At 59.7% G+C, this 56,838-nt stretch carries 52 protein-coding genes (1 of these 52 only partly in view); 24 read left to right on the top strand and 28 right to left on the bottom strand.

Features of this window, described 5'->3' with window-relative positions; translation table 11 throughout:
* From QP971_RS05700 to QP971_RS05685, 4 genes are all read left to right on the top strand, one after another.
* On the top strand, nt 1-927 hold the 3' portion of the coding sequence (locus QP971_RS05700) for a sensor histidine kinase (protein ID WP_284811029.1). Its footprint begins 252 nt before the window's first position; 927 of the gene's 1,179 nt are visible here — the last part of the coding sequence; its start codon lies off the left edge, out of view; it ends in the stop codon at nt 925-927.
* Nucleotides 920-1,579, top strand: a complete 660-nt coding sequence (locus tag QP971_RS05695) for a response regulator transcription factor (protein WP_284811030.1) — start codon at nt 920-922, stop codon at nt 1,577-1,579. Before QP971_RS05700 ends, QP971_RS05695 begins: the two co-directional genes overlap by 8 nt.
* An 86-nt stretch (nt 1,580-1,665) precedes the next feature.
* Nucleotides 1,666-2,379 (top strand): ATP-binding cassette domain-containing protein, encoded by a 714-nt coding sequence (locus QP971_RS05690; RefSeq protein WP_284811031.1) that lies wholly within the window; start codon nt 1,666-1,668, stop codon nt 2,377-2,379.
* Nucleotides 2,372-3,862, top strand: coding sequence for an ABC-2 family transporter permease (locus QP971_RS05685; protein ID WP_284811032.1), 1,491 nt, complete (start codon nt 2,372-2,374; stop codon nt 3,860-3,862). The genes QP971_RS05690 and QP971_RS05685 overlap by 8 nt, the downstream gene beginning before the upstream one ends.
* Before the next feature lie 142 nt (nt 3,863-4,004).
* On the opposite strand, the gene QP971_RS05680 is transcribed toward QP971_RS05685, so the two are convergent.
* Nucleotides 4,005-5,459 (bottom strand): glyceraldehyde-3-phosphate dehydrogenase, encoded by a 1,455-nt coding sequence (locus tag QP971_RS05680; protein WP_408926583.1) that lies wholly within the window; start codon nt 5,457-5,459, stop codon nt 4,005-4,007.
* Nucleotides 5,460-5,523: 64 nt separating this feature from the next.
* Complete coding sequence (locus QP971_RS05675; protein WP_284786533.1) at nt 5,524-6,507, bottom strand: nitronate monooxygenase; 984 nt, start codon at nt 6,505-6,507, stop codon at nt 5,524-5,526.
* Nucleotides 6,508-6,542: 35 nt separating this feature from the next.
* Between QP971_RS05675 and pth the strand changes: the two genes are divergently transcribed.
* Nucleotides 6,543-7,190: an aminoacyl-tRNA hydrolase gene (pth, locus tag QP971_RS05670; protein ID WP_284786532.1), complete on the top strand. Its 648-nt coding sequence runs from the start codon at nt 6,543-6,545 to the stop codon at nt 7,188-7,190.
* Here pth and QP971_RS05665 read toward each other — a convergent pair.
* Both QP971_RS05665 and QP971_RS05660 read right to left on the bottom strand, forming a co-directional pair.
* A complete protein-coding gene (locus tag QP971_RS05665; RefSeq protein ID WP_239273894.1) occupies nt 7,187-7,879 on the bottom strand; it encodes a potassium channel family protein in 693 nt (230 codons plus the stop codon). The genes pth and QP971_RS05665 overlap by 4 nt on opposite strands.
* On the bottom strand, nt 7,872-9,224 hold the full coding sequence (locus tag QP971_RS05660; protein ID WP_284811033.1) for a TrkH family potassium uptake protein: 1,353 nt from the start codon (nt 9,222-9,224) through the stop codon (nt 7,872-7,874). Before QP971_RS05660 ends, QP971_RS05665 begins: the two co-directional genes overlap by 8 nt.
* Before the next feature lie 81 nt (nt 9,225-9,305).
* Here QP971_RS05660 and QP971_RS05655 point away from each other — a divergent pair, with 81 nt between their 5' ends.
* Both QP971_RS05655 and QP971_RS05650 read left to right on the top strand, forming a co-directional pair.
* The gene (locus tag QP971_RS05655) at nt 9,306-10,142 is read left to right on the top strand and encodes an SDR family NAD(P)-dependent oxidoreductase (RefSeq protein WP_284811034.1); all 837 of its coding nucleotides are present in this window, start codon (nt 9,306-9,308) and stop codon (nt 10,140-10,142) included.
* Nucleotides 10,143-10,166: 24 nt separating this feature from the next.
* Entirely contained in the window at nt 10,167-11,801 is a 1,635-nt protein-coding gene (locus tag QP971_RS05650; RefSeq protein WP_239273891.1) for a peptide chain release factor 3, read from the top strand.
* A gap of 72 nt (nt 11,802-11,873) precedes the next feature.
* Here QP971_RS05650 and QP971_RS05645 read toward each other — a convergent pair whose 3' ends face one another.
* Nucleotides 11,874-13,439, bottom strand: a complete 1,566-nt coding sequence (locus QP971_RS05645; RefSeq protein WP_284811035.1) for an aspartate-alanine antiporter-like transporter — start codon at nt 13,437-13,439, stop codon at nt 11,874-11,876.
* Between the two features lie 152 nt (nt 13,440-13,591).
* The gene (locus QP971_RS05640; RefSeq protein ID WP_284811036.1) at nt 13,592-14,461 is read right to left on the bottom strand and encodes a patatin-like phospholipase family protein; all 870 of its coding nucleotides are present in this window, start codon (nt 14,459-14,461) and stop codon (nt 13,592-13,594) included.
* Nucleotides 14,462-14,486: 25 nt separating this feature from the next.
* Between QP971_RS05640 and QP971_RS05635 the strand changes: the two genes are divergently transcribed.
* Genes QP971_RS05635 through QP971_RS05625 form a run of 3 tightly spaced genes read left to right on the top strand, consistent with a single transcriptional unit; the run spans nt 14,487 to nt 15,775 of the window.
* Nucleotides 14,487-14,828: a hypothetical protein gene (locus tag QP971_RS05635; protein ID WP_225747272.1), complete on the top strand. Its 342-nt coding sequence runs from the start codon at nt 14,487-14,489 to the stop codon at nt 14,826-14,828.
* An 11-nt stretch (nt 14,829-14,839) separates the two neighbouring features.
* The gene (locus QP971_RS05630) at nt 14,840-15,217 is read left to right on the top strand and encodes a hypothetical protein (RefSeq protein ID WP_284811037.1); all 378 of its coding nucleotides are present in this window, start codon (nt 14,840-14,842) and stop codon (nt 15,215-15,217) included.
* A gap of 18 nt (nt 15,218-15,235) precedes the next feature.
* Nucleotides 15,236-15,775: a gamma carbonic anhydrase family protein gene (locus QP971_RS05625; protein WP_284811038.1), complete on the top strand. Its 540-nt coding sequence runs from the start codon at nt 15,236-15,238 to the stop codon at nt 15,773-15,775.
* On the opposite strand, the gene QP971_RS05620 is transcribed toward QP971_RS05625, so the two are convergent.
* Nucleotides 15,772-16,425, bottom strand: coding sequence for a hypothetical protein (locus QP971_RS05620; protein ID WP_284811039.1), 654 nt, complete (start codon nt 16,423-16,425; stop codon nt 15,772-15,774). The two genes, QP971_RS05625 and QP971_RS05620, sit on opposite strands and share 4 nt — an antisense overlap.
* Nucleotides 16,426-16,659: 234 nt before the next feature.
* On the opposite strand from QP971_RS05620, the gene QP971_RS05615 reads away from it, so the two are divergent.
* The 3 genes from QP971_RS05615 to QP971_RS05605 are packed head-to-tail and all read left to right on the top strand — an operon-like array spanning nt 16,660 to nt 20,848.
* Complete coding sequence (locus tag QP971_RS05615) at nt 16,660-19,038, top strand: MMPL family transporter (protein WP_284811040.1); 2,379 nt, start codon at nt 16,660-16,662, stop codon at nt 19,036-19,038.
* Nucleotides 19,031-19,630: a TetR/AcrR family transcriptional regulator gene (locus QP971_RS05610; RefSeq protein ID WP_284811041.1), complete on the top strand. Its 600-nt coding sequence runs from the start codon at nt 19,031-19,033 to the stop codon at nt 19,628-19,630. Before QP971_RS05615 ends, QP971_RS05610 begins: the two co-directional genes overlap by 8 nt.
* Before the next feature lie 42 nt (nt 19,631-19,672).
* Nucleotides 19,673-20,848 carry a DUF6882 domain-containing protein gene (locus tag QP971_RS05605; protein WP_284791856.1) on the top strand — a complete coding sequence of 392 codons (1,176 nt, stop codon included), beginning with the start codon at nt 19,673-19,675 and terminating at the stop codon, nt 20,846-20,848.
* On the opposite strand, the gene QP971_RS05600 is transcribed toward QP971_RS05605, so the two are convergent.
* The gene (locus QP971_RS05600; protein WP_284791857.1) at nt 20,825-21,868 is read right to left on the bottom strand and encodes a 3-hydroxyisobutyryl-CoA hydrolase; all 1,044 of its coding nucleotides are present in this window, start codon (nt 21,866-21,868) and stop codon (nt 20,825-20,827) included. The genes QP971_RS05605 and QP971_RS05600 overlap by 24 nt on opposite strands.
* A 24-nt stretch (nt 21,869-21,892) precedes the next feature.
* Here QP971_RS05600 and QP971_RS05595 point away from each other — a divergent pair, with 24 nt between their 5' ends.
* On the top strand, nt 21,893-22,735 hold the full coding sequence (locus tag QP971_RS05595; RefSeq protein WP_284786517.1) for an HAD family hydrolase: 843 nt from the start codon (nt 21,893-21,895) through the stop codon (nt 22,733-22,735).
* A gap of 120 nt (nt 22,736-22,855) precedes the next feature.
* A complete protein-coding gene (locus tag QP971_RS05590) occupies nt 22,856-26,608 on the top strand; it encodes an acyltransferase family protein (protein WP_284811042.1) in 3,753 nt (1,250 codons plus the stop codon).
* A gap of 190 nt (nt 26,609-26,798) precedes the next feature.
* Here the strand turns inward: QP971_RS05590 and QP971_RS05585 are convergent, their stop codons facing one another.
* Together QP971_RS05585 and QP971_RS05580 are read right to left on the bottom strand one after the other, a co-directional pair.
* Entirely contained in the window at nt 26,799-27,122 is a 324-nt protein-coding gene (locus QP971_RS05585) for a putative quinol monooxygenase (RefSeq protein ID WP_005323747.1), read from the bottom strand.
* 88 nt (nt 27,123-27,210) lie between these two features.
* On the bottom strand, nt 27,211-27,801 hold the full coding sequence (locus QP971_RS05580) for a hypothetical protein (RefSeq protein ID WP_284811043.1): 591 nt from the start codon (nt 27,799-27,801) through the stop codon (nt 27,211-27,213).
* 164 nt (nt 27,802-27,965) lie between these two features.
* Between QP971_RS05580 and QP971_RS05575 the strand changes: the two genes are divergently transcribed.
* Nucleotides 27,966-28,880 carry an AEC family transporter gene (locus tag QP971_RS05575; protein ID WP_284811044.1) on the top strand — a complete coding sequence of 305 codons (915 nt, stop codon included), beginning with the start codon at nt 27,966-27,968 and terminating at the stop codon, nt 28,878-28,880.
* A gap of 4 nt (nt 28,881-28,884) precedes the next feature.
* Here the strand turns inward: QP971_RS05575 and QP971_RS05570 are convergent, their stop codons facing one another.
* Nucleotides 28,885-30,618, bottom strand: coding sequence for an alpha/beta hydrolase (locus QP971_RS05570; protein ID WP_284811045.1), 1,734 nt, complete (start codon nt 30,616-30,618; stop codon nt 28,885-28,887).
* Nucleotides 30,585-32,393 carry an ABC-F family ATP-binding cassette domain-containing protein gene (locus QP971_RS05565; protein ID WP_284811046.1) on the bottom strand — a complete coding sequence of 603 codons (1,809 nt, stop codon included), beginning with the start codon at nt 32,391-32,393 and terminating at the stop codon, nt 30,585-30,587. Before QP971_RS05565 ends, QP971_RS05570 begins: the two co-directional genes overlap by 34 nt.
* A 92-nt stretch (nt 32,394-32,485) precedes the next feature.
* Here QP971_RS05565 and QP971_RS05560 point away from each other — a divergent pair, with 92 nt between their 5' ends.
* Nucleotides 32,486-33,823: a hypothetical protein gene (locus QP971_RS05560; protein WP_284811047.1), complete on the top strand. Its 1,338-nt coding sequence runs from the start codon at nt 32,486-32,488 to the stop codon at nt 33,821-33,823.
* Here the strand turns inward: QP971_RS05560 and QP971_RS05555 are convergent, their stop codons facing one another.
* The 4 genes from QP971_RS05555 to QP971_RS05540 form a co-directional block, all read right to left on the bottom strand.
* Entirely contained in the window at nt 33,824-34,804 is a 981-nt protein-coding gene (locus QP971_RS05555; RefSeq protein ID WP_284811048.1) for a 4-(cytidine 5'-diphospho)-2-C-methyl-D-erythritol kinase, read from the bottom strand.
* The gene (rsmA, locus tag QP971_RS05550) at nt 34,805-35,665 is read right to left on the bottom strand and encodes a 16S rRNA (adenine(1518)-N(6)/adenine(1519)-N(6))-dimethyltransferase RsmA (RefSeq protein WP_284786510.1); all 861 of its coding nucleotides are present in this window, start codon (nt 35,663-35,665) and stop codon (nt 34,805-34,807) included.
* Between the two features lie 72 nt (nt 35,666-35,737).
* The gene (locus QP971_RS05545; protein ID WP_284811049.1) at nt 35,738-36,919 is read right to left on the bottom strand and encodes a resuscitation-promoting factor; all 1,182 of its coding nucleotides are present in this window, start codon (nt 36,917-36,919) and stop codon (nt 35,738-35,740) included.
* 285 nt (nt 36,920-37,204) lie between these two features.
* Nucleotides 37,205-38,032, bottom strand: a complete 828-nt coding sequence (locus QP971_RS05540; RefSeq protein WP_284811050.1) for a TatD family hydrolase — start codon at nt 38,030-38,032, stop codon at nt 37,205-37,207.
* Between the two features lie 25 nt (nt 38,033-38,057).
* On the opposite strand from QP971_RS05540, the gene QP971_RS05535 reads away from it, so the two are divergent.
* Both QP971_RS05535 and QP971_RS05530 read left to right on the top strand, forming a co-directional pair.
* Nucleotides 38,058-38,552: a GNAT family N-acetyltransferase gene (locus QP971_RS05535; RefSeq protein ID WP_284811051.1), complete on the top strand. Its 495-nt coding sequence runs from the start codon at nt 38,058-38,060 to the stop codon at nt 38,550-38,552.
* Nucleotides 38,553-38,562: 10 nt separating this feature from the next.
* Nucleotides 38,563-39,063 carry a GNAT family N-acetyltransferase gene (locus QP971_RS05530; RefSeq protein ID WP_198492754.1) on the top strand — a complete coding sequence of 167 codons (501 nt, stop codon included), beginning with the start codon at nt 38,563-38,565 and terminating at the stop codon, nt 39,061-39,063.
* Between the two features lie 132 nt (nt 39,064-39,195).
* Here QP971_RS05530 and metG read toward each other — a convergent pair whose 3' ends face one another.
* The 3 genes from metG to rsmI all read right to left on the bottom strand — a co-directional run bounded on the left by metG (nt 39,196) and on the right by rsmI (nt 44,140).
* Nucleotides 39,196-41,028, bottom strand: coding sequence for a methionine--tRNA ligase (gene metG / locus QP971_RS05525; RefSeq protein WP_284811052.1), 1,833 nt, complete (start codon nt 41,026-41,028; stop codon nt 39,196-39,198).
* A 153-nt stretch (nt 41,029-41,181) separates the two neighbouring features.
* Nucleotides 41,182-43,038: a BCCT family transporter gene (locus QP971_RS05520; protein WP_284811053.1), complete on the bottom strand. Its 1,857-nt coding sequence runs from the start codon at nt 43,036-43,038 to the stop codon at nt 41,182-41,184.
* Between the two features lie 247 nt (nt 43,039-43,285).
* Nucleotides 43,286-44,140, bottom strand: a complete 855-nt coding sequence (gene rsmI, locus QP971_RS05515) for a 16S rRNA (cytidine(1402)-2'-O)-methyltransferase (protein ID WP_284811054.1) — start codon at nt 44,138-44,140, stop codon at nt 43,286-43,288.
* A 24-nt stretch (nt 44,141-44,164) separates the two neighbouring features.
* Here rsmI and QP971_RS05510 point away from each other — a divergent pair, with 24 nt between their 5' ends.
* Nucleotides 44,165-45,784 carry a protein O-mannosyltransferase gene (locus QP971_RS05510; RefSeq protein ID WP_284786499.1) on the top strand — a complete coding sequence of 540 codons (1,620 nt, stop codon included), beginning with the start codon at nt 44,165-44,167 and terminating at the stop codon, nt 45,782-45,784.
* A 17-nt stretch (nt 45,785-45,801) separates the two neighbouring features.
* On the opposite strand, the gene QP971_RS05505 is transcribed toward QP971_RS05510, so the two are convergent.
* Together QP971_RS05505 and QP971_RS05500 are read right to left on the bottom strand one after the other, a co-directional pair.
* The gene (locus QP971_RS05505) at nt 45,802-46,503 is read right to left on the bottom strand and encodes a zf-HC2 domain-containing protein (protein WP_284786498.1); all 702 of its coding nucleotides are present in this window, start codon (nt 46,501-46,503) and stop codon (nt 45,802-45,804) included.
* Nucleotides 46,490-46,903 carry a DoxX family protein gene (locus tag QP971_RS05500; protein ID WP_049379053.1) on the bottom strand — a complete coding sequence of 138 codons (414 nt, stop codon included), beginning with the start codon at nt 46,901-46,903 and terminating at the stop codon, nt 46,490-46,492. The genes QP971_RS05505 and QP971_RS05500 overlap by 14 nt, the downstream gene beginning before the upstream one ends.
* A gap of 156 nt (nt 46,904-47,059) precedes the next feature.
* Here QP971_RS05500 and QP971_RS05495 point away from each other — a divergent pair, with 156 nt between their 5' ends.
* Entirely contained in the window at nt 47,060-47,737 is a 678-nt protein-coding gene (locus QP971_RS05495; protein ID WP_284811055.1) for a DNA-3-methyladenine glycosylase I, read from the top strand.
* 53 nt (nt 47,738-47,790) lie between these two features.
* Here QP971_RS05495 and sepX read toward each other — a convergent pair whose 3' ends face one another.
* From sepX to QP971_RS05475, 4 genes are all read right to left on the bottom strand, one after another.
* Nucleotides 47,791-49,167, bottom strand: a complete 1,377-nt coding sequence (gene sepX / locus QP971_RS05490) for a divisome protein SepX/GlpR (RefSeq protein ID WP_284811056.1) — start codon at nt 49,165-49,167, stop codon at nt 47,791-47,793.
* 143 nt (nt 49,168-49,310) lie between these two features.
* Complete coding sequence (locus QP971_RS05485) at nt 49,311-50,021, bottom strand: GNAT family N-acetyltransferase (RefSeq protein WP_284811057.1); 711 nt, start codon at nt 50,019-50,021, stop codon at nt 49,311-49,313.
* Nucleotides 50,021-51,331: a molybdotransferase-like divisome protein Glp gene (gene glp, locus QP971_RS05480; RefSeq protein ID WP_269953247.1), complete on the bottom strand. Its 1,311-nt coding sequence runs from the start codon at nt 51,329-51,331 to the stop codon at nt 50,021-50,023. Before glp ends, QP971_RS05485 begins: the two co-directional genes overlap by 1 nt.
* 55 nt (nt 51,332-51,386) lie before the next feature.
* Entirely contained in the window at nt 51,387-52,313 is a 927-nt protein-coding gene (locus QP971_RS05475) for a UTP--glucose-1-phosphate uridylyltransferase (protein ID WP_284811058.1), read from the bottom strand.
* Nucleotides 52,314-52,380: 67 nt separating this feature from the next.
* Between QP971_RS05475 and QP971_RS05470 the strand changes: the two genes are divergently transcribed.
* The 3 genes from QP971_RS05470 (at nt 52,381) to mscL (ending at nt 54,309) form a co-directional block, all read left to right on the top strand.
* Nucleotides 52,381-52,956, top strand: a complete 576-nt coding sequence (locus QP971_RS05470; RefSeq protein ID WP_239273864.1) for a 5-formyltetrahydrofolate cyclo-ligase — start codon at nt 52,381-52,383, stop codon at nt 52,954-52,956.
* Nucleotides 52,957-53,004: 48 nt separating this feature from the next.
* The gene (locus QP971_RS05465; protein ID WP_239273863.1) at nt 53,005-53,706 is read left to right on the top strand and encodes an SAF domain-containing protein; all 702 of its coding nucleotides are present in this window, start codon (nt 53,005-53,007) and stop codon (nt 53,704-53,706) included.
* 111 nt (nt 53,707-53,817) lie between these two features.
* Entirely contained in the window at nt 53,818-54,309 is a 492-nt protein-coding gene (mscL, locus tag QP971_RS05460; RefSeq protein ID WP_284791889.1) for a large conductance mechanosensitive channel protein MscL, read from the top strand.
* Between the two features lie 111 nt (nt 54,310-54,420).
* On the opposite strand, the gene QP971_RS05455 is transcribed toward mscL, so the two are convergent.
* The 3 genes from QP971_RS05455 to QP971_RS05445 form a co-directional block, all read right to left on the bottom strand.
* Nucleotides 54,421-54,639 (bottom strand): hypothetical protein, encoded by a 219-nt coding sequence (locus tag QP971_RS05455; RefSeq protein WP_080970467.1) that lies wholly within the window; start codon nt 54,637-54,639, stop codon nt 54,421-54,423.
* A gap of 16 nt (nt 54,640-54,655) precedes the next feature.
* Nucleotides 54,656-55,264: a MogA/MoaB family molybdenum cofactor biosynthesis protein gene (locus tag QP971_RS05450; protein ID WP_225747299.1), complete on the bottom strand. Its 609-nt coding sequence runs from the start codon at nt 55,262-55,264 to the stop codon at nt 54,656-54,658.
* A gap of 85 nt (nt 55,265-55,349) precedes the next feature.
* Entirely contained in the window at nt 55,350-56,816 is a 1,467-nt protein-coding gene (locus QP971_RS05445) for a S1C family serine protease (protein ID WP_284786494.1), read from the bottom strand.
* Between the last annotated feature and the right edge of the window lie 22 nt (nt 56,817-56,838).

Here is a 56,838-nt window from a genome sequence, read left to right as displayed (position 1 = left end):
AATCTAGGGCTTACCCCCTGGGCCCTGACTGCACCCATGGCGGTATATGCTACCTCCCGCTATGTCACGCGCCGCGCCATTCCCCGCACGGTGCTGGCTCTAACGATTCTTGGCTCCTTCATTTCGCCATTCATGTGGCGCATAGATCCGGAGTCTTTCATTTTGCATTACCAACTGGACCGCCGCTACGTCGCCATGTTGGTCGTGCACTGGGCTGTTTTGGGCACTGCCTACTTCGCCGCCGCACGCTACTTCGACTTGGCACGCCAGCGCGAGCGCCTAGCCCAAAAGCGTTTCCACCAAGCCCAAGAGGAAGAGCGATTGCTCATCGCACGAGAGTTGCATGATGTATTGGCCCATTCCCTAACTTTGATAAAGGTTCAGGCGAATGCTGGAATCATTGCCGGGCGATCAGACGCTAAAGCTGCCGAGGAAGCGCTGGCCAGCATTCACGATGGTGCAGATTCTGCGTTGGAAGAGGTTCGTGGCATCGTCACGGCGCTGCGCAGCACTGGTCCCACCACACTGAAGCCAACCACGCAGCTAGAGCACATCGAGGGAATCATCGATGGCTTCCGCGCGGCGGGCTTAGACATTTCTGCCCGCCTGCCGCAAAATTGCGAAATTCCAGCGCTCACGCAGTTGGCACTGGTGCGCATCATTTCTGAAGGCCTAACTAATGCGTTGCGGCATCAAGGAGCCGGTACACGGGTGGAAGTAGAGCTAGCGCTAGCCGACGTCGCCCAGATCGCCCTTAAATCTACCAATCCCTCCCCAACTGCCAGCCAAGTGCCCGGCAGCGGTGTGGGTCTTGTCGGCATTGCAGAACGCGCTCACGCTTTGGGTGGAAATCTGGAAACCCAGGGCGATGCCAAAAAGTTCATCGTGCGCGCCGAACTACCGTTGCAGAAGGAAAGCCGTGTCTAAGATTCGTGTCCTGCTCGCCGATGACCAAGCGATGCTTGTCGCCGCTTTGTCCACCATTCTCAACGCACAGGATGATATTGAGGTCGTTGCCACCGCGAACTCCGGCGCAGAAGCCGTCACCGCGGCGATGAGCCACCGCATTGATGTAGCCATCCTGGATATCCGAATGCCGGGAATGGACGGTATCGCTGCGGCCCAAGCAATCCTTTCCCGCGTCCCTGACTGCCGCGTCATCATGCTCACTACGTTTAATGAAGATGATTTGGTGGCTCAATCTATCGCCGCTGGCGCACATGGATTTCTGCTCAAAGATGCCGATCCGGAGGTGCTGGCGCGGGCTGTCCGGGACGTCGCCAAGGGCGCATCGGTACTGGCTGCTCAGGTAACTGGACCGGTCCTGGAGACCTACCGCACCGCCCTTACCCGTGGACAATTGAGCGCGCAGGAACGCCAAGGGCTTAGCCTAGTTACCCGGCGCGAGATGGAGGTACTTTCGCTCATCGCCCGCGGGGCCACGAATTCTGAAATCGCCGCCGAGATGGTCATCGCTGACACGACGGTAAAGACTCATGTCTCGGCGCTACTTTCCAAGCTTGCCGCGCGCGACCGAGTGGCGCTGGTTTTGCTGGCTCAGCGCGCTGGAATTGCCTAGTCTCCTACTACGGTAGGAGATGTTCGCTGCAAAGTCCGTCTTGTGGGCGGAAGATATTCGCGTCCCAGCGCGCGAAACTACGCAGTATGAATTATGAAGTCTCCTTTGAGCACGTCTCCAAGTCTTTTGGGCCTCACACGGTTTTGCGCGACGTAGATTTTCGCATCGCGCCTGGTCGCGTCCACGCCTTATTGGGACGCAATGGCGCCGGAAAATCTACGCTCTTTTCGATCTTTTTAGGCCTGCTCTCCGCCGATTCCGGAATGGTTAAAGTAGACGGCGTTCCCTGGTCTCGTGAAGTCCTCGACCACGTTGGTGCCTCCGTCAACGGCCCTGCCTTTTACGGGCATCTCACTGCTGCAGCCAATCTTCGCGTACATACTAGATTGCTCGGGCTGCCGGAGGCTGAGGTCGACCGCGTGCTCTCCATCGCCGGTCTCAGCAAAGTTGGTTCCAAAAAGGCAAAGTCTTTTTCTACCGGTATGAAGGCACGCCTCGCCTTGGCCCAGGCTCTCCTAGGCGATCCAGAAATCCTGGTGCTGGATGAACCACAAAATGGCCTTGATCCGCAAGGCATTGTAGAACTGCGGAACCTCTTGCAAAAGCTTGCTTCTGTCGGCCACACCGTAATCGTGAGCTCACATCAGCTCGGCGAGGTTGTCCATCTAGCGCAAGACATCACCATCCTTGCTGAGGGTTCCATTCGCTATTCCGGCGCACTGGAGAACTTGGCTCCCAGTGGTCAACTTGAAGCAGAATTTTTTCGCCTGACGTCTCCGGATGGTGAGCGCCATGTTTAAGCGCTACCTTTCCGCCGAGCTCCTGCGCAGCCGCGGTAGCGCGCTGCAATGGCTCCCGCTCCTAGCCATACCGCTCGTGGTGATGACCGTACTATTTTCCTCCTTTGCGTCCTCCGCGAAGGACGCTACTGGCGTCTTAGGATGGCAGTCCATGTTCATCACGGGCATGTATGCACCTCTCATTGCGCTTTTTGCCACTGTTCCCGAACACCGAGAGGCCCGTACCCGGAGCGGCGGAACGCTGTGGCGGCGAGTCAATCCTCACTATGAACAGGCATCCCGCTTTCTTGTCATTCTCACCAGCCTAGCGGCCTTCCACCTCCTGAATTTCGGAGTTTCCTGGGCAGTGGTCGCACTTCAAGGACGAGCGAACCATCAATTGTTACTAGTAGCTGGAGTCTATTCCTTCCTGGGTGCCATCGGCATCGCCGGTCTCGCTGCAGCGGGTGCACGTCGTTGTGGTCTCGCCGCCGCGCTCGGTGCGGGTATTGTCTGGCAGGTAGTTAGTGTTTTACCGAGCATTGTCGAAGGCAATGCGTGGTGGGCTTTCCCTCCAGCATGGCCGTTGCGGCTATTACTTCCTGCACTGCGCATTCATCAGAATTCCGTTCCTCTCGATCCGGGAGATCCGCTGCTGCAAGAAAGTCCTGTGCCTGCTGCGGTGCTATGTCTCCTATTGGCGGTAGTCGGTGCCTGCGCAGCAATCCTTACTCCTCGCCGTACACGACCCCTTTCTCTGCTCCGCCGCGCAGAGACACCTGCTACTACTGCCGCACCAACTACCGCTGCTGGAACTTGGACCCCCGCAGTTATACCTCGTGCCGCCGCTCGCTCCCGGCTTTTGGGCGCAGTGCGCGGACTTCACCGTGCCGCTTTGAGCCCCGCACTCATCGCCTGCCTAGCTTTAACCGCACTGGCTCTGGTTTTCCTCTCCGCTATCTACCCGCCCAGCTATGTAGAAGGATTCTTCCTCTTCCTATTGCTACCGGTAGGTGCGGGGACCCTTCCCGTGATGGTGTGGCCCCTTCTCGCGCCCTCGTGGCCTCTCAGTTATATTGAGTCGCGCTATAGCCCAATCGCACTTCTTTTGTGGCTATTTGGCACTGTTGTGATCGTGTGTTCTGCCGCATCGTTCGCGATGGTCTGCTCTGGGGGTTCTGCCACGGCCGCAGCAGCACAGCTGCCTCTGGCTGTGGGGGTGGGCTTTGCCATCACGGTAGTTTCCCTAGTTATCGTGCTGCTTCTAGGTATTTTGAGCGCGCTCGCCTTCACTATCGTAGGCACGATAGTCTCCGTAACCCTCGGCGGTGATGTACTAGCCAAGACCTTCTTGTGGCTCCTTGCCTTTCCAACGTGGCCGATGAATGCCGATTCTCCTGGACGCTACACCGTCGCGGCGCTTCTGACATTATTGATTGCTGTCGCTGATTCATGGGCATCCGCACGGTTACTACGGACTACTGCTCTGCGACCCACAAGGTAGATACGCTACAAAGCAGCCACAATATCGGGCGCTTCGGTCCGTTTTGGGTTAACAACGCGGCTGCAATATCGGCCCGGCGCCGGGGCATAAGGATAAAACGACTAAAGCCCGCGGTTAAGCCGCGGGCCAGAGCTAGGTGAGCTTAAAGCTCAGAAGGAGATACGCGCTTCGGCAGAACAACCGGGCGGGTGTGTGCCAGCTCTTCTACGATGCGTACTACCTGGTTGGAGTAGCCATACTCGTTGTCGTACCACACGTACAGCACCAGGTGCTTGCCGGAGGCGATGGTAGCAACGCCGTCGACAATGCCGGCGTGGGTATTGCCGATGAAGTCAGAGGAAACAACCTCTGGGGAGGCAATGTAGGAAATCTGCTGGCGCAGGTCGGAGTGCAAAGAAACATTGCGCAGGAAGTCGTTGACCTCATCGCGCTCTACTTCCTTGGACAGCTCGAGGTTGAGCACGGCCATGGACACGTCCGGGGTAGGAACGCGGATGGCATTGCCGGTGAGCTTGCCCTCAAATTCCGGTAGAGCCTTAGCCACAGCCTTGGCTGCGCCGGTAGCGGTAAGCACCATGTTCAGGCCTGCGGCGCGACCGCGGCGATCGCCCTTGTGGTAGTTATCGATGAGGTTCTGGTCATTGGTGAATGAGTGCGCGGTCTCCACGTGGCCGTGGGTTACACCGTAGCGGTCATTGATGACCTTGAGAACCGGGGTAATGCCGTTGGTGGTGCAGGATGCAGCGGAGAGAATCTGATCCTCATCGGCGATGTTGTCGTTATTGATGCCGTAGACGATGTTCTTGATATCGCCCTTGCCCGGCGCGGTCAGCAGCACGCGGGAGATACCCTTGGCCTTAAGGTGCTGAGACAGGCCCTCGCGGTCGCGCCATGCGCCGGTGTTATCTACCAAGATGGCGTTGTTGATGCCATAAGAGGTGTAGTCAATCTCGGACGGATCGTTTGCGTAAATCATCTGGATCTTGGTGCCATTGGCCCAAATGACCTCGTTTTCCTCATCCACGGAGATGGTGCCGTTGAAAGCACCGTGGACGGAATCGCGGCGCAGCAAGGAAGCGCGCTTGAGGATGTCACCGTCGCCCTTCTTGCGCAGGACGATGCCGCGCAGGCGAACGCCACCATATGCTGCCTCGCGGGCGACGAGCAGGCGGGCCAACAGGCGGCCGATGCGGCCGAAGCCGTAGAGGACGACGTCGGTGGTCTCTAGGTCAACGCCGGCACCGACGATCTCGCACAGCTCGCCTTCCAAGTACATGCGGAGGTTTTCCTCGTTGGACTCCTCCCACCCGAGGACCAAGCGGCCGAGGTCGACGCTTGCGGCACCCAGGTTCATGTCTGCCAATTCCACCAGGATAGGCAGGGTCTCCGCCGTGGACAGGTGGCGCTGCGCGATGCGGCGGCCATAGCGGTGAGACTTGATGATGTCGATATCGGTCTGGCCCACCAGTGGGCGGCCGAAGATGGTGGTGACAACGTTATTGTTGCGGTGCAGCTGGTGAATGAGCGGAATCATCTGCTGCGCCAGCTCGAGGCGCTCGTTCCAATCATCATGGCCAACATGTGCGTTCGCAGTCACGTAATTCATTCCTTTTCTGTCACGGGGGTGGCATTAAATCTTCAAACATAAATATTAGCGCCTACTACTGTGGGTTTTGGCATAGTTCGTTCAGGATGTTGGCCACAGTACCCCCGTTTATTTTCTCCACTTCGGTTCCTACGAGGCAATAAGCTACGGCATCATCGTGCTGCGCACGGCGTTCCTTAAGCACAGGATTCAAGAGCGGATAAACCGGTGAAAGGTTGGGATGACTGCGGGTGTACTGAGTTTCTAATCCACGGGCAAAGCGGCCCGAGAAAGCACGGGTAGACACGGTCTGCCCACCACGGCGCAGTAGCTGCCGGTTGTAGTCACTCGTTCCCGCCTCTTCGGTGAGCAAAAATGCGGAACCGCAGGAACATGCGCCGACGCCGTCCCAGGACATAGCGGTGGCTATATCGTCTGCAGTGCGCAGGCCGCCAGCAGCGATGAGAGGAAGATCAGGGGCTGCGGTATGCACATCGGACACTAGCTCTTCCAAGTCCCGGGAATCGGGAGTCGCGGCTAAATCCCAGGTTCCGCGATGGCCGCCGGCGGCCGGGCCTTGGACGCAGAGCGCGTCGGCGCCCCGACGTGCGGCCGCGGTTGCCTCCGCAGAAGTGGTTACGGTGGTCCAGGCCTCTGCGCCCGCGGCGTGGATTCGCTCTATCTGTTCGGGTGTGAAGGTTCCAAACATGGACCACACCACGCGGGCGCCACCGCGCAGCGCTAGATCCAGCTTCTCTGCAAAGCCAAAGGAGTAATCGGGATCGGGCAATGGCTGGTTTTCTGCTTCCGCCAGCTCGCGTGCGGCGGTACGTTGTGCCCCGGAAAGCGGCTGTTGTGGGCAAAAGAGGTTTACTCCAAACGGAATGCCGGCACACTGGTCAATCTGTGTGCGGGCAGTGTCTATGCTCGCAGAGCCCACACCTAAGGTGCCAAAAGAGCCGGCGGCATGGGCGGCGCGCACTAGTTCCGGGGTGGTGGGACCGCCGGCCATGGGCGCGGGGATTACGCTACGGGAAAGGGAGCTTATAACCTGACTCATAGCACCCCACCCTACTGAGAGAGGAAGCTAGTGCAGTGGCACCTTTAGGAGATTTTTTCGCGCGGTTCTTTGGCTCGAAGAATAAACCCACACCAGGCCTCAATCCGGACGAGCTAGAGGCGGAGTGGCTTATTGTGGGCTTGGGCAATCCCGGCGCGAAGTATGCCGCTACCCGCCACAATGTGGGCTATATGGCCATCGATGATCTATTAGCCGCAGACGGAGACGTGCTTGAGCCGGTACGTGGGATGGATATGCAGGTCGCGCCACTTAGCTGGGCGGGGCAGAAAGTACTTGCCGTGCGTTCAGGAACCTTTATGAATCTTTCTGGCGATCCAGTAGCGCCGCTGGCCCAGCAGCTAGGCATCGCCCCAGATCACATCATTGTTCTCCACGATGAGCTGGACCTTCCGGCCAATAAGATCCGGATCAAGCAGGGCGGAAATGAAAATGGGCACAACGGACTCAAGTCGCTCACGGAGCGCTTGGGCACCCGCGACTATCTGCGCGTGCGCATTGGTATTGCCCGACCACCCAAGGGATCGTCCATTCCGGATTACGTATTGGGCCCCGTGGATGCGGGCGCCGGCTTTGATGACGCCATCGCCACCGCGGCCGAGGCCGCCCGCCTCATCGTGACAGACGGGTTAGGCAAGGCCCAGAACCAGATCCACTCGCGCTAGCACTGGGAAAATTTTTCTAGGGCCTGGGGGCTGCCGGCGGCGACGATGAAATCGGTGGGGGTGAGCTCGGTGGCGTCGGCAAGCGGGGCCCACTCCCCTTCCGCGCGGCGCACAGAGACCAATTGCACGCGGTGCGTGCGCCAGATGGCAGAAAGGTCGAGCGGCCGGCCCACCAATGAACTAGGAACGGCCATCTGGGTCACGCCATAATCAGTGGCAATCTCCGCAAAATCACGGAAACGCCCGCCCAACAGGTAAGCCACGCGGCGGCCAGTATCACGCTCGGGCCGGATGACATGGTGGGTACCAATCTGGCTGAGAATACGCGCATGTGCCTCCGAATCAGCCTTGGCCCAGATATCTTTCACCCCCAGCTCCACCAGGTTAGATGCGGTAAGAATGGAATCTTCCAAATGGGAGCCGATGGCGACAATGACGCGCTCGACCTCCTCCACGCCCAGCTGGCGCAAGGCCTCTGGGTCAGTGGTATCGGCCGCAATGCTCTCCGTGAGGTAAGGAGCTTCTTCGCGCACGCGCTTTTCGCTGGAGTCGATGCCGAGGACCTCAACGCCATTGGCCATCAGCTCATGAGCAAGCGAGGAACCAAATCGGCCTAACCCAATAACGACGACGGGTGGAATATCGATGCCGGCGCGGGAGCGTCCCAGCGCCTTGAGAATATTAGCCAAGGAACGGCCTTTCTTCGGGGAAGCTATAGCGCCGGCTGACAGATTTCGCCGCCAGCGCTGCTACCAAGGTGGTTGGGCCAATGCGACCCAAGTACATGATGAGGCATAGCACAATCTGCGAGGGCGCAGACAGGCTTGCGGTAATTCCGGTGGACAAGCCCACCGTAGCGAAAGCGGAGAGCACTTCAAAGGACACTTGATCACCGCTAAACTCCGGATCGAAAAAGCGCAGCGCCGCCACGGCCAGCGTGACCACCATGACCCCGGCAAAGCTCAGCGCCAGCGCCTGGCGGGTCACCGATCGCGGAAGGCTACGGTGCCCAATGGTGGTGGTTTCCCGGCCCATAAATTCTGCTGCCATGGCTGCCAAGAGCACACAAGCGGTGGTGACCTTAATGCCGCCGGCGGTACCGGCAGAGCCACCACCGATGAACATCAAAATATCGGTGCCCATCAGTGTAATGGGGTGTGCCTGGCCATAATCGATGGCATTAAACCCCGCCGTGCGCGGAGAAGCGCCGGCAAAGAAAGAGTTGAGCAATTTATCCCCCAGCGGCATCGAGGACAAAAGTCCGGTCCACTCCATGCATGCGAAAAAGACGCCGCCGGCGAGCAGGAGCACGATTGTGGCCGTTAGGGTCATGCGGGCGGTAATGGAAATGCGGTGGACCACATGGCGATCGCGGCGTACCAACCGCGCCAACTCCGCCCACACCGGAAAACCTAAACCGCCACCAATCAAGGCGGCGGCCAAGGGCAGCAAAATCCAGGCATCAGAAACAAAGGGCACCAGGTTATCGCTATTGGTGCTAAACCCCGCATTGTTAAACGCAGAAACCGCATGGAAGATGCCCTCCCATACTGCGCGCGGAAAGGAATGCCCATAGCCAATCATCAAGCGCGCAGCCACAATGACGGCGATGATGCTCTCAGCTACCGCGGTAAATGCGAAGGTAAAAATCAGCGTCTTGCGGATACCACCAGGGGCGATAGGGCGCCCCTCATAAGCGCCGGTTTTGCGCGCCTTAAAGCTAATCCGGCCGGTAAATAGCAGGCCAGATAGCGAAGCGAGCGACATGATGCCCAGTCCGCCCAGTTGTATAAGCGCCACGATGATGACCTGGCCGGCCGGGCTCCAAAAACTGCCGGTATCCACCACGATGAGGCCGGTAAGCGAGACCGCAGACGTAGCAGTAAACAAGGCAGACAGGAAGGAAGCGCGGGCGGTGCCGGCCTCGGCGAACGGCAGCATGAGCAAAACCGTTCCCACCAGAATCAGCACAAGGAAGCCAGCCGCGGTCAATCGCGCCGGGCCCCACTGCCGTATGGAAAGCAAGTGTTTCACCAGCGGAAGTATAGACCTGCTTTCGACGCAGGGAAACTGCTGGCCGGCACTACCCCTCGGTGGACGGTTAGCATTGGTGTTATGACTTCGCCCAATAGCACTGCCAAGACCATTGTGATTACCGGCGCATCCGGCGGGTTGGGGGCCGCGGCAGCTCGTCAGCTGCACCGCACCCGGCCGCAAGACAACCTGGTTATCATCGGCCGCAATCCGGAAAAGACCCGCGCGATGGCCGAGGAAGTCGAAGGCCAGTACTTCCTAGCGGACTTCGAATCCCTGGGCCAGGTACGCCGCTTGGCACAGGATTTGGAAGGCTTAGAGCACATCCACGCCCTGGGCAATAATGCCGGCGGCATTTTTGATGGCCCGTCCACCACCGCCGATGGATTTGAGCGCACCTGGCAGGTCAACGTGGTCGCGCCTTTTCTATTGACCTCACTGCTACGGGATAAGCTGCGCGCGGATAACGCGAACGTGGTCCAAACGGCTTCCCTAGCCAATTTCCTTATGTCTAAATTCGATCTCAGCGATCCCACTACGCTAGAGCACTTCAGCCCCGAGCGCGCCTACGGCAACGCCAAGTTGGGCGATATCCTGCTCACCCGTTATATCGATGCCCACGGGCTTAATGCGGCCTCCTTCCACCCCGGCGTGCTTGCCACGGACTTTTCCAAGTCTTCTACTGGCCTAATGTCCAAGATGTATTCCGGGCTGATTGGCAAGACCTTTGGCACGCCTGCAGAAGGCGGCGATAACCTCGCCTACTATTTGACCGGCACCGAGGGAATCCACTTTGAATCCGGCGAATACTACAACGACAAGCGCAAACCTGGCCTGCAGCGCCCCATTGCGAAGAAGCTGTCGGTAGCTCGCCGCGTCTTTGATGATTTGGGGCGCCGCCTCAATGTGGAGTGGTAGCGCGAAACCACTAGACTATGCCGCATGAGTTCTGTCGTTTCTGAGGCCTCGCGCCGCCGCACGTTTGCCGTTATCGCCCACCCGGATGCTGGTAAGTCCACGCTGACGGAGGCGCTGGCGCTGCATGCACACGTTATTAATGAAGCCGGCGCGGTCCACGGCAAGGGCAACCGCAAGTCCACCGTGTCTGACTGGATGGATATGGAAAAGGACCGCGGCATTTCCGTGGCTTCCTCGGCGCTGCAGTTCGAATATGCACCGGAGGGCCACGAGGGCGAGCCCTACATGATCAATCTGGTCGATACCCCGGGCCACGCGGACTTCTCGGAGGATACCTACCGCGTGCTCACTGCGGTGGATGCGGCAGTCATGCTTATCGACGCTGCCAAGGGCCTCGAGCCCCAGACCCTCAAACTCTTCCGCGTGTGCAAGGCCCGCGGCCTGCCTATCGTTACCGTCATCAATAAGTGGGACCGCGTGGGCCGTGAGCCCCTAGAGCTTGTCGACGAAATCGTCAACGAAATCCAGCTGCAGCCCACCCCGCTGTACTGGCCGGTGGGCATCGCCGGTGACTTCCGCGGCCTGGCGCATATCAATGATGATGGCGAGGCCGATGAGTATATCCACTTCATCCGCACCGCCGGTGGTTCTACCATCGCCCCAGAGGAACACTTTGCTCCGGATGCCGCCGGGGAGAAGGAAGCAGATGTATGGGAAACCGCAGTCGAGGAAGCCGAGCTCCTCGCCGCCGATGGTGCCCTGCATGATCAGGAGCTTTTCGAGCAGTGCGTGACCTCCCCGCTTATTTTTGCGTCTGCGATGCTGAACTTTGGTGTGCACCAAATCCTGGATACGCTGTGTGCCATTGCCCCGGCTCCGCACTCGCGGGACTCCGATCCGAAGGCAGTTGAGGCTGCCACCAGCGCCATTGATGAAGTCCGCGAGGTTAGCGATGACTTCTCTGGCGTCGTCTTCAAGGTCCAGGCAGGCATGGACCAAAAGCACCGCGATAATCTGGCCTTTATGCGCGTGGTATCCGGTGAATTCGAGCGCGGCATGCAGGTCAACCACGCCCAGTCCGGCCGCAGCTTTTCCACCAAGTACGCCCTGACTGTCTTTGGTCGCACGCGCGATACCGTGGACACCGCCTATCCGGGCGATATCGTAGGCTTGGTCAACGCCGGCTCGCTCGCCCCTGGTGACACCATCTATTCCGGCAAGAAGGTGCAATTCAAGCCCATGCCGCAGTTCGCGCCGGAGGCCTTCCGCATTCTGCGCGCGAAGTCGCTTGGCAAGTACAAGGCCTTCCGTAAGGGACTGGAGCAGCTGGCGGCCGAGGGCGTGGTCCAGATTCTCAAGAACGAGGCGCGTGGCGATGCTTCCCCGGTCATGGCGGCGGTCGGCCCCATGCAGTTCGAGGTCATGCAGGCCCGCATGGAGTTCGAATACAACGTGGAAACCGTCACCGAGCCTATTCCCTATTCCGTGGCTCGCCGCACCGATGCCGAATCCGCCCCAGAGCTCGGGCGTCAGCGCGGCGTAGAAATCTTCACCCGCCAAGATGGCGAGCTCATCGCGCTCTTTGGCGATAAGTGGAAGCTCGCCTTCATTGAGAAGGAACACCCAGAGCTCACCATGGAAACCCTCGTGGCGGATTAGAAACCACACAGGTCCACATACCAGAGGAAAAGGCCGCTTCCCGTTCTGGGAAGCGGCCTTTTCCGTTGCGTGTCAAACCATCAACATCACAGGGACAACGGCAATCTTGACCACCTGCCCCACCACAATGGTGGCCGCATAACCGGTCATGATGCGCGAGTCGGAGCTCAGCCCCGTGGCGTAATTGACCACGGCCGGCTGAGCAAAGATGCCAGAAAGTCCGCCAGAGGTACGGGTTTCGGACTGACCCATGAAGCGATTCGCTACAGCGAATAGGACCGAAACCACCACGGTGACAATGGCGGCGAGGATCATGCACTTCAGACCCATCCAGGAGAAGGCGGTGGACAAGAATGCCTCGCCGGATGAGAGGCCCACAGACGCCAAGAAGATGACGAGGCCCCACTGCTGGAAGGCGGTATTAATGGAGGCCGGCACCTGCCATGGAATGCGGCGGGTGCGGTGCAGCGCACCGAGGATAAGACCGGTAATCAGCGGGCCGAGCGCGAAGCCCAGCTCGAAAGAAGCACCACCTGGCATCGGAACCACGACCTGGCCCAGCAGGTAACCCAAGAAGAGGCCACCGCCCAACGCTACCCAGTTCAGCTCGGAGTAGGACTTAATAGAGTCGCCGAAGTAATCCTGGATATCGCCCAAGCGGTCAAACTTCACGATGAGCTCGAGGATATCGCCGGAAGCCAGGTGAGTTTCATTATTGGCCAAGAATTCCTCATCGCCGCGCTGCACGCGCACGATACGACCGCCATAGCGGGAGAACAGATTGAGCTCCTCAACGGTGCGGCCGGCAATATCTTGGTTAGAAATAGCCACGGTTTCGATGACCAGGCGCTTATCCACGAACGGAGTTTGCGGCTGGCGCTTGCCCAGCATTTGGGTCAGTTCACGGGCCTTGGCCTTGGTGACCATCACGCGCAGAATATCACCTTTGCGCAGTTCGGGGCGATCGCCGGCAACCCGGACCTTATTACCGCGGCGAATGGTAGCGATAACAAAGTGATCCTTGAACTGTTCTTCCAAATCATCGTAGTTCACGTCTTTGGTAACGCGAATGGTGCGGGAGCGGAAGATCTTGGAGGCAGAATTGTCCTTATCGTGCTTGGCGGGCCAATTCTGCTTGAGCAGGAATGCCACGACCAAAATGGCCACCGCCACACCCACGGGATAGCCCAGCGAGTAGCCCACGGCGGGTAGCTCTTCACCGGTTTGTTGCTGGGCAACTGCCAGCGACGGCGTCGAGGTCGTGGCGCCGGCAAATACACCAACGGAAGCCAAGGTATCCAGCCCCAGCATGCCACCAAAGAGGAGGGCTGCGCCCGCGGCCACCACAATCGCAATGGTCGCCGTGAGCATGTGCTTCATCTGCTTGGAAAAGCCCTTGAAGAAGCGCTCACCGGCGGACAGGCCTTGCATATAAATAAAGAGTCCCAAGCCCAGCTCTTGCAGGGAGCTTAAGATGTCTTTATCTAGGTCAATAAACGAGCCGAAGGCCAAGCCCACAAACAGCGTGCCTGCCGCGCCAAAGCGCAGCGGACCGAAGGGGATCATGCCAAATAGCGTGCCGAGCAGCACTATGAAAAAGATGCTCAGCCATATATTTCCATCAAAAATTGCTAACACGCTGGAATATTTTAGGCATTTTCCCGCAAAGTTCCACGTGAAAGGCACATTCTTTAACGACCACCAATGGCATCGCTACTGCTTAGACCCTTTTCGTCCGGGGCCACCCACCCCCAGCAGCGGCACATCTCACAGCTAACGCTCATAGTGAACTAATCGAGGAGGAATTCCTTCCACCGTGGCCACTCCGTGTAGGTCTGGGCTTTCCCTGCCTGATAGTTCGCCCGCAGCTTGTGTACGTTGCGTTCGGTGGAGGCCACCTGCATATCTTCCGGGAAAAATAAACAAGCCTTTCCTTGGCGCTCCAACTCCAAAAGCCGATCTTTGGCTGCGTTATAGAGGGCGGGGCGGGCTATGAGGGCGTCGGCAATAGCGGGGTACCTGCGGAAGATGCGGCGGACGAAGGCTGGGCGCGCGACCTCCGGGCGCACATACCCGCGCGGCTTAGTACCAATAAACAGAAACTTCTCGTATCCGGCCTCTTCTGCTTGCGCAATAGTAATGCCACCGGAAGAGCCCAAAGCACCGTCCACGTACGGCGCGCCGTCGATAAATCGCATCGGCATAATCAGCGGCAGCGTGGAGGAAGCGCGCACGCGCACGAAGAGATCTTCCGGGGCGTGGATGTCCTGGCGAGTCCAGTAAACAGACTCGCCGGTATCGGCGCGCGCTGCAGCAAGCACCATATCGGCCGGATGCTCGCAGTAGGACTGCCAATCAAAGGGCAAATCCCTGTCTGCTGCGCGCTCATAGATGTACTCGGCATTGAAATACCCGGTGCCACGCACCAGCGAACCCACGCCACCGAAGCTAGGGTTTTTAGCAAAGTCCGTAAAAGACTCTTCGGCGCGGCGGGCATCGCGCGACAAGTAATTGACGGTGTGCGATGCCCCGGCAGAGACGCCGCCTACCCAGCCAAAGTCCACGCCCTCTTCGATGAGTTTGACCATACAGGCGGCCGTATAGGAATTGCGCATGCCGCCGCCTTCAATAACGAGTGCGGTGTTACTGGCGTCAATCATGGTGCCCCATACTACGCTGGGCCCAATGAAGCGCATTTTCCGGCAATTGCTCGCGGACGAAGAAGGCACCTTCGATATCGAAACCGGCCAGCAGCCCCGCACCGGGTTCGCCTATAACCCCACCGGGAAGGTGCTCCTGCGGGTGACGGAGCCTACCCCAGCCGCGGTGAGCAAAGCCTTGGCCTTAGCCAAGGAACACGGCGCGCGGTATCTCGGCACATGGCGCCAGCCCGATGGTCCACTCGTCTTCCTCGCCACGGCCGTCACCCACGATGAATCTGTGGCCCGCGAGCGCGTTGCCGCCACCGGGCAGCGTGCCTACTTCGACTTGGAGCGCTGCCGCACCATCACCGTGAGCGCTCACTAGACTGGGCTCCCATGGGATTAAAAGATGCACTTACCCGGCTGACCGGCGCGCAGTCCCCGCGCCTGGCCCGCCCAGATACCGCGGCGCTCACCGCCCACATTGACCGGCTGGAAATCCACACCGCAGGGCCGCTTATCATCGTCGTTACTGACCAGCCCGGCGCCGAGGTACTGCGCGAGGTAGCCCGCGCCCGCGAGTCAGCTACGCTGGATTCTCCCACCACGACGGTGCATTTTCCCGCCGTAAAAAAGGAAGCCTTGCCCATCAAAGATCCCCGGCACGGCTGGGTCATTCCGATGACGCCCGCGCTTGCCGACGCCCTCGTAGACAACCTCCCCTACCCCGGCGACTACGAGCTTTCCCCCGCCGTAGCCGTGGTGGTGGAATAGTTTCCTGAAAGAACTGACATGCTGCTTTTGCCTTATGCTGGAAAGAAGCCGCGCATCCACCGCAGTGCGTGGATTGCACCCACTGCCACCATCATTGGCGATGTAGAAATCGGCCCGGATTCCTCCGTGTTTTATGGCAGTGTCCTGCGCGGCGACGTGGGCGCGATTCGCATTGGTGCTAGGTGCAATATTCAGGACAATTGCGTCTTCCACGTAGAAGAGGACACGCCGTGCGAACTAGAAGATGATGTCACGGTGGGACACATGGCGATGGTCCATGCCGCGCATGTGGAGGCCGGTTCCCTGGTGAGTATGTCCTCTTCGCTGCTCTCGCGCTGCACTATTGGCACCGGCTCGCTCATCGCGGCAGGCGCTGTGGTACTGGAAGGAACCACCATTGCGCCGCGGAGCCTTGCCGCCGGCGTGCCAGCCAAGGTGCGCCGCGAGCTCAGCCCAGAGGAATCGCAAGCCTTCATTCCGCATGCTGCCCGCTACGTGGACTGCGCGCGCAGCCAATCCGATGCGGCTTTGAGCCTGGATGAGGTCACCTTTGATTAAAGGGAAAGCACGCCCATGAGGATGAGGAAGACCGCCACGAGGTAGCCGCCAAAGAGCGCCACCTGGGTGCTATTGGCGCGCGCCGCGGCAAAAAGACGGCCGGCAGCCGATTCGGGATGGGCGCGCACCACCGCAATAAAAAGGCCACAGACAGTGGGCAGGGACAGGGCAAGGCTGGCGTACCACACCAAGCCGCCGTACTGAGCGGCCGGAGCAATATCTTCGGTAGCCAAGTGCATGAGCCCGTAATAAAACGGCACCGAGGTCAGCGATTGCACCACACCCATTACGAAGCCGATGAGTGCGGTAATCGGTGATGGCGTCCGCAGCGGCTCTAGCAGCCGATTGACTAAGGCATTGGGCTGCCCTTTAGATCGCCATGATCCGAAAGCCACCGCAATGCCCACTGCTACAAGGACCCAGCCAGCAATGGGTGAGCTCAAAATGGCCTCAATTTGGTCTTTGACTCCTAGCAACAAAAACATCACCACTGCCGCTGCGACGAGCACCCCGACCCAATCTCCTATTACCACCAATGCAGCAATGCGCCGATACTTACCGCGGGGCAAAATGATGCCGATGGCCACAAGGATGCCAATAAGTAAGGCATTGACGGAATCCAGAAGGGCGAAACTAACGGCGTGGAGCATGCCGGACAGTCTACCGCCCCATACCGCCATCGCCGATACGCCCGAGGGCACAAGCCGTATATCTCACGAGCAGCTTCCTATTGCCCACCACACACGTCTTTGCCCACATCCCGCAATTTTGCGTACACTATGCAATGTTTCGCACGGGGTGCAGATTTTTCCCCGCGGATTCCATATTCACTGTCACCCGCGCGCAAAGCATTGCACGCATACTGCACAAGAAAGCACATTTTTATGTCTAAATTCCTCTACCGGCTAGGTAGCTGGTCCTACCGCAAGGTGTGGCCATTCCTCGCCTTTTGGCTCATGGTCTTGGTGGCCATGGCGGGACTTACCGCCGGCTTTGCCAAGTCCCCCAACCCTAATTTCTCCATGCCGGAGATGGATTCCACGACCACCCAAGACAAAATGATGGAGCGCTTCGGCCAAGATACCGATGCCATGAGTGCTCCCGAAGGCACGGTGGTCATCCAAGCACCGGAGGGCAAAGACCTCACCGATAAACAGGTAGCCGGCAAGGTAGATGACCTCCTTAGCGAGCTCAAAGACACTGGCGCGCTCAAGGCCCAGGACAAACTGGTCAGCCCGGTGATGGCTGCAGCCGGCATGGAAAAGCAAATGGGCGAAAAGATGAAGGCCCAGCACATGCCGGAGGAGCAGATTCACAAGAACCTGCAACAGCTCTCCCCTCTCAGCGAGGACAAAACTACCGGTACCGTCACTATTACCTTCAACGCCAACGAAGTCATGGACATCCCAGAAGAGGACATGACCAAGGTCACGGACGTCCTCAACAAGTACGACGAGGGCGAGCTCACCGTGAAGTACCAGGGCAACGCCTTTAGCTCCGCGGGCCAAGAGATGGGTGGCAGCGCCGAGATTATCGGCCTCATCGTCGCCGCAATCGTGCTGCTGATTACCTTCGGTTCCTTCGTAGCCGCTGGCATGCCGTTAATTTCCGCCATCATCGGCGTGGGCATCGGCATCCTCGGCGTACAGGTATCCACGGTCTTTACGGATACCGTTTCCGATATGACCCCGACGTTGGCCTCCATGATTGGCCTGGCCGTCGGCATCGATTACGCGCTGTTTATTGTCAACCGCTTCCGCAACGAGCTCATCACTTCCTCTGGCCTCAACGATCTTTCGCCAAAGGAACTGGCCCAAGAGCTCAAGAAGATGGATAAGGCCACCCGTGCCCACGCCATGGGCATGGCGCTGGGCACCGCGGGCGGTTCCGTTGTCTTCGCCGGCACCACCGTGGTCATCGCCTTGGCCGCGCTGACCATTATCGGCATCCCGTTCCTGGGCACCATGGCTATCGCCGCCGCGGCAACAGTGATCATCGCCGTATTGGTTGCCAATACTTTCATTCCCGCCCTGCTGGGACTTTTGGGCACCAAGATCTTCGCCGGCCGCGTGCCTGGCCCCAAGGTTCCAGACCCAGAGGACGAAAAACCCACCATGGGCCTGCGCTGGGTACGCCGTGTGCGTGCCCAGCCGTGGCTGCACCTTATCGCGGGCGTCGTATTGCTGGGCATCCTGGCCGTACCATTTGCCCAGCTGCGCCTAGCCATGCCTACCGATGGCACCGCAAAGCCCGGCACCCCGCAGCGCGAGGCCTATGAGATTACGGCAGACGCCTTTGGCCCTGGTCGGAATGCGCCGATGATCGCGTTCGTTGATGTGGCCGACGTTCCCGAGCAGGACCGCATGCCGGCCTTCCAAGATCTCCTGCAGGAGATCAACGGCAATGACGGCGTAGAAAACGCCCAGATCGTGCAGACCACTGACAACGGTGATGCTGCGCAGATCATGATTACGCCTACCACTGGCGCGACCGACGAAGAGACCACAGAAACCCTTAACCACCTGCGCGATTACCAGGGTGAGTTTGAAAAGACCGGTGGTTCCTACGGCATTACCGGTATCACCCCGATCTTCGATGACATTTCTGAGCGCCTCAATAACGTGCTCATCCCATACGTAGCCATCGTGCTGGGACTGGCCTTCATCGTCTTGATGCTGGTCTTCCGCTCCATTTGGGTACCGCTCATCGCTGCTGCTGGATTCGCGTTTTCGATGGCTGCCACCTTCGGCATCACCGTAGCCATTTGGCAAGAAGGCATGTTCGGCATCGTCGATGACCCACAGCCGCTGCTTTCCTTCCTGCCCATCATGCTCATCGGCCTGACCTTCGGCCTGGCTATGGACTACCAGGTCTTCTTGGTCACCCGCATGCGCGAGGGCTTTGTCAATGGCAAGACGGCTGGCAACGCCACCTCCAATGGCTTTAAGCACGGCGCCCGCGTGGTCACAGCGGCGGCCCTTATTATGATTTCTGTCTTTGCCGCCTTCATCTTGATGGACGAGCCATTCATCAAGACCATGGGCTTTGCCTTGGCTACGGGAGTGCTTATCGATGCCTTCGTGGTCCGCATGATGATCATTCCCGCTACCATGTTTGTGCTAGATAAGAAGGCATGGTGGTTCCCGCGCTGGTTGGATAAGATCACGCCAAACATGGACATCGAAGGTGAGGCCTTGCACTCTGACCGCGAGGAACTCCTGCGCGCACAACGAGAGAAGGTAGGCGAGACACACCGTGGCTAGTCTGCACGAAGAAAAGAAGCGGGCTACGCGTCAGGCCATGGCCGATGCGGCAGCGCGCCTCGTCCTCGACGGTGGCGCCGAAGCCGCCACGATCTCCGGCATCACCGCGGCCGTCGGGGTCTCCCCGCGCACCTTTCACAACTACTTCTCCTCCGTGGCAGATGCGCTACTGTCCTTTAGCACCGATGTGCTTGCCAAGTTTTCCAAGGAAGTACCCACTGTCTTTCCTAATTCATCCATTTCTGAATTCCTCGAACAGGTAACGCTCGATGCCACCGAAAACGAGGGCAAAGAGCTACATTCTTTTACCTCTCTTTTCACCATTGGCGAGGCTTTAGAAAACTTGAGCCATACCTCGAAAAAGCGCCAACAATTCCAAGTCGTAGCTGACCAAGTTTTGGAAGCTTTCCACCAACGCGTCCCGGATAAGTCGCGCTTTGAGATCGCGGTCATTCTCCAAGCGTGTGCGGGTGCCAGTGCGATGAGCATGAAAGAAATCCACCGCCGCTCCCAGGCCGAAGAATCACTGGACGCTCACACAAAGCATGAGATAGTTCGCACAGCCTTTGCCACCGTGCGCGCCATCGACTAGCTAGCCTAATGGGCGCTTTAATCCGTATGCTCGGCAATAGTTATGGATAAGAAAGCCCCTATATCGAGCACCGCGCAAAACGCCCGCTTCATTCAAGCGGGCGTTAATGCCGCATTTCAAGACCGCATCGGGGAGGCGACCGACGTGGAATTTAATTTCCTCGGCCCCTCCACTGACGATAAAGGCAACTTTGTCACCGATCAGCTAGTGGAGGCGAGGATAAGTTCCGCGCGGCACGTTTCTGATTTCCGTGGCGTGCGTCTCGCCGTCATCGCCGCAGGCACTTGGCACTGGACTACCGCTGCTACCGCGCACTATGGTGACCTTCCGCAGTCAGGTACGGCCAGCACAGACGTCGACCGAATGGTTGCTTATGCCTCCCTTATCGTAGGCAACATGCCGGTGCTGCGCGCCCAGCAGGGCAAGCACGTGGCCATCGTTGCGGTAGATTTCCATCCCTACCTGGACTTTCGCCAGACTTTGCTGCGCGGTCTCCAACACAGCAGCGCGGAAGCGGACGAGAAGGGGCCGGCCCTCGCGCTTGCCCGCTACCTGGACATGGAGTCCACCGCGGAAGAGCCCTGCCTGCATTTTTCTGATGGCACCACGGTGCGTTTTGAACAGTCAAGCCCCCGGGTGCACAAGATTTCCAGCATTACCCCGGGCTTGGCGGCCGCTCGCGTCTTGGAGGACGCCTTTTACTTAAGCACCGAAAGCCAGATGTTTTTCCAAGGCAACTTCCCAGATGCCACGGTAGAACTCGATGTGGATAAGGCCGCTGCCACGGTGTCCTACAGCGGCGGGCAGATGACGGCCAATGCGGTGCTTATCGCGACCATTTCGGACGAGGAATTCACGTGGGCCTGGGCGGATCCGAAGCTCAAGGACACCGCCGCGGCGCGGTTGGCGGGTAACCTAGCGCGCTTTGGCATAGACGAGGCCGTGCCCGAATTGGTGCGCCCGCACCTTCCCCTTCCGCTGGCACGTGGACACCAGCTGCCGCACCTAGCTTTGCCCATTTTGGGGATCTGGACGCTCGCGGGCACTACGCTTGCCGACGCCCGCGTGGGCCTCGTCCTGCTCGACGCCCCACAGCTACACCTCCCGGAGCCGACTCCGGCAGCCACCGAAGCGACGCTGTCGGTGCCCCCTCCCTCATGGATCAACGCCGATCGCGCCCGCGCCGCCTATGGATCATTTCGCGGGGTGGAGGTGTAAGGCGCTGCGGAGGGCGTCCACGTCGACGTCGGCAAGCGCGGCAGGCTCAAATGCCGCATCGTTGGTTTTATCCACCAAGACCGCTCGCACGCCCTCGGCAAAGTCCCCACGGCGGTACATATAAGCACCCAGGTTGGTCTCCATATCTAGCGCTTCGCGGATGCTGCTGCACTCCTGCTCGGCGCGGAACAGCTCCATGGCCGCCACGATGGAGGTAGGGCACGCCTGCGCGGTCAGCTTTTCTACCAGTTTTTTCAGTTCTGGGTACTGTTCCAAGGCCGCGGAAATGTCTTGCCAGGTGTCTTGGGCAAAGGCGTCCTCGATGGCGTCGATAAACTCGGCTAAGGGAACCTCGCCGCTAGGTGCGGTGGCGTGCTGGGATAGCGCCGTGGCTAGTCCCTTCTCGATAACCGCGTTAGCAAAGACCTCGCCGTCCGCCACATAGTGGGTGGCCAGCCCGCTCCACAGGAGATCTGCGGCGTACATGCGATACCCGGTAATCCCCCAGAACTTCGCCAACTCGGCCGATGCCTTCCCACGCGTTCCCACCGCGCGCTGGGCGGCATAGGCCATGCCTACGTCGGTGACGTAGCCGATATTCATCTCTGGCATAGAAGCAAAGGTCTTATCCGTAACTACTCGATAGGATCCATGGGCGGAGATACCTAGGCCACCTCCCATAGCGATGCCATCGATGAGCGCAATGACGGGCTTGGGATATTCCGCGATATCACCGTTCAACGTGTATTCGGTGGCGAAGAAGGCATCGACCTCATCCACCTTGCCCTCCTTGACCCCTTCGCGGGCGTAGCGAACATCGCCGCCGGCGCAATATGCCTTGGGGCTAGTCGAGGTAAACAGCACCTGTTCCACCTCATCGTTGTCGCGCCACTGCGCCAGCGACTCCGCAATGAGGTGGATCATTTCCGGGGTGAGGGAATTGAGAGCCTTGGGGCGGTTGAGCTCAATGACTCCGGTATGGTTACGGATTGAGGAAACGATAGGTGCAGTATTAGTCATAACCCCTAGTGTGACACAGAACGCATGCACCTATCCACCATCAGCCAATTCACAGATAGGTTCGGAATTTTGCTCCCACAGCTCATCGCCCTGGATATGGACGGCACCCTACTGGACGGCAACGGGCAGCTTCCACCAGATTTCGCCGCGATCAGCACCCGTGCCCACCAGCTCGGCGTGACCCTTGTACCCGCCTCGGGCCGCCAGCTCGCCACCCTGCAAGAGATGTTTCCGCACGAGGACACCTTTATCGCAGAAAATGGCTCCGTGGTCGTCCATGATAATCGCGTCATCAGCGCCACTACCCTGCCCGGCACAGCCGTGCGTGCCGCCATGGCCGCACTCCAGTCTGTCGAAACCCCGCATACCGTAGTGCTATGCACGCCGGATACCGCCTATGTACACAAAGGCGCCGACGAGCAGGCCCGCGCTGAGATTGCCAAGTATTACAGGTCAGTGGAATGGGTAGATGACCTCGATGCGCTACTGGATGCGGACATCATCAAAATCGCCGCTTACTGCGCCGACGGCAGCGAAAAGCATCTACACCAGCCCCTTCTTGCGGCCGTACCGGAACACAATATCGCCATCTCTGGCGCCGTATGGCTCGATGTCATGGCTGCTGGCGTCAATAAGGGCGTAGCGCTACAGACCATGGCGGAGCTCCTCTCGGTTCCCATGCCTCGTACCGCCGCTTTTGGCGATTTCCTCAATGACTACGAGCTCCTCCGCGAGGCAGGCACCGCGATCGCAATGGAAAATGCGCACCCAAAGTTGAAGGAAATCGCCGATCGCATTGCCCCACCCAATACCGAATATGGAGTCATGACAGTTCTGCGTCAGCTTTTTGACAGCGAAGAGTCGTAGACTCGAATTTTCGCCTCCGCCCCGCGCGCCGCACCGTTACGCCCCCGCATGGGGAGAAGTGCTGGTGCGCAGGCTAAAATAGTCCGCTTAGAAAATATACGTAGTGCTTTGGGAGTTTTTGTGAAGCAAATTTTGCGCTCACTGCTGGGGAAGAAGAAACCTGGGCGTTCGAATGAACCACGCACACCGGTCTATCAGCCAGTACAGCCCAAAGCTGGCTCTACCAGTGCGCCCCAAACCCCTAATAAAAAGGATTCTGCGCCCCAGAAACCGGCCAACACCGAATCCACCACGGGTGCGCAATCCACCGAGCCGAAGGGCAAGCCCCAGGACCGCACCGCTAAGGACGGCGAGTCTAAGAACCAGGCTAAGCAGGCACCCGCGCGCAAGCCCACTCCGACGAAGCCTGCACAGGCTTCCGAATCCAAGTCTGCTGCTGCGAAACCGAAAGATGCAAAGCCTGCCGCCAAGCCCGCGGCTAAGGACACCACTCGCCCCAGCACCGAAAAGTCACAGGCGCACAAGGCCACTTCCGCAAAACCGCAGCAGCCTAAGTCCACCTCGCCATCGCCTGCAGCCAAGGCACCGAAGGCCAAGCCTGCAGCCCAAAAATCTGCTGCCAAGCCATCCACCGCACAAGAAACCAAGGCAGAATCCTCTCCCAAAGCAGCTGTTAAAAAGCAACAAGATTCGCCCGCTCAAGACAAGAAGCCACAGCGCAAAGCGCACGAACCGGTTCAACGACCGCGCCGCGGCGCAAGCTTTAGCACCACCCCCTCTAAGAACTCCCCAAAGAGCCCTTCGACCCGCAGTGCTTCCCCGAAGCCGGCCGCAAAGCCTGTCACCCAACCCTCTCAGAAAGGCGCGGTAAAGCCCGCACAGCAGGCTCGCCCCAGCGCCGAGAAACCGAAGCAGGCACCCAAGCCTTCCTCTTCTTCCAGCGCGAAGAAGGCTTCCCCGCAACCGGCAAAGCCGCAGAAATCCCAGCCGGCTAAATCCAAGCCGGCCACCGGCCAGCAGCAAGCGCAAAAGCCACGCTCCCCCAAGCAGGTCCCGGCAAACTCGGCAAAAGAGCAACTACAGCCGCAACCAACGCCGATGAAGAATGCGCAGCCGTCGAAGCCCTCGCAACCTTCCAAAGGCCAAGGATCAGCGCGTACTCCCGGCGCTGCAAAGCAAAAGGCTGCTCCACCGGCCTCGGCCCCTAGCGCTCCAGCGCCAAAGAAGGGCACCACTACCCCCAAGCCGAAGGTAGCTGCGCCAAAGACTGCATCTGATCCTTCTCAGCAGAAGGCTGGGGCGGCGCAAAACCAGACTGCCCACAATGGAAACAAGGTAGTCCAGCCGAAATCGCAGCAAGGCGCACCCTCTAAGGGCAACCTGCCCACGCAACAGGCGAAAAAGCAACAGCCGCAGCCGAAGGCAAAGGAGACGACGCCTCAAGACAACGCCAAGAAGGTAACCAAGCGCCGCCCGCAGGTTAAGCCCTCCGATATCAGTCGCGGATTGGCTCGCAAATCGCAGCAGGTGGGCACTCCTACCCCAGCTCAGCAAAAACCGTCGCGAGCTGCCCAAAAGCCCAAGGCAAAGCAACAGCCTGATTCGCCCCAGCCGAAGAAGGCCGAGCCTCAAACCGCTCCGAAGATGGCGCCTACAAAGACCGACAAGTCCGCTGCGACAGGCACTGTAGCAGCTGGAGCGGGTACGGCCGCTGCCGCTGTCGCCGCTGAGAAAAAGCGAGACAAGGCACAGCCGTCGAAGAAGCAGCATCCAGCGCTTGAAAAGCCACAGGCAAAGGCGGCACCGCGCCAGCCACAACAAGCTGCGCAGAAGCCAGCATCACAGCAGGCCTCGGCCACGCAGGTAGATACTAAGTCTAAGTATCCGCTACAAAAGCAGGCCAAGGATCCTGAAGCACTGGCTACGCCGCCGGAGAGCAAGGTCGTTAAAAAGAAGCGCCACGCCCGCCTGCGCCAGGTCAAGGGGCTGGATGGACTGCGCGGCCTCGCGGTTATTGCCGTGGTGTTGTACCACTTCTTCCCTTCCCTTCTTCCCGGTGGTTACTTGGGCGTTGACCTCTTCTTCGTCCTCTCCGGATTCCTCATCACCTCGTTGCTGGTGCGCGAATTCCGTACCTCCGGCACAATCAGCTTGAAGGACTTCTGGGTGCGCCGATTCCGGCGCATCCTCCCAGCCGCAGTATCCGTCCTAGTCATGTGTACCGCTTTGGTGGCATGGATAGGCGGGGACCTAGCGGTCGGCTTGCGCCAGCAGTTCTTAGGCACCCTATTCTTTGTCAACAACTGGACGCAGATCGCCACCTCCCAGTCCTACTTTGCGGACAATGAGATTCAGGTCTTTGCCCACTATTGGTCGTTGGCTGTGGAGGAGCAGTTCTATGTCATCTGGCCACTTCTTATCACTGGCGTTTTCCTGATTTCTCGCCGCAAGCCGCGCCGGCTTCCCATCTTCGTAGCCACAGTCTTAGCTATCGGTTCCGCCGTGGCCATGGCACTCATTTACGTGCCGGGTGAAGACCCGACGCGCGTCTACTACGGCACTGATACCCATGCTTTTGGCCTGCTCACTGGCGCCGTGCTGTCTTTGCTAATGACCTCCACCAAGTCCGACCCACAGGCGGACTCGTGGGCAGCGGCAGGCAAAGCCGAATCGCGCATCGCCGGAATCATTGGCACTTTGGCGCTCATCGGCTACGGTGCCCAGCTATTCCTCATGCCGGATGACGCGGAGATCACCTACCGGGGTGGACTCTTCCTCACTAGCGTGCTTGGTGTCCTGATGGTGTGGGGCGTGGTTCGCGAACACGGCCCGATGACCCCGCTCTTTAGGACCAAGGTCATGCGCTGGTTTGGCCAGCGCTCCTTCTCGCTGTATCTCTGGCACTGGCCGGTCATCATGATGCTCAAGGCGCTTTTCGAGGGCAACCAGAACTCCGATAAATCGTGGATCCTAGGCCTTGTAGCCGTGCCGATCTCGCTGCTTCTGTCCGAGATTTCCTATCAGTTCATTGAGAATCCTTTCCGCCGCGGCGGCTATAAGAAGACGTGGAAGACCTACTGGTCCTCCCGTCCAGGGTTTAGCGAATTGCGCGATGGCTTTGGCAAGACCATGTGGCCGGTAGTCCCATTCCTGGTCATTGCCTCTGTAGCCGGCGTAGTCTACGGCGTTGTTAATTCCAGCGATAAGACCGAGTTAGAGCAGCAGCTGGAGCAGCTCCAGCAGCAGAACCAGAGCAGCAACAATGCCCCGGCGCAGCCGAATGATGCTGCCCCACAGCCGCCTGCTGAGGACAACGACGATAAGGCTGCCGCGAAGGATAAGAAGACCCGCCCGATGCCGCAGGGCAAAGACATCACCGCTGTCGGCGACTCAGTGATGCTGGCTGCTAGCGGCGCCCTCAAGCAACGCTTCCCGCAGATTTACGTCGATGCAGATGTATCCCGCCACTACACTGCGGGTATCCAGATTCTGCAGCAGCTCAAGGATTCCGGCCAGCTGCGCGATACCGTCTTCCTCGGGTTTGGCACTAACGGTCCTGCCTTCCCGGACCAGATCAAGGAAGCGCTGGATATCATCGGCGAAGACCACACCGTTGTCATGGCTGTTCCCTATGGCGACCGCGAATGGATGGCCCAATCCCAACAAGATGTCCTCGACGCAGCCAAGGAATACGACAACGTATATATTGCTGACTGGTGCGGACATGCTCAGAGCAACCCGGAGATCCTCTACTCCGATGGCGTCCACCCGATGCCGGAACGCACCGGCGAGTACTCGGATGCCTTCTACGATGCTCTAAAGCAGTATTCAACTGGCGACAAAACTGTATCCTCTCAGTGCGTGCCGCAGTAAAGCACAGACCGGCGCGGGGCGGGGCATCGGAAAGCGCCTAGCTCCCTCCCCTCCCGCTCTTCGCGCTCACCGGAAGGTGTGCTCCGCTAGCAGCAGCATCCGCTGTGAGCGCGAAGGACGCTGGTGCACCTAAGCATAGAAAAAGCTCGCCCTCTACATCACGGTAGAGGGCGAGCTTTATTCGTTGGGATTAATCGACGGAGAATTCGCCCATCTTGTCCCAACCGGTGCGGCCTTCGATGTGAACGTTAATGATGTCTGGGGTTTCCACGAGGTACTTCGGGAATTCCTCGCAGGAGCGCTGGAAGTGCTCACTCTGGACGTGCTCTACGTCCTTACCGTCTGCGTAAGACTCCAGCAGCAAGAAGCGCTGGCGATCTTCTGGATCGCGGAACCACTTGAAGTCGATGCAGCCCGGCTCTGCATTGCAGGCCTCGGTGTACCAATTGATTTCATCGAGGAAGGTCTCTGCGTATTCGGGCTTGACGTGGAACTGTACGTTGATCAAAATCATGCCCCGATTCTACCGGCACCTTGCAGCTTCTTCATCGTCACAGTTGGAGACCACGAATGCGGTGAAATCGGGACTAGTGGAATGCGGTTTAGTTGAGGAAGAACTCCGCAACGTAGATGTAGGTTCCGTCATAAGCAGTTGCTACGCCAAAGCCGTGTGGGGAACCAGCATTGACTGGAACATCGCGGTTGAACCAGTTCAGGCGGTCTTGTGCCTGCTGCTCGGTGAGACGGTGAACAGAACCCTGTCCTTCATCCTTGTGATTCAGGCCGTGGGCTACCCCGCCCTTGTAGTCGAGCTTGCCGGCGGCACCCTGGTTGGCCCATTCCTGGGCGATGGCGCTGGCGTGGGCGTCCTTGCGGTGCCCAGCCTTCTCGAGGTGGGCGGTGGTGGCGGTCCCCAACTCACCAGCGACCTTGGGTGCGTGACCCGCTGGCTTGGCCAGGAATTCTGGCAGCGAGATATTGTTCTTCTCAGCCAGCTCATAAGCCTGCGGTGGCAAGGTGAGGCGGAAATCCTGCACAGCGGCGAAAGGATCAGAAGAGAGCTCCTGAGCCTGCGAAGAAGCCTGCTGAATCTGCGGTGGCAAGGCCGGCTGCGCAGAGGCCACGGTGGCGGTACCAGTAAAGACAAGAGCGGTGGACAGGGCGGCTACGGTTGCGCGGTGAGAAAGCTTCATGCCCTCCACCGTGCCATAAGTAGCCAGCAGGCCGAAAGGCGTTTCTGGCCTGCGCAGGCACTTCGATACAACTTTGTTATGGTCCCTGTGTTCTGGGGCACTACGGATGGTGGGACAATATCCTCACCGCGCATTTTTAGAGTACTGCGAAAGGTTATTGACTGTTGCTGGACGTATTGACCGGGTTTGCGATTATTTTCGTAGTCATAGGCGTCGGGTTTGTGCTGGCCCACAGGGGTGTCATTGGCAAGGGCGAGGCGCGCTTGCAATTCAATCGCACGGCCTTCTGGGCGGCTACTCCGGCACTCATCTTTTCCAGCGTGGCTACATCCGATACCTCCGCGTTTGCGTCCCCAGTGGTGGCCGTGATCGCCGCTGCGTCCGTCGCCACCATGCTGTTGTATTGGCTATCCAGCCGGCTACTCTTTCCACGCAGCGGCGCCGAAACCATGGCGGGTGCCGCTGCGGCGAGCTACTACAACTCGGTCAATATTGGCCTGCCCATTGCCACCTATGTCATTGGTGATGCCACCTACGTCATCCCAGCCTTGGTTCTCCAGATGGCGGTGCTCTCCCCGTTTATCATCGCGGGACTCAATGCACAGGGTACGAGCCTGCAATCGATATGGAACTCCGTGGTCTCGGGGGTTACCGCGCCGGTGGTGTTAGCTGCGGTGGCGGGATTTATCGTCTCCGCAGCGCAGTGGCAGGTACCGGATGTGGTGATGAAACCGCTGGAGATATTGGGTGGCGCTTCCATTCCTATGATCCTGATGAGCTTTGGTGCCTCTTTAAAGGGCGACGGGCTATTGGAAGAAGACCGTCTGCCCACCATTACCGCGACGGTGTTGAAGTTGGTGGGCATGCCCGCTGTTGCGCTGGCCGTGGGTGCAGCGCTGGGGCTAGACGGCGCGGAGCTATATGCGGCATTGATTTTGGCGGCCTTGCCCACGGCGCAGAATGTGTATAACTACGCCGCTACCTATGAGATAGGAGAGACCGTGGCTCGGGATACGGTCTTTCTGACTACATTCCTGTCGCTGCCTGCGATGCTGGCCATCGCTGCCTTATTTGGCTAAACACCTAGTAGATGCCGACGTCGAGAGCGGAAAATTCGCGCTGCAACTCGTCTGGATCGATAGCTCCCGCCACGTCAGGACCAGCGATGGCGGCAAAGCCGTCGAGTACCGATGCCCCGTAGTTATGACCGTGACCATCAGGTACGTCCTTTGCGCCGGGCAGATCGGCGGCTACTTGGAGGGAGGAGATGATGGGCATCCACTGCATCACGCGCTCAGCAGAATACGGTGTCCGCTCGCGCATCCAATCCGGCTCCTTAATGGCCATCTGTGGTGACCACCAAGCCACCGGGTCCGAGGGGTGTTGGATATAGAGCATGCGGGTGCGCCCCCACTCCTCTTCTGGCACCGTGCCCCATTGGCGCACCTGCGCGTCGTCATTGGCAAAGCGCACAACGAGGCCGCCGGCGTATTCAGGGGAAATTTCAGAAGAGCCAGGGTCGCGGCGCTCCACAAACTGGGTGCGCAAGCGATTAAAGTGCGGCGGCCCTGTCAACAAAATGCCGTCAACGGAATTGGCGATATCGCGCACCCCGGAAAAGGCCGCCTCAATGCCCGTGGTGCCCAAGGATTCGCCGTAGAGGTAGAGCTTCGGGCGTTTATCCTCCGGCAGCCCGTTCCACCAGTCCACGATGGGGTTGATGAACTCCTGCCCGGCGCGTTCTACCTGACCACCGCCGGACAGGAAATGCAGGGCCGAGGGCATGGCGGAGTATTGGGCGGCCGCGATGGCGGTGTCGCCGCCGTAGAGCAGCTCGAAGGCCTGGGCGGAATAGGAAGACACCCATCCCGTCCCGGTGGTCATAATGAGAAGTAGCGCCTTGCGGTCTTGAGCGTGGGTGCGCTCGAGTTCGTCGATAAGCAGTCGCGCTCGCTCTTCATTGGAGGCGCGATTGCCTAGGCCGGCATAGGCGCGAATGGGTTCTTTAGCGGGCTTTCCGGTAACCTCTTCCAATTCCGCGCGGTGCGCACCGGAGGAGAGGAAACGCGAGCCCTGCAGTCCCACCCCATTCCAGTCCACGCGGGAGTCTGGGGAGCCACTGCGCTCAACAGACGTGGGACGCTGCGCTGCGGGATCGGGTTCGGCATTTTGGGCGGTAAAGATCCTCTCCCCCACGCCCACAATGGCGCCGGGAATGAGGTTTTCCACGGTATACGTGCCCACTAGGGCCACGATGATTACCGCGCCTACAACGCGGTAGGCGGCACGGAAGCGCTGGGGAAAGTGGCTGGAAAGCCAGCGAACACAAAAGCGCAGCACGCGCAGGATGAAAAGGAAGGCGGTAAATACCGCAAGTGCCAACGGAACCACCAGCACATAGCTGGCAATGGTGGGTGCTGGTGCGGACAGGGTGTCTGCGAGTTGGCGTTGCCACCGCACGGCAAAGACCGCAAAGCCTATCATCCACACCACAAAAGCGGCGGTGGCAATGCGGGAAACGAGGCGGTAGCGCCGAGCTGGCCACGTGGTGGCATCAAGCCAGGAATGCCGGGGCGCCACATAGCGCACCACCAGTCGGTACCACACGAGCTTGAGGGCGATGCCCAGCGCATAGCCGAGCCCTGCGGCAATGCCGGAGACGAGTCCTTGGTAGAGCCAATCGCGCGGCAGGATGGATGGAGTAAGCCCCAGGGTAAATAGTGCTACGGCGCCGATAATGCCCCACAGGTCGAGGTGGCTGACGATATCGGCGATGCGGGCTTCTACCCTTCGAGCTTCTCCCCCAACTCCAGCCATTCCATCTCCAATTCCTCGTAGGCGCTGCGGTTTTCCTTTAGTTCTCCGTCCAATTCGGTCAAGGCCTGGGTATCAACCTTTTCCGCGGCGGTGGCCATCTTCTCATTAATCTGCGCGGCCGCCTGTTCCAGCTTGTGCATCTTGCGTTCGAGGGCGTTCATCTTCTTAGTGATTTCGCGCTCTTGCTGGGACGAGAGCTTCTTTTCGGATTTCGGTGCAGCATTGTCTGCCTTCTTTTCTCCCAAGTTGAGCACGCCGGAGCTCTGCTGGGCCTCGAGTGCGGCGCGCTTGCGCAGGTACTCGTCGATGCCGCCGGGAAGGTTGGTGAGCTTGCCATCGCCAAAGAGCGCGTAAGTGTTATCCGCGATGCGCTCAATGAGGTAGCGATCGTGCGAAATGACCACCAGGGTGCCTGGCCAAGAGTCCAAGAGGGACTCCAGTTCCTGCAGGGTATCGATATCGAGATCGTTGGTGGGCTCGTCCAGCAGCAACACATTGGGCTCGGCCATCAGTACGCGGGTCAGCTGCAAGCGGCGGCGCTCGCCACCAGAGAGGTCGCCTACCGGGGTGCGCTGACGCTTGGCGGAAAAGCCCAGGCGCTCAGCCAGCTGGGAGGCGGAAAGCTCCTTTTTGCCGAGCTGAACGTAGGTGGCGACGTCCTCGACGGCGTCGATAAGCCGGCGCTGCGGATCTAAGTCATCGAGTTCCTGGCGCAGCCAACCGAGGCGCACGGTTTGGCCCTCGATGCGCTTGCCGGCCGCCAGCTCGTACTCGCCGGCCAAGGTGCGCAGCAGGGTGGTTTTTCCGGAGCCATTAACCCCCACCAAACCAATGCGTTCGCCGGGGGCTAGGCGCCAGGTGAGGTGATCCACCAAGGTGCGACCATCCGGGGACTGCACGGTGGCATCCTCTAGCTCGATAACCACGCGGCCTTGGCGCTGCTTGGAAAAGGCCATAAGCTCGACCTTATTGCGTGGCTCCGGCACGTCGGCGATCAGCGCCTCAGCGGCCTCGATACGATAGCGCGGCTTGGAGGTACGCGCCGGTGCGCCGCGGCGCAGCCAGGCCAGCTCCTTGCGGGCGAGGTTCTTGCGGCGCTGCTCCATGGCATCGGCCTGGCGGGCACGCTCGGCGCGGGCAAAGGTCCAGTCGTTGTAGCCGCCCTCGTAAGTATCGACCACGCCATCGTGTACCTCCCAGGTCCACGTGGCCACGGTATCGAGGAACCAGCGATCGTGAGTAACCACGACCACGGCCAGATTGCGCTTGAGCAGGTGGTCCGCGAGCCATTGCACGCCTTCCACGTCGAGGTGGTTGGTCGGCTCATCGAGCACCACGAGGTCCAAATCCTGCACCAGCGCGGCGGCCAGGTTCACGCGGCGGCGCTCGCCACCGGAGAGCGAACCCACCGGAGTATCGAGCCCAAGATCTACAATGCCCAGCCCGCCTAAGACATCGCGCACCTTGGCGTTGGAGGCCCACTCATAGGTCTCCAATTCCAGCGGCTCAATAATCACTTGCGCGATGGTCAGCTCATCGGGCAAGTCAAAGCGCTGGGTAACCACAGCCATGCGCAAATCAGAGGTATGGGATACGCGGCCGGCGTCGGGCGGCTCGATGCCGGTGAGCACCTCCAGCAGGGTGGTTTTGCCACCGCCATTAACGCCGACGATGCCGATGCGATCGCCGCTTTGCACACCTAGGGATACCCCGTCTAGGAGGGTTTTTAATCCATAAGTTTTGCTGACTTGCTCGAGGTTAATCAGGTTTGCCATAACGAGTGTCCATCTTAATACCTCCCTGCACATACCCCCGCATTCCTCCAACCTATTGCTATTGATTTTCACGTCCAATAGTGTGCCTATGTATGAAGCATTACACACTTTCCCTCTGCGCGGTGCTCTCTGCCGCGGCAGTAGCCATTACCTCCTGTTCCGCCCCCACCGAAGAGGAAAAGGACTCCCTGCACTCCCACGACCACGCGCATAGCGAGGAGGACCACGCTCACGAGCACGACCATGAGCATGAGCACGGCCATGACCACGCCGGGCACTCGCACGAAGGTTTCGAAGCCGAGGAGGGCGAGACCGAGGTAGCCCAGCTGCCCACCCGCATTGTCATTTCCCACGCGGAGGGTCTGCGAGCTTATGACGCCAAGACCGGCAAGGTAATCGGCGAGGACAAAATGAATGCCTTCCTGCGCCTGAGCGATGCCGGCGACGACCGCCACGTCATGGTCACCAAAGGCGATAGCTTCCTCACCTACGACACCGGGCGCATCACCAAGGGCCACGGCGATCACAACCACTACTACACCGCTGAGCCTTCGCTTGGCGACGCCACTATTAACGCACCCCATGCCGGCCACGTGGTCCACCACGACGGCTTTACCGCACTATTTTCCGATGGCGATGGCGTAGCACGGATTTACAAGACCGAAGACATTGGCAATGACGATGCCCAGCCGGTCAATACCGTAGACACCGGCGCCGCACACCACGGCGTGGCTGTACCACTGAAGGATGGCTCGGTAGTTATCACCAAGGGAACCGAGGACGAACGCCACACTATCCAGCATCTGGATAAGGAGGGCAAGGTCCTTACTGAAACCACCGAGTGCCCAGGCGTGCACGGCGAGGCCGCCGCTGGAAACGGCAATATCTTCTTCGGCTGCGAGGACGGCCCTGTAATCTTCGATGGCACAAAGTTCCACAAGGTGGACGCCTCCGCCTATGCCGGCGCAGGCGGCTACCAGCGCTCGGGCAATGCTGCCGGTTCGGAGGAATCCGATGTCATTCTGGCCGATAATAAGACCGACGAGGATGCAGAACTCGAGCGCCCCACCTCCGTGACCCTGGTGGATACTAAGGACTTTTCCGCGAAGAAGGTTGACCTCGATGCTTCCTATTGGTTCCGCTCCCTGGCCCGCGGCCCGCTGGGCGAGGCACTGGTGCTCACTACCGACGGCAAACTCAACATCATCGACCCAGATTCCGGCGAAATCACTTCGCAGATCGATGCCATTTCCAGGTGGAAAGAAAATAAGGAGTGGCAGCAGCCGGGGCCCATCCTGCAGGCTGCCGATGGCTACGCCTTTATTACCGACGCCCAGAAAAAGCAGCTCGTGGTCATCGACCTCCTCCAAGAAAAGGAAGTTAATCGTTTCGACCTCGACATCGAGCCCACCGAGATGATGGTGCTCTAGCTACAGCACCACGGCGCCGCTAGCAGGACCATGGGTAGCCACACCCTTGGTGCCGGGAATTTCCACCGTCACTTGGGAGACCACTTCCTTAGCCTCCTCTGCCCCAGCGCAGAGGAAGGCACAGGTCGGACCACTGCCGGAGACGATACCCGCGAGGGCTCCAGCAGCCACACCCGCCTCCAGCGTCTTGCGCAGGTCCGGGCGCAGGGAAAGCGCCGCCGGCTGCAGGTCATTGTGTAAGTGCTCTGCCACGCGGTGCGGGTCGCCCGAGATAAGCGCCTGCGATACTGCCGTAGTATCCATGTGCGGCGCGCCGCCGCGACCCTTTTCTCGCATTTCATCCAGCTTGTGAAAGACCTGTGGGGTAGATAGCCCGCGGTCCGAAGCGATGAGCGCCCAGTGGTAGGTACCGCGCGCCATCATCGGGGTAAGCTGCTCGCCGCGCCCCGTACCGAGCGCGGTGCCACCCAACAGGGTAAAGGGAACATCCGAGCCCAGCGCCGCGCCGAGCGCGTCCAAGATCGGCTCACCCACCGAGTCGATGTTGTAGTAGCCGCCATAGCAGCGCTCGGCTAAGCGCAGCGCGGCGGCCGCATCAGCAGAGCCGCCCGCCATGCCTCCGGCGGTAGGGATGGCTTTGTGGATTTCCAGCGCTACCTCCGGCAGCGCCTTTGGTCCATGGGTGGTGTATAGGTACTGCATGATGCGGTTAACCGCGGTCCACGCCAAGTTTGTGTAGTCCTCCGGCACACCCTGTGCATGAGGGCCGGTGACCTTTAATCCTTGAATGCGCGGCTTATCCACCTCGGGATTACCCAAGTCCGTGAGTGTCACGGTGTCATGCAGCTCCAAAGACTGAAAGACGCTGGCGAGCTCATGGAACCCATCCCCGCGCGGTTCCTCCACGCCGAGGTGGATATTGACCTTCGAGTGAGCGCGCGCGGTATAGACGAATGGATCGCTATCTAGCGGTGCACTCATTTAGATTCCTGCCAATCGTACGTAGTCCTCCACGGCGAGCTTTTCACCGCGCTGCTTCGGATCGATGTCCGCCGCTCGCAGGGCTTCCTCGGCGGCGGCACCCGAACCAAAGTGGCCGGACAATGCCGCGCGCAGGGTCTTGCGGCGTTGGGCAAAGGCGGCGTCGATAACCGGCCAGACCTTAGCCCGCGACTCATCGGTGACTGGCCAAGGAGCATCTTCAAAGACATCGATGCGCACCAGCCCAGACTCAATATTGGGCGCGGGCCAAAAGACGTTCTTGCCAATCGTGCCAGCCTTGGAGACCTTGCCATAAAAGCCCGCCTTGACCGAGGGTACGCCATAAACCTTGCTGCCCGGCTGGGCGGCGAGACGGTCCGCCACCTCTAGCTGGACCATCACCAGCACGCGGCGAATGGAGGGAAATGTCTCCAGCAAGTGCAGCAGAACCGGTACAGCGACGTTATACGGCAAGTTGGCCACGAGGGCAGTCGGCTCCGTGACGTCAGAATCCGTCACGCGCAACGCGTCCTTTTCCACTACGCGCAGGCGGTGTGCATACTCAGAGGCACGCTCGTCCACGGTATCGGGCAGCTGGGCGGCCAAACGGGAATCGATCTCTACCGCAGTCACCTCCCCCACGGCCTCAACCAAGCCAAGGGTCAGCGATCCCAAGCCGGGGCCTACCTCGAGGACGCGATCTGTGGGATCCAGCTCCGCCGCGGCGACGATGCGCCGGATGGTATTCGGGTCATGCAGAAAGTTCTGCCCCAGCTTCTTCGTGGGCACGATGTCGAGCTTCTCCGCGAGGGCGCGGATCTCTACAGGACCCAAAAGCGCGGCGCCGGTGGAATTAGTCATGCCTTCTAACTTAGTAGAAGAGACAAAAAGGCCGCACACCACAGTGGGTGTGCGGCCAAGAAGCGCTGCGGTTTAACGCAGGCCCAGCTTGGAAGTACATGCCGGCCATGCGCCCCAGCCCTGAGCGGCCTGCACCTTTTCTGCCACGGCAATCTGCTGCTCGCGGGAAGCCTGCCATGCCTCCGGTGCGTACTCGGTGCCACCGAATGCTGCCCAGGTAGATGGGGTGAACTGCAGGCCACCGGAGAAGCCGTTGCCGGTATTAATAGCCCAGTTACCGGTGGCCTCACACTGTGCAATGGAATCCCAGACGGAGCCATCGGCCACCGCCGGAGCAGCAGCACCGGAGTTGCCGCCCTCCTTCAGCTTTTCTTCCTCAGCCTTCTTGGTGCCGCGGGCGATGGTGGCGGCCTTAGGCTCGACGGTTACCTTTTCCTTGATGACGTCATTGGATTCCTTAGCGCCGTCCTTCATTACCAGCTTGTGGGTAATGACGCGCTTGCCCTTAACGCCTTCCTCGCGAACCTCTTCGGTGCCCTCTTCCAGCTCCGGGTCATCAATGTAATTAGGCTCGGCGTCAAACTCTTCTTCCGAGTCATAAACGGTGGTAGATACCTGGTCCACCTTGATGGACATGCCCTCGGTAACCTTGGTCTCCTTGGACGGGAAGACGCGGTCATCGTCATCAACGTCGATATTGCGGGCCTTGAGAACGTCCTCAACGGTCTTAGCGGCAATCTTGGTGTAGGTTACCTTGCCGCCATCATTAATCTTGACGATCTTCGGGGACACAACCTCAAGGTCCATGCCCTCTTCCAGCTGGGCGTCCTCGTCCACGTCAGCATCACCGGACTTCACAGAAGCACCCTTGACCACGCCGCTGAGGTTACCCAGCAGGTCAGAAACGGTGAGGTCGGTGGTGGACAGCTGCTGCTGCACGCCATCGATGGTCACGGCTACTGGCTTGGCGGTGCGCACGGAGATCTCATCGCCATCACCCACGGACTCGGACGGGGCTGGGGAGACGATGTCCTCCTCGCCTACCTGCACGCCGGCTGCCTCCAGCGCGCCATCGACATCCTTGGCAAAGGTAGCCAACTCCACCTTGTCGCCGTTGATGTCCACGGTGACATCCTTTTGTGCCGCAACGGCTACCACGCCGCCGACGGCTAGGGTGCCCAATACACCACCCGTTGCCAGGCGCAGTGGCAGCGAGCGGGAGTTATTGATGCGCTTGATCTGATGAGGTGACATGCTGAATGAATCTCCGGTAGTGCAGGTTTCAACAATTACAAGAGTTTAGGCCAGCAAAGTTGTCCACGCAGGCGTTTGCTTTACTGAGATCCGCTGCTGCCGCACCAAGGGTGGCGCTGCAGGATCCTAAAACCTAAACGAACGATTAATAACAATACGATAACAGCCCCACAAAGTCGAGGACTAATCCACCACACGCCTCACTGGACACACAACCGCCACACCAAACACCCCCGCCACCTCTGACCAGCGGGTTTTATTTTTGTGAAAACCGTCACCTAGGCGTTAGCGCAGGCCATAGACACGATCAAAAGTGTCATTTACCTCCGCCGCTAGCGCTTGCACCGTCTGGTGGCGCACGCGAGCGATGCATTCATATGTGTGCCCGATAAGAGCCGGTTCATTGCGCTGGCCCCGGTAGGGCTCTGGCGTCATATATGGCGCATCGGTTTCCACCAATAACTGGCCGGCCGGCGCCTTCGCCGCCGCCCGCCGCAGCTCGGCATTGCGCTTGAAGGTGACGTTACCGGCAAAGGACAATACGTAGCCGCGCTCCAAGGCCTCCTCTGCCACTTTCAGCGGCGAGGAAAAGCAGTGCAGCATAACGGTGTCAGGCGCGGGGGCGTCGGCAAGAATGCGCAGCAGGTTCGCATCCGCCTCGCGGTTGTGAATCATCAGCGTCTTGCTATGGCGCACCGCAAGGTCAATATGCCAGCGCAGGGATTCCTCCTGCTGGGCCATGGTCGCGGTGGTCTCCGGTTCGTGCTGCACCCAGTAGGCATCGAGGCCGGTCTCTCCCACTGCTACGCAGCGCGGATCAGCCACCATCTCCTCCAGTGCCACCTTGGTAGGTGCATCCAACTCGTTGGCGCGCACTGGGTGGATGGCACAGGCGGCATAAACATCCGGAAAGGAATGGGCAGTAGCCAGCGCCGCTGCCGATTCACGGCGGTCATCGCCCACCGTCACCATGCGGCTAATACCGGCGGTGCGCGCGCGATTGACCAGCACCTCATCGGTGTCCTTATGTGAGAAAAGATGCGTGTGCGCATCGATGAGGCCGCTTAGGCCCGGTGCCGGAACGGGGGTGGGACGTCGCTTCTTTTTAGCCATGTAGGCAATTGTAATATTGGCTGCCATGTTGATCAGACCCGCTGGCCTTGCGGATGTGCCCGCCATGACCGAGACCCTCAACTGGGCCATCGAGCACACCGATGTTATTTTCCGCACTACCCCGGCTAACATCGCAGAGCGCGAGGCCTACCTGCGCCACATCTGGGAAGAGGGCTGCCCGTGCTTCATCGCGGAGTCCGATTCTGGCACCTACCTGGGGTGGGCGCTCTACCGTCCTTACCGCGATCCGCAGGTGTGGACGGGCTGTTATGAGACCACCATCTATCTCTCCCCTGCCGCTCAGGGCCAGGGCGTGGGAACCGCGTTGCTTGGCGCCTTGGTAGATGCGGCCCGCGCCGATACAAAGGTTCATTCCCTGCTCGCCCTCATCGTCTCCACCAATGCGACATCGCTAAAGTTGCATGAAAAGTTCGGGTTTGAAAACGTGGGTACTCTTAAAGAGGTTTGCTACAAGTTCGATCACTGGTTGAGCCTCACCCACCTACAACTTCTGGTGTAAAGGAATTTCTATGCATATCCGTCCTGCTGAGCTTGCCGACGCCCCCGCACTCACCGCTATCTACAACGCCGGCTCCGCAGCGAAACCCGCCGCTAACCTGGTCACGTGGCAAGAAGATGTCTCCGACCGCGAAGAGTGGCTCAAGGAGATGTTTAAGGCCGGCTCCCCGGTCTTCGTAGCCGTGCACGATGATGAAATCATTGGCTGGGCAGCCTACTTCCAGTTCGTAACCCCCGCCATCTATTACGGCACCGTGGAAGATTCCGTCTACATTGCGCCCTCCGCTCAGGGCAAGGGAGTGGGCTCCGAGCTTCTCGACGCCCTTATGGACGTCGCCGCCGACGACGCCTACGTACAGACGATGATCACCTATATCGTCGATACCAACGAGGGTTCTATCGCCCTGCACAAGAAGTTCGGCTTCACCGAGACCGGCCGCATGCCGAATATCCATACCAAAGATGGCGTCCGCCTCGGCTTGGTGCACCTCCAGCGCGATTTCGAGCGCTAAACCCGCAACCACCGTCCAGGCAAGGATTCGGGTATTTCGTACTCCTTCCTTCCAGACCGGAATACAGAAACGGCCGCGTTATGCTCTTTTCTTTGTTGAAAAGAGGCAATAACGCGGCCGTTTTAGGTGCTGCTACTTAGTAACAGGCGCCCACTCTGGGCCGGTCTCGCCCAACTCTGGGTCGAGCTTAGAGATGAGTGGCTTCGGCTTGGCCAAGGCGGCGCCCGGCTCTACCTGGATGCGCTCCCACTTTGCCTGCTGCTGGGTGTAGTCGCCCATGATGACCGGATACTCGTGACCCTCTGGTGGCAAGCCAGCACCGACGAGCTCTACGGGGATATCATCCTTGACATCGTGGACCTCTGGCTGGGCTGCCCACACGCCGCTACGGCCCAAGGTTTCATGGACCTTCTGCGCGGTAAACGGCAGGTACGGCGTGAGCATGACATTGCAGTCAGAAACCACCTGGAGAGCCGTCCACAGCACGGTAGCTAGGCGCTCACGCTGGGCCTCATCCTTGGCCAACTTCCATGGCTCTTGGTCTGCAATATAAGCGTTGGCTTCGCCGACGACGTGCATGATCGCGGTAATCGCCTGCTTGAACTTGGACTGCTCCAACAAAGCACCGGCGGTCTCGAAGGTCTCTTCCGCCAGCTGCAGGATCTCCTTATCCTTTTCTTCCAGCGCTGCTGGTGCCGGAACCTCACCGAAGTTCTTAAACGCCATAGAAACAGTGCGGTTGACCAGGTTGCCCCAGCCATTGGCCAGCTCATTATTGATACGGCGGACGAATTCATCCCAGGTGAAGTCCGTGTCATTGTTTTCCGGACCGGCCACGGCAATGAAGTAGCGCAGGGCATCTGGGCCAAACTCCGCCAAGAAATCCTTGACATAGATGACAACGCCCTTGGACGAGGAGAACTTGGAGCCAGACATGGTCAAGTACTCAGAGGAGACAATTTCCGTAGGCAGGTTCAACTCGCCGTACTGGTGGAGTTCACCGCCCTTGTTGCCCTTGCCGGCATAGCCCAAAAGCTCGGCCGGCCAGATCTGGGAGTGGAAGGTGATATTGTCCTTGCCTTGGAAGTAATAGTGGCGGGCCTCCGGATTCTGCCAGAAGTCCTTCCACGCCTCCGGCTGACCAGTGCGGTATGCCCACTCGATGGAGGAAGACAGGTAACCGATAACCGCATCGAACCACACGTAGAGCTTCTTAGCGTTATTGTCCTGCCAGCCCTCAACGGGGATCGGAATGCCCCAGTCAATATCGCGCGTCATGGTGCGCGGGCGCATATCCTCCAGCAGGTTCAGGGAGAACTTCAAGACGTTCGGGCGCCAGTCCTCACGGGTGGAAAGCCACTTTTGCAGCTCCTCCTTGATGGAGGGCAGATCCAGCAGGAAGTGCTCGGTTTCAATGAACTTTGGGGTCTCGCCGTTGATCTTGGATACCGGGTTGATCAGGTCCACCGGGTCGAGCTGGTTGCCACACTCATCGCACTGGTCACCGCGGGCGCCGTCCGCGCCGCAGATGGGGCAAGTGCCCTCAATGTAGCGGTCCGGCAGGGTGCGTCCGGTAGACGGCGAAATAGCACCCTGGGTGGTCTCTTTGAGCATGTAGCCATTGGCATACAGGCCCTTGAAGAGTTCCTGTACCACGGAGTAGTGGTTACGAGTGGTGGTACGGGTAAAAAGATCGTAAGACAGGCCGAGGTTGGCTAGGTCAGTGACGATCTGGCGGTTGTAGCGGTCTGCGAGCTCGCGAACGGACACGCCTTCTTTGTCCGCTTGAACCAGTAGCGGAGTGCCGTGCTCGTCCGTACCGGAGACCATGAGTACGTTGCGGCCACGCATTCGCTGGAAACGTGCAAAAACGTCAGAAGGAACACCAAAGCCGGCCACATGACCGATGTGGCGCGGGCCGTTGGCATAGGGCCAGGCAACATTTACTACTACAGACTCAGTCATGGGTTCTACTGTATCGAAGCCGGCTCCTGCCCACACGATTAGGGCAGACATTTACTCCGCAGGTGAACCGCTTTTTCAGAACAAAGCGCCCACCGCTTCCCCACTGCTGAGGAAACGATGGGCGCTATGAAAGCAAACCGCAAAGGGCGCGAATTACTTGCGCTTCATCGGGCGCTTGAGACGCTCGTTGCGGCGCTTCTTAAGTACCTGCGTGCGCTGGTACTCGCGGTGCAAGCGGCGCTCGCGGGCCATCTTGCGCTGGAACTGCTGTGCCTCGCGGTACTCGAGGTAAATAATATCCTCGCTCAGAGCCTTGTAGATGGCGAACATCAGGCCTACGACAATGAACAGGAACGGCAGTGCAGCAACGATGGTGACGTTCTGCAGGTTAGACAGCGCGTCCTCATTAGCCAGGAGCAGGGTCAGGCCTACCAAGGCAGTCAGTGCGCCCCATGCCGCGGATAGCCACGGCTTAGCGGTAGAAGCACCATTTTGGGACATGGAGCCCATCACCGTGGAGGCGGAGTCCGCAGAGGTGATGAAGAAGGTAGCCAGAAGGACCGCCGCAACAATACCGGCAACGAAGCCGCCGGGCATGGACTGCAGCAGATTAAACAGCTCTTCCTCAGCAGACTCGCCGGTAATGGATTCGCCGTTTTGCTCCATGTGGATAGCGGTGCCGCCGAAGATAGCGAACCACAGGGTGGATACGCCAGCTGGAATAAGCAGTACGCCGAGGCAGAACTCGCGGACGGAACGGCCACGGGAGATGCGTGCCAGGAACATGCCCACGAATGGGGACCAGGAAACCCACCATGCCCAGTAGAAGATGGTGTAGCCGGACAGCCACTCACCGGCGGTGCCGTTTTCGGACTCGGCCGTGCGGCCGATCATCTCGGTGAAGTAGTTGAGGTAGTTACCAATGGAGCCAGGAATCTGGTTGAGGATGGTAACGGTCGGGCCCAAGATGAACACGAAGATCGCCAGCACTGCGGCAAGGACCATATTCGCATTGGAAATGTACTGAATGCCCTTGCCCACACCGGACATCGCGGACAGGAGGAATGCGAGGGTAAGAACCAGCACGATGCCGATAACCACAGAATTGGTGGGGTTATCGATGATGCCGGATGCCTTCAAGCCGGCCTGAATCTGCAGGGCACCCAGACCCAAGGAGCAGGCGGTACCGAAGACGGTGGCGAAGATGGACAGGATATCGATGAACTTGCCCACCGCACCGTTGGCGTTACGCTCGCCGATGAGCGGCACGAAGGCCTGGCTCAATAGCTGCTTGCGGCCAATGCGGAAGGTGGAGTACGCGATGGCCAAGCCAACGATGGCGTACACCGCCCAGGGGTGCAGCGTCCAGTGGAACATGGCATAGGCCATGGACGATCCAACGTTGCCAGTGCCCTCGCCCGGGGTGCCGTCACGGTAGTTAGCCAGCGGCTCGGAAGCGCCGTAGAACATCAGGCCAATGCCCATGCCGGCGGCGAACATCATGGCAATCCACGATGGCGTGGAAAATTCCGGCTCCTCATTAATGCGGCCCAACTTGATGGAGCCGAACTTGGAGGCGGCAATAAAGACAACGAACACCACGAAGACGGTGCCGAAGAGGATATAGGCCCAACCGAAGTTGTCCACGACCCAGGTCAGGGCCGAAGAGGAAAAGTTGGCAAAGTTGTCCGGGGCGGCTAGGCCCCACACAACGATCGCGGCGACCAGAACACCGGCGATGCCGACGATGGACCAATCGATTGGCATATTGTCACGATCGGCCGCGATTTCCACCTCAGGATCGTCATAGCGCTCCGGGTGGAAGCCATCGGAATGAATCATATCCTGAAGCTGGCCGGTGGCAGATTGTGCGTCCAGCTGTTCGTCTACAGTCTGATAATTCTCAATAGGCTGCCCGCTCGAAGAAGCAGAGGCCGGCTGCGCCTGTGCGCCGACCGGTTCCTTTCCTTCTTCTGGCACGCCTGTGCCCATATTTTCCGAGTTCGTCATGAGCTATACAGTGGTGCGGAACTACTCAATTATCAAACGAAGCGCGTAGAAACTTCGCTGCTCAACGCCGTTTCCCAGGGATTTTCCACAATAATTTGAAAGGTTTTTACGCTTTATTTCCCCATGTAAATACCACTTTAAGCCGCCCACACGCCCGAGGACTATAACAATTCAATTACAAATCCCCCGTTAGTGAAGCCGTCTACGCGTGCTACGGGGTGTGACGTAATCGAATAAGCGGTGGGGACTAGTCCTTGCGAGCTGCCAAAGCGGCATCATAAAGATCGCGATTAGAAACCTCGGTGCTTTTGGCTACCTGCTTGCACGCGTCCTTCAGTCGCATCCCCGCGTCCGCTAGCTCGAGCGCCTTGGGCACCAAGTCTGCGGCGGTAGTGGCAGCGGCAGTACCGCCCTCAATCACCACGGTGATCTCTCCCCGAGCACCGTCTACTGCCCACTCGGCTAGCTCGCCCAGATTGCCACGGCGGATTTCCTCATAGGTCTTGGTCAGCTCTCGGCACACCGCGGCCGGGCGGTCGGCGCCGAGAATTTCCGCTGCCTCGGCCAAGGTTTCGGCTACGCGGTGAGGAGATTCGAAGAAGACGATAGCTCGCTTTTCGTTGCGCAGTGACTCCAGCCACGCCTTGCGGGGACCGGGTTTGCGGGGTGGAAAGGCGTCGAAAAGGAAATGCCCCACGCCCAGGCCCGAAAGCGCCAGGGCCGTCGGCACGGCAGAAGGGCCAGGAAAACAGGTCACGGGGATATCGCGCTCGGCTGCCTCGGCCACAAGGGACAGGCCCGGATCCGAAATAATGGGCATGCCGGCATCGGTGACGACGAGAACGGTGCCTGACGCGGCGGCGTCGATAAGCTGCTGGGCTCGGTCCTTTTCATTGTGATCAAAATTGGACACCACCCGCCCGGAAATCTCGATCCCTAAAGCCTGGGCCAGATTGCGTACGCGCCGCGTATCTTCGGCCGCGATGACGTCCGCATGCTGCAAGGCATGCATTAAACGCGCGGAGGCATCTCCTACGTTTCCCAGCGGCGTGGCGGCGAGGATTACCCCGCGCGGTAGTGGATCCAGACCTAAAGCAGACATACTTCTAGCATTCCATACTCTTTAATGCGCGGTTGCGCTACGTTGTCGCCTAGACTCAACCAAGTGACTATTGCTACCGCTGCCCCATCGCGCACCACGCACGACACCGTGGCTCCGCCAGCACCCCGCGCCTATGCGTGGGGCAAGGCTGACTGGATAAGCACTAGCGTCGTCGGCGTCCTTGCGCTCATTACCCGCTTTGTCGGACTTACCGCGCCCGTTTCCAAGGGCACGCCCGTCTTTGATGAGAAGCACTACGTTCCCCAAGCCTGGGACATGGTGCGAAGCTGGGATAACCTTTTTATCGGCGGTATCGAAACCAACCCCGGCTATGGTCTAGTGGTACACCCACCGCTGGGTAAGCAGATCGTGGCACTAGCCGAGTGGGTCTTTGGTTATTCCCCTTTGGGCTGGCGTTTTATGACGGCCCTCTTCGGAGCAGCCACCGTGCTCTTGACGATGTCCCTGGCCCGCCGGGTCTCCTTATCCTGGCAGGTAGCAACCCTAGCCGGTCTCATCGCCGTATTTGATGGCGTGCTCTTGGTCTCCTCCAAGTTCGGCATGCTGGATATCTTCCAAGTCTTTTTCGTTGTAGCCGCCGCCTGGGCGCTCGCCCGCGATCATAATCAGATGCGCGAGCGCCTCCACAACGCGTTTTTGAAGGACCGGATGGGCTCTTCCGCCTTCGGCCCGCGCTTTGGATTCCGCTGGTGGCGCCTCCTCGCAGGTGTCTGCCTTGGTCTTTCCCTGGGCGTGAAGTGGTCCGGCCTGTACTTCATCATGTTCTTTGGCCTAATGTCCGTCTTCAGCGACCTTGCCCTGCGCAAGCGCTATGGGGTGCGCCGCTATATCCTCGGTACACTGGTGCGCGATACCCCTGCTGCCCTGGCCTCCCTTGTGCTCGTGCCGGTACTGCTCTACGCCTGGACGTGGCGGGCTTGGTTTTCCTCCGAAACCGCCGTGTACCGCCATGCCAAGGTGGATGGCACCATCGAGGATGGATCGTGGCTGATGCACCTGCCCGATTCTTTGGCCGGCTGGTTCTACTACCATTCCTCTGTCTTGGAATTCCATGCCAGCCTTACCTCCTCCGGCGGCCACCATCACCCGTGGGATTCCAAGCCCTGGGCCTGGCTCGTTGGTGCCCGCCCTATTTTGTATTACTCCTCCACAGACCTGCAGTGCGGTGATGGCAGTAACGAATGCCGCAAGATGCTCTATCTCTTTGGCACCCCGGCCATCTGGTGGCTGGTCATCCCAGCCGTGCTGTGGGGACTGTGGTCACTCATTATTCGGCGCAACCGTGCCTTCCTTATCCCTTTGGTGGGCTTTGCGGCAGGCTTCTTGCCTTGGCTCGCGGCTTTTGACCGCCAGATGTACTTCTTCTACGCCACCGCTTTTATCCCCTTTGTCATCGTGCTTATTGCGTTAGCTTTAGGCCAGCTCATTGGGCATGGCAAGCCTGTGCGGTGGGGATGGTTGAAGAGCTTGGCCGGCGGCCCTGTACGTTGGGGTACCATCGCCGCCGTACTCTACCTAGCCCTGGTAGTGGCGATGTTCTTCTACTTCTCTCCCATTTTGTACGGCTACAAGATTCCAGATTCCTGGTACCACTCCATGATGTGGCTGCCGAGCTGGACCTAACCGCGCCTGAATGAAGTTTATTGCGGCTGTGCATTAAGGGACTTCCACCACGCGCGCACGAGGTAGCCCTTTTCTGCCGCCCAGGTCCACGCCAGGCTAAGAGTTGCCAGCGCGGTGGCGATGAGGAAATACACCTGCTCAATGGTAACGGTACCCAGCGCTATATCGCGCATTCCAAAGCCGAAGAGGAAGGCAAACATCGTGGCCGATACCGGAAGCAGGCCGGTGACCGCTGCGGGGCGCCAGGCGCTGAAGAGTAGGCCGCAGGCCATGCCAAAGCGTACTGCCGCGCCCTCCATCAGCAGGTTGGCTCGCTCCGGATCCGCAGTGGGATCTAGAACTTTTCCTTCCGCGCCCAACGGTACGAGCCCGGAGGCGTGCACGATGAGCACCACTGCCCAGATCGCAAAGATGGCCCCCATAAGCACCATTGCGGCACGCGCAACCGTGAGGTTGGCTTGGCGAGCGCTCGCGGTACGTTGCCATTCCGGCTCCACGCCGGCCAAGATGACATCAGAAAGATCCGTGGGCGGAGCCATGCCGGAATCCACGGGCTCCACAAAGCTCAATGAACGCGATAGCGCGGCCGCCTTGTCACGGAAAGCGCGGCATTCGGCGCAGCTTTCCAGGTGAGTATCAATGACGTCCTGGGACAGATCGGAGTGCTCTCCATCCATGTGCGCGGAGATAGCCGCTTGGACCTGGCTATGCGTCAACATTGCTGAGCACCCCGTCCATGCTGGCTCTACCGGAGCCAAAAATTACGATCATCAGCAGGGATAACAGCAATACCAGTGGGTATTCGATTCCACCATCGGCAGCAAATAGCCCGTGGCCCAGGTGCACGAAATACAGGGCACACCCCATGAGCAATGCGAGTGCCCCGGCGACAAAAGTGGTGAGCAGACCAACGACGAGGAATGCACCGCCGGCCATCTCTCCTATGGCGGCGATATAGCCGGAAAGCTGTGGCTGCGGCACCCCCAGGGCGGAAAATTGCCCCACGGTTTCATCCATGCCGGTCATAAACATCTTGTCCACGCCGTGTGCGATAAAGATTAATCCGAGGACCGCTCGAAAAATTAGCAGTGCGGCATCGCGTACGGCAGGTCTATTCATGCTGAACAGATTACCCTGAACCCCTCACCCGATGCGAAGGCAATGGACTACACCCATGCTCCTGGGAAATTCGCCCTTTAGCGGGGGAAGGAAAAGTACACGGCCACGCGGGCTGTTTCAATGGGAACCACGCACAAAAGATAAAAGGAGAACACCATGAGCGAACCAACCACGCAGTCCGAAGAGCGAACCACCTTGGTCTATGACGATGATGGCCTGGGCCGCCCGCCTTGGGCGATGTCCTCGCCGATGTTAAAGGAGTATTACGACACCGAATGGGGCCTGCCCATTTTCGATGAAGCTGCACTCTACGAGCGCTTGAGCCTCGAATCTTTCCAGTCCGGCCTGTCCTGGGCAGTGGTGCTCAAGAAGCGCGAAGCCTTCCGTGCGGCCTTTTGCAACTTCGATCCGGACAAGGTCGCCCAATTCGGCGAGGCAGACGTGGAGCGTTTGCTTGGCGACGCCTCCATTATCCGCAACGAAACCAAAATCCGCGCCGCGATTAATAACGCCAAGGCGACCATCGCTCTGCGCGAGGAAGGCGGGCTGGCGGAGTTCATTTGGGCCTACCAACCTCCGGAAAACCTCTACCCCACCGCGATGGAGGATATTCCGAAAAAGAGCTACGAGTCCAAGCTCATGTCCCGCGAGCTCAAGAAGAAGGGGTTTCGCTTCGTTGGTCCGGTTACCTGTTTCGCCCTCATGGAGGCCATCGGGATGATTGATACGCACCTCATCGGCTCTCATCGCCGCGGTACCTCCGGGGTGTGGCTGGAGAGCGGCGTGCCGAATTATGGCCTAGCGCAGGAATACAACGCGCTCGCGAACTCGTAGACAGCGAGCGCCGACGAGCTCCACGGCGCTGCTAGCTAGGCCGCCACACGCGCTTATCCAGCGCGGCGGGCCGCTAGGTCATCGCGGCGACCGTAGCCATCCGGCCCGGCGTGCGGGCCGTCAAAGTCGCCGTCCTCACCATCGCTATAGCTCAGCGGAAGATGCACGAAGTCCGGACTCTCATCGTCGATTTCCACGACCACGGCGCCTGGGCGGCGCAGATTGCGCGGAATCTTCAGCTCTTCATCCTCGGCGTTGCGCACGCCCAAACGGGCGCGGCGCAGGTGGCGCACACGGCGGCGCATCAGTGCCTGTTCCTGGCGGACCTGAGAGCGAAGGGCGATCAAGAAGGTCACGGTGAGCACGCCGGCGACCGCAGCCAACCACCAAGTCCAGCCACCAACCACGATGCCGAGGGCCACCGTGAGCACCACAGCCACGGCCAGCCCCAGCAGGGTGCGCTGACGTCGCTGGTAGCGCGTTGCAGACTTTTCCTTTTCCGCTACCGGATCCCAGCCACCGCGGCCCAAGCGACGCTGGGCAAATTCGACCTCGTCCTCAGACAGGTCGGTATCCAAGCCGGCTTCGCCTGCTTCCGTGGCCGCTGCTAGTTTCTCGGACCCCTTGGCCTCGGACACATCATCCGCGCCGGCAGGCTCTACGGAGTCATTCTCCCTGACCTCGGCCTTGTCTACGGCGCCCGGATACATGAGGTCTACCGGCGAGGTATAGGTTTCGTCGTAGGTATAAGCATCGCTCGCCACGCTAGAGACAGCTGGGGCGCTAAAGACCTCAGCCTCGGCGGCGGCAACTTCGGCGGCATCGTTCTTCGAGGCCTTGTCCGCGGCGTCGTCCTCGTCCTCCAGGAGCACGTCATCGACATCGTCTGCCTCTGCGGTGTTGGCTTCCTTATCCGCATCAGCCTGCTGGGAGACAGGAACCGCAGCTGCCTGTGGCTCGACTGCAGACTCGTCTTCTTCTGCAATCGCTTCTTCCACCAATTCGCCGTCGATGGTTTCTGCCTGTTCCTTGGATTCTTCACCCGCGGTGGAGGCGGAAGCGCCAGTAAACGCTCGGCTACCGCTGCCGAAGGGCTGTGACTTGGCCCGGCGTGCGGCGCCGGCAATCGTTACGGAGCGCGACGAGGGCTTGGTGGTCTCGGCATCGGATTCACTGTTGGCAGCGTCTGCAGCCTCGACGACTTCGTAGTCCGCCTCGTCCTCATCGTCACGGCGGTGGACGTCTTCAGCGCGCAGACGCGGACGACGCCGGCCAGCGACCTTGCCGGAATCTCCTTCAAAGAGGACCCGGGTATCTTCAAAGGCCTCACCGGTATGGCTCATTGGGCGATTATTCCTACCCAATAGCCACGGTGCGAGCACGAAGAGCCACACCACGATGATCGCGATAATCGGCACAGCTGTCGACACGAAAAGGACCTTCCCCTTGGATACAGATGATTACTCCACCTTAAACGGTGAAACCGCACCGTAGCACCCCAAATTCGCACAAATTACAATGTTGTGACTTATGTGAAAATTGAGGTGGGAATCCCAGCGGTTAGGCCGCTACTTCACGCCAGTCGTCCAGCTTGACGCAGGCGCTCCACCGCCGTGGAGGCAAAGTCTTCTTTCACCAACGCCACGTAGTGGTGGTCCTGCCACGCGCCGTCGATATGTAGATTGCGCCGCAAATACCCTTCATGCCGGAACCCGTTGGCAGCCAAGACGCGGCCCGAGGCCGGGTTGTGCTCCAGATAGGTGGCGGTCACGCGGTGCAAACCCACCCGTCCAAAGGCATGGTCCACGCCTAAGGCGGTGGCGGCCGTAGCCACCCCGGCGCCGTGAACCGCGGAGTATACCCAGTAGCCAATCCAGCAATCGCGAATGCTGCCATGCTGAATGTTTCCCAGGGTTACCTGCCCTGCGAATTGCCCCTCCACCTCAATGACAAGCGGGATCACCAGCGCCTCACGCGCGGCGGTGCGCAGGTACATCAGGTGATTCCACCACGCCTGCTGGCTATGCGCCGCCGCCCACGGTGCGGCTTGGGTCGGCTCAACCGGACGAAGGAAGCTTTCATCGTCGATGCGCTGACGCCGCCACTCATGGCCGTCGGAACGCAGCAGGGGGCGCAAACGCATCCGCGCCCCCGAGGGAAAGACAGAAGAGGAGGGAAGCTGGACAAAAGGAGTAGATTCCGGCCACCCTGGATGCATGTCATCGGTGGGGCCGGTAGCAGGATGGCGAAACCTATCCGCCGCGTTGCCGAAAGGATCGAGCATTAGCTGCGCTGGGTCAAAAACAACACATCAACTACATCGCCTGGGCGGATTTCTGTGACCTCTTCCGGCACGCGAATCATGGCGTTGGCCTCTGAGAGGCCGGCCAAGAGGTGTGCCGGAGCACCTGCGGCACCGCCGAGGCCTTCCACCAAGTAGTCCGCGGTTTCGGCGTCGCGCATCAGGCGAGCGCGGATGAAGCCGCGCCGGCCGGGGCGAGAATCGATGTGGTTCAACGCGCGGGCACGCACCACACGGCGGTGCGCATTCCGCTTGCCCAGCGCCAAGCGGATAAGCGGGCGGATATACACCTCAAAGACCACAAGCGCGGACACCGGATTGGACGGCAGCAAGAAAGTAGGAATGCGCTCCTCGCCCATCAGCCCAAAACCTTGGACGGAGCCGGGGTGCATGGCCACGCGCGAGGTATCAATATCACCAAGGTCGTCGAGAATCTCGCGGATCGCTTCGGCACCAGCGCCACCCACCGCGCCGGAGATAACCAGCACCTCGCTGCGGGCAATGTGCTTTTCCAACGCTTCGCGGATACGACGCGGCTCGCCCTCGGCAATGCCCACGCGGTGCACCTCTGCCCCGGCTTCGCGGGCCGCGGCAGCCAAGGAATAGGAGTTCACGTCAAAGACCTGCCCCAGCGCCGGCTCTTGGTCCAAGTCAACCAACTCGCGGCCAAAGGAAATGATGGTAATACGCGGGCGCGGATACACCAGCACCTTTGAGCGGCCCACCGCGGCTAGAAGGCCAATCTGAGCTGGACCCAAGACGGTGCCGGAGGATACAGCGACATCGCCAGGCTGGATATCGTCGCCTACCCGGCGCACAAAGTCACCAGAGCGCACCGGGCGGTGGGCGGTAACGCGCTTGCGGCCGCGGTCGGTCCACTCGAGGGGAAGGACGGCGTCGGCAAGCGTGGGCAAAGGCGCACCCGTATATACGCGCACCGCTTGCTTAGGTTGCAGGCGCAGCGGCTGCTTGGAGCCAGCAGGAACCTCACCCACCACGGGCAAGGAACGCTCTACCTCCGGCTGCGGGGAATCCGCATCCTCTTCGCTCTCAGTGGACTGTTCTTCCTGGTCCTTGTGGCGGCGCACCCGCAGACCCCGCTCGCCTCCAATATCCACGGCGCGCACCGCATAGCCATCGATGGCCGCCTGCGGGAAGCCTGGCAGGGGTTGGTTAGCCTGTACCTGCTCGGCGCACATCAAACCCAGCGCGTTGGAAATACCGATGCGCACCGGCTCCGGCGTCGTCGCCGCATCCGTTACCAGCGCCAACTGGTCATCAACTGAACGCATAAGGTCTATGCCCGCCCTTTCTTCGCTTCCACGTCCTTAGCCACTAGGAAAATCCCTAGGCTAAGCCGTGTTCGTCCTCATACTCGGCGATGATTTGCTTAATCGCTTTATACAGCGTGGGGCCGTACTTTTCATCGCGCAGGCCAAAGTCCACGTTGGCGGGAATATAGCCGCCGGGATTGCCCAAATCATGGCGCTTTCCTTGGTGGACTACCACGTGGACGGGCTCGCCCTCCTCAATGAGGAGCTCGATGGCGTCAGTTAGCTGCAGCTCGCCGCCCTTGCCCGGCTTAATGCGGCGCAGGGCATCAAAGATCTTGCGGTCCAAAAGGTAGCGGCCGGTGGCCACGAGGTTAGAAGGGGCATCCTCTACCGCCGGCTTTTCCACCATGCCCACGACCTTCTTCACGCCAGGGGCATCGGTATCTTCCACGTCGAAGACGCCGTAGTTGTAGGTCTGCTCGCGCGGGACCTCGAAAGCGCACAGCACGCTGCCACCCAATGCCGCGCGCACACGCGCCATATCGGCCATGACGGTGGCGGGCAGCACAATGTCATCGGGGAGCATGACGGCGAAGGAATCCTCGTCTTCCCCAAGGATCTCTTCGGCAAGGCCCACCGCGTGGCCCAAGCCCAGCGGCTTTTCCTGCTCCACCGCAACGGGGTGAATGAGCTGGTTGGCGCGCTTAACCTTGGCCACCTGCTCGTTCTTGCCGCGAGATTCAAGGGTCTCTACCAGCTCGGGAAAAGCCTCGAAGTGGCGCATGACTTCTTGCTTATCGGGCGCGGTAATCACCGCCAGGCGGCGCGCACCTACAGAAGCTGCCTCCTCTGCGATGAGTTCGATGCCGGGAGTATCAACAACGGGCAGTAGTTCCTTGGGAACCGTTTTGGTGGCGGGCAAAAATCGGGTGCCCATACCTGCCGCTGGAACTACAACCGTGGTGATTCCGCGGGCGGAATCTTCGCGTTCTATAGCCATGCACAATAGCGTACAACGCCACATTATTTTCCCGTGCACCGCTACGCCGAGGGGTTATGATTTATTTATGACCTCTTCCATTACCGCCAAAAACGAGCTGCGGGCCCGCTTGGTCCAGGCCCGCCGCGAACTTTCCTCCGAGGACCACGATGCCTTTACCGCTGGCGTGCGTAAGCATCTCGAATCCGAGCTCACCGAGTCCATGACCGTAGCCGCCTACTGGCCTTTGGGCTCTGAGCCCGGTGGTGCGGACTTTGTGCCGTGGCTCAAGGCCCATGTTTCCCGCGTCCTCCTGCCAATTTCCGGCGAGAATGGCACGCTGACCTTTGCCGAATACCGCGGGAAGGAAGCCATGCACACCAGCCCATTGGGTTTGAATGAGCCCCAGGGCCCAAGCTTTGATAGCAGCGTGCTGGCCGAGTGCGATCTGGTGCTCGCCCCCGCCATGGCAGTAGATGCCAAGGGCAACCGCATGGGCAAGGGCGGCGGCTACTATGACCGCGCGCTAGAGCCGCTTCCCCACGGCAACCCGCCGGTTTTCGCCATGGTCTACCCCTCCGAATTCCTAGACGAGCTGCCTACCGAGGACCATGACCGCAAGGTTGATGCCGCCGTCACCGCAGAGGGCATCACCCGCTTCTAGTTTTTTGAGTGCGGGAACCATGCGCGGTTTCGGGCAGTCTAAAAGAGTATGCCCACTTCGCGTATACCCCGCCTCGTTTCCACCCTTCGTACCCCTGGCCACCGCCGCGGCGTTGTAGTGCGCCGCGCCATTGCGGTGGCCCTTCTTATTGCCGCGCTGGCTTCGGCCTTGTCTGCGGCTAAGGAACTGCCGCGCGTTCCCGTCTTTAGCCGCGACCTGCCTGCGGGGGCGGAGCTGGCGCTTGCCGACGTCGACTTGGCCCGCCTTCCTTCTTCTTCCATCCCCGATTCCGCGGTAGCGGCAAATCCAGAAGAACTTACTGGTCGCGTGATTACCGCCGCAGCCGGCAGGGGCGAGGTGATTACCGATGCGCGCCTTTTGGGAGAAGACCTCGTCTCCAGCTTGGTCGGTGGATCGGAAGCCGCGGCTGCGCGGATGATCCCAGTCAAGCTCGCCGAGCCAGACATCATCCCCCACCTACACCATGGCGATACCGTGGACGTGGTGACCGCCGTCGATGCCGCGCCCTCCCCTGCTGGAGAGGGCGAGGCGTCCACAACGCCCACCGCGCGCGTTATCGCCACCGGCGGGCGCGTGGTGTCGACCTCTAGCGCCGAAGGCGAGGCCTCTTCCTCTACTGTTTTGCTCGCGCTGCCCCATGACCATGCCAATGATGTTGCCGCGGCGTCGTTAAGCCAGCCGCTCACGGTGGTCATAGTTGGTGATCGCGCTCACCCGCAACAGCACTAGGCCTTTTCAGCCACAACAGTTGTGGTTGGATACCGCCTACATTAAGGTTTCACGATGCCCATGGTTCACACCAAACTTTAGTTATTCCCAGAAAGGTTCGTGCATATCACCATGCTCAAGGGTTTTAAAGACTTCATTATGCGCGGCAACGTCATCGAACTTGCCACCGCAGTCATCATCGGCTCCGCCTTCACCGCGATCGTCACCGCCGTTACTGACTCCATCATCCAGCCGATCATCAATTCCCTTGGGTCTGCTGAGGTGGACGGCCTAGGCTTCCAGATCACCGACAACAAGAACACCCTCGTGGACTTCGGCGCTGTAATCACCGCAGCGATTAACTTCCTCATCATCGCCGCAGTGGTCTACTTCCTCATCGTCATGCCGCTGAACAAGCTCACCGAGGCCGCTAAGCGCCGCCACGGTGTAGACCCTGAGGCTCCGGCACCAACCTCCGAGGAACTGCTCGCGGAAATCCGCGACCTGCTCGAGGCCCAGAATGTCTCCGATAAGGACATCCCGGGTACCGGCATTGACGGTTCCGCCCCCGGCGCTGCCGACGCCGATTACGGTTCTACCGGCGGCGGCCGCCACCAGGCCTAGTACCCTGCGCTGCATATACAACGCAGAGCCCGCGGTTTCATTTCTCCGGAAGCGAAACCGCGGGCTTTTTGGATACCTCTGTGGCTGCAGACCTGCATCCTGTTTTAGGCACTAGCCGCCGTAGTGTGGGGGCTGATTCTCTCGGTAGAACTGTTCATCGCGCTGGCCGGACTCCCCCTCTGCCGCCGCCGAATCCCCGTCATCGACGGTAACGATTCTCTCTTCATCGGCACCGTGGGCAGCGGGTGCGCCGGGTTTATCAGCACTACGGTCATAGTCGGCAGCAGCAGATTGGCGAAATACTCGCCGGCGATTTCTCCGCGACGTCATAGAAAATTCCCTGCGGTTACTGGACGCTAGATTGCTGCAGCTGGTCAATGAGGTGGTGTACCAGGGGCGCCAAGGTAGCCATGCCATCGCGGACGGCAGCTCGGGAGGAGGCAAGGTTGACCACTACGGTAGACCCCGAAACACCAGATAGGCCGCGGGACGTGCAGGCATCCACCGCGCCGCAGGCTTGGCCAGAAGAACGCAGCGCCTGTGCCACGCCCGGAACCATCTTGTCGATGACAGACCGGGTAGCCTCCGGAGTCTTATCGCGCGGGCCTACACCGGTACCGCCCACGGTGAGGACCACGTCCACGCCACCGACCACGGCGGTCTCAATGGCCTGGCGGATCTTGGATTTCTTGGAACGGACCACGATGGCGCCATCAACACGGAAATTGGCCTCCGCCAGCAACTCACTTACCAACTGCGAAGTGCTATCGGATTGCTCACCAGGATGGTCAGTGACAATCACAATAAGCCCACGGCGCGGGGCAGCAAGGCTATCCTCCTGCTCGCTTGCCAGCAGGAAGGCATCATCGGGTTCGGCAACATCCATCAAGGAATCGCGCCTGGTCGCGCCGTCGGGCTGCGCGGAGTCGGTCACATCGTGCTGCGAATCTGGCATTTTTCTCCTTAAGTTAAGGCATTGCGGCCTTGTGGCGGGGTGAGGTACGGCGCACTTAGCACCTAATGAGGTCTTGCACAGTAATTTACTCGCCTGAGAGGGTTACCTCTACCTGACGAGCTTCATCCGAGTCTTCGCGGGTAACCTCCAAGGTCACCGTCGCGCCAAAGTCTTGCGATCGCGCCGCCGCGATGAGCGCATCGGCGTTTTCGATCAGGCGATCGTTGACGCGGGTAACAATGTCGCCATCCTTTAGGCCCGCCTTATCTGCTGGGCCACCCGGCTCCACCCCGGCGATGCGGGCACCATTGCCGTCGTCGCGCGCTAGCACCTTCACGCCAAGGGTCGGGTGGGAAACTTTGCCGTCATTAATGAGCTCATCTGCCATGCGCTTGGCAAAATTGGATGGGATTGCAAAGCCCAGGCCAATGGAGCCGCCCTCGCCGGAGGAACTATTAGACAGCGAAGCAATCATGGAGTTCATGCCCACGATATTGCCGTCTCGATCCACCAGGGGGCCGCCCGAGTTGCCAGGGTTTACTGCGGCATCGGTCTGAATGGCGTCAATCAATGAGGACTCGCCACCTTCCTGGGATGCGCGCACGGGACGGTTTTTTGCCGATACGATGCCGGAGGTCACGGTAGCATTCAACCCCAAAGGAGACCCCACGGCCACCACCTCCTGGCCTACAGCAACGGAATCGGAGTCGCCGAACTGCAAGAAGGGCAAGTCCTTGACGTCCTTGATCTTCACGATGGCCACGTCCGTATTCGCATCCGAGGCCACCACGTTAGCTTCATGCTTGCTGCCGTCATTCATGGTCACTTGCATCATGCCACCGTGTTCAGCACCGGCAACCACGTGGTGGTTGGTCAGTACATAACCATCTGGGGAGATGACAGAACCGGAGCCTTCAGCCCCACCAGCACGAGTCATCGTCTGGATAGAAACCACCGCCGGCAAAACCTTGGAGGCTACTTCTTCCACAGAACCCTGTTCCGGTTCCTTACCGGTGCTATTGTTTGCCGGCTCAGCCTTGAGGGCTTCATTGACCACGGAGGTATCGTTATTGCCTCCCCCAGAACTCATGCCGACCACAGCGCCGGCAATCGAGCCTGCGGCGATGGCAGCGACGGCCGCCAGTGCGGTGGCGGCGCCCAAGCCGATTTTCTTCTTTTGCTCCGGCTGCGGAGGCAGCGGGGTGACCATCGGGCCTTCCTGCCCCTGACCACTAAAGCTTTGGGTCTGTGGGGCATTCGGATAGGGCCCCAGCGAACCTAGCGTTCGCGGGTCATCGCCTTCAGCACCGCCGCGCGGCTGATTCCACCCCTGCGAATAGGAACCGGTCTCATACGCCTGCGCACCAGCACCACTATAAGGACCAGTGTCATCGCTGTAGGGGCCAGCATTTCCGGCACCCGCATCCGGCTGTCCGGTCTCCCCAAAGTTCGGACCACCCTGAACCGGCTCGGCCCTACCCGGACCTTCCTGGGATTCTCCCTCTGGGGAGTTTCCATCAAAGCCGCGGTAATCGTCATTCCTCATGTTCATGAGAAAACTATGCCTCACTTCG

The sequence above is a fragment of the Corynebacterium marquesiae genome (assembly GCF_030229635.1).
GTDB classification, from domain to species: Bacteria; Actinomycetota; Actinomycetes; order Mycobacteriales; family Mycobacteriaceae; genus Corynebacterium; species Corynebacterium marquesiae.
The sequence above is the reverse complement of the archived record's forward strand: the minus strand, read 5'-3'. Positions and strand labels throughout refer to the sequence as shown.

Bases quoted from the DNA above. Each gene is read 5' to 3' on its own strand.
- QP971_RS05690 (WP_284811031.1), top strand. From the start codon at position 1,666: ATGAATTATGAAGTCTCCTTTGAGCACGTCTCCAAGTCTTTTGGGCCT.
- glp (WP_269953247.1), bottom strand. From the start codon at position 51,331: ATGCGTTCAGTTGATGACCAGTTGGCGCTGGTAACGGATGCGGCGACG.
- rsmA (WP_284786510.1), bottom strand. From the start codon at position 35,665: ATGACTAATTCCACCGGCGCCGCGCTTTTGGGTCCTGTAGAGATCCGC.
- QP971_RS05535 (WP_284811051.1), top strand. From the start codon at position 38,058: ATGTTGATCAGACCCGCTGGCCTTGCGGATGTGCCCGCCATGACCGAG.
- QP971_RS05555 (WP_284811048.1), bottom strand. From the start codon at position 34,804: ATGAGTGCACCGCTAGATAGCGATCCATTCGTCTATACCGCGCGCGCT.
- QP971_RS05675 (WP_284786533.1), bottom strand. From the start codon at position 6,507: ATGAGTCAGGTTATAAGCTCCCTTTCCCGTAGCGTAATCCCCGCGCCC.
- QP971_RS05510 (WP_284786499.1), top strand. From the start codon at position 44,165: ATGCGCGGTTGCGCTACGTTGTCGCCTAGACTCAACCAAGTGACTATT.
- QP971_RS05585 (WP_005323747.1), bottom strand. From the start codon at position 27,122: ATGATTTTGATCAACGTACAGTTCCACGTCAAGCCCGAATACGCAGAG.
- QP971_RS05520 (WP_284811053.1), bottom strand. From the start codon at position 43,038: ATGACGAACTCGGAAAATATGGGCACAGGCGTGCCAGAAGAAGGAAAG.
- QP971_RS05595 (WP_284786517.1), top strand. From the start codon at position 21,893: ATGCACCTATCCACCATCAGCCAATTCACAGATAGGTTCGGAATTTTG.
- QP971_RS05500 (WP_049379053.1), bottom strand. From the start codon at position 46,903: ATGAATAGACCTGCCGTACGCGATGCCGCACTGCTAATTTTTCGAGCG.
- QP971_RS05530 (WP_198492754.1), top strand. From the start codon at position 38,563: ATGCATATCCGTCCTGCTGAGCTTGCCGACGCCCCCGCACTCACCGCT.
- mscL (WP_284791889.1), top strand. From the start codon at position 53,818: ATGCTCAAGGGTTTTAAAGACTTCATTATGCGCGGCAACGTCATCGAA.
- QP971_RS05505 (WP_284786498.1), bottom strand. From the start codon at position 46,503: ATGTTGACGCATAGCCAGGTCCAAGCGGCTATCTCCGCGCACATGGAT.
- QP971_RS05615 (WP_284811040.1), top strand. From the start codon at position 16,660: ATGTCTAAATTCCTCTACCGGCTAGGTAGCTGGTCCTACCGCAAGGTG.
- QP971_RS05475 (WP_284811058.1), bottom strand. From the start codon at position 52,313: ATGGCTATAGAACGCGAAGATTCCGCCCGCGGAATCACCACGGTTGTA.
- QP971_RS05545 (WP_284811049.1), bottom strand. From the start codon at position 36,919: ATGTCACCTCATCAGATCAAGCGCATCAATAACTCCCGCTCGCTGCCA.
- QP971_RS05620 (WP_284811039.1), bottom strand. From the start codon at position 16,425: ATGCTCCACGCCGTTAGTTTCGCCCTTCTGGATTCCGTCAATGCCTTA.
- metG (WP_284811052.1), bottom strand. From the start codon at position 41,028: ATGACTGAGTCTGTAGTAGTAAATGTTGCCTGGCCCTATGCCAACGGC.
- QP971_RS05470 (WP_239273864.1), top strand. From the start codon at position 52,381: ATGACCTCTTCCATTACCGCCAAAAACGAGCTGCGGGCCCGCTTGGTC.
- QP971_RS05625 (WP_284811038.1), top strand. From the start codon at position 15,236: ATGCTGCTTTTGCCTTATGCTGGAAAGAAGCCGCGCATCCACCGCAGT.
- QP971_RS05650 (WP_239273891.1), top strand. From the start codon at position 10,167: ATGAGTTCTGTCGTTTCTGAGGCCTCGCGCCGCCGCACGTTTGCCGTT.
- QP971_RS05655 (WP_284811034.1), top strand. From the start codon at position 9,306: ATGACTTCGCCCAATAGCACTGCCAAGACCATTGTGATTACCGGCGCA.
- QP971_RS05455 (WP_080970467.1), bottom strand. From the start codon at position 54,639: ATGACGTCGCGGAGAAATCGCCGGCGAGTATTTCGCCAATCTGCTGCT.
- QP971_RS05450 (WP_225747299.1), bottom strand. From the start codon at position 55,264: ATGCCAGATTCGCAGCACGATGTGACCGACTCCGCGCAGCCCGACGGC.
- QP971_RS05565 (WP_284811046.1), bottom strand. From the start codon at position 32,393: ATGGCAAACCTGATTAACCTCGAGCAAGTCAGCAAAACTTATGGATTA.
- QP971_RS05495 (WP_284811055.1), top strand. From the start codon at position 47,060: ATGAGCGAACCAACCACGCAGTCCGAAGAGCGAACCACCTTGGTCTAT.
- QP971_RS05560 (WP_284811047.1), top strand. From the start codon at position 32,486: ATGAAGCATTACACACTTTCCCTCTGCGCGGTGCTCTCTGCCGCGGCA.
- QP971_RS05580 (WP_284811043.1), bottom strand. From the start codon at position 27,801: ATGAAGCTTTCTCACCGCGCAACCGTAGCCGCCCTGTCCACCGCTCTT.
- QP971_RS05570 (WP_284811045.1), bottom strand. From the start codon at position 30,618: ATGGCTGGAGTTGGGGGAGAAGCTCGAAGGGTAGAAGCCCGCATCGCC.
- rsmI (WP_284811054.1), bottom strand. From the start codon at position 44,140: ATGTCTGCTTTAGGTCTGGATCCACTACCGCGCGGGGTAATCCTCGCC.
- QP971_RS05635 (WP_225747272.1), top strand. From the start codon at position 14,487: ATGAAGCGCATTTTCCGGCAATTGCTCGCGGACGAAGAAGGCACCTTC.
- QP971_RS05445 (WP_284786494.1), bottom strand. From the start codon at position 56,816: ATGAACATGAGGAATGACGATTACCGCGGCTTTGATGGAAACTCCCCA.
- QP971_RS05640 (WP_284811036.1), bottom strand. From the start codon at position 14,461: ATGATTGACGCCAGTAACACCGCACTCGTTATTGAAGGCGGCGGCATG.
- QP971_RS05600 (WP_284791857.1), bottom strand. From the start codon at position 21,868: ATGACTAATACTGCACCTATCGTTTCCTCAATCCGTAACCATACCGGA.
- QP971_RS05630 (WP_284811037.1), top strand. From the start codon at position 14,840: ATGGGATTAAAAGATGCACTTACCCGGCTGACCGGCGCGCAGTCCCCG.
- QP971_RS05485 (WP_284811057.1), bottom strand. From the start codon at position 50,021: ATGCTCGATCCTTTCGGCAACGCGGCGGATAGGTTTCGCCATCCTGCT.
- QP971_RS05685 (WP_284811032.1), top strand. From the start codon at position 2,372: ATGTTTAAGCGCTACCTTTCCGCCGAGCTCCTGCGCAGCCGCGGTAGC.
- QP971_RS05605 (WP_284791856.1), top strand. From the start codon at position 19,673: ATGGATAAGAAAGCCCCTATATCGAGCACCGCGCAAAACGCCCGCTTC.
- QP971_RS05540 (WP_284811050.1), bottom strand. From the start codon at position 38,032: ATGGCTAAAAAGAAGCGACGTCCCACCCCCGTTCCGGCACCGGGCCTA.
- QP971_RS05465 (WP_239273863.1), top strand. From the start codon at position 53,005: ATGCCCACTTCGCGTATACCCCGCCTCGTTTCCACCCTTCGTACCCCT.